General features: G+C 58.7%; 56 protein-coding genes and 1 tRNA gene (1 of these 57 running past the window's edge). 30 read left to right on the forward strand and 27 right to left on the reverse strand.

Features of this window, described 5'->3' with window-relative positions; genetic code table 11:
- Nucleotides 1–70: 70 nt before the first annotated feature.
- From AC1DNI_RS11420 to AC1DNI_RS11430, 3 genes are read right to left on the reverse strand one after another with little or no spacing between them, the layout of a single operon-like run.
- Nucleotides 71–508: a CoA-binding protein gene (locus AC1DNI_RS11420; protein WP_477691919.1), complete on the reverse strand. Its 438-nt coding sequence runs from the start codon at nucleotides 506–508 to the stop codon at nucleotides 71–73.
- 6 nt (nucleotides 509–514) lie between these two features.
- Complete coding sequence (locus AC1DNI_RS11425; protein ID WP_477691920.1) at nucleotides 515–1330, reverse strand: enoyl-CoA hydratase; 816 nt, start codon at nucleotides 1328–1330, stop codon at nucleotides 515–517.
- A 15-nt stretch (nucleotides 1331–1345) separates the two neighbouring features.
- Nucleotides 1346–1894: a hypothetical protein gene (locus AC1DNI_RS11430; protein ID WP_477691921.1), complete on the reverse strand. Its 549-nt coding sequence runs from the start codon at nucleotides 1892–1894 to the stop codon at nucleotides 1346–1348.
- A gap of 53 nt (nucleotides 1895–1947) precedes the next feature.
- On the opposite strand from AC1DNI_RS11430, the gene AC1DNI_RS11435 reads away from it, so the two are divergent.
- A complete protein-coding gene (locus tag AC1DNI_RS11435; protein WP_477691922.1) occupies nucleotides 1948–2403 on the forward strand; it encodes a PaaI family thioesterase in 456 nt (151 codons plus the stop codon).
- Nucleotides 2404–2418: 15 nt separating this feature from the next.
- Here AC1DNI_RS11435 and AC1DNI_RS11440 read toward each other — a convergent pair whose 3' ends face one another.
- Genes AC1DNI_RS11440 through AC1DNI_RS11450 form a run of 3 tightly spaced genes read right to left on the reverse strand, consistent with a single transcriptional unit; the run spans nucleotide 2419 to nucleotide 5684 of the window.
- Nucleotides 2419–3054 (reverse strand): Isoquinoline 1-oxidoreductase subunit, encoded by a 636-nt coding sequence (locus tag AC1DNI_RS11440; protein ID WP_477691923.1) that lies wholly within the window; start codon nucleotides 3052–3054, stop codon nucleotides 2419–2421.
- A gap of 11 nt (nucleotides 3055–3065) precedes the next feature.
- Complete coding sequence (locus AC1DNI_RS11445; RefSeq protein ID WP_477691924.1) at nucleotides 3066–5222, reverse strand: xanthine dehydrogenase family protein molybdopterin-binding subunit; 2157 nt, start codon at nucleotides 5220–5222, stop codon at nucleotides 3066–3068.
- A gap of 3 nt (nucleotides 5223–5225) precedes the next feature.
- Complete coding sequence (locus AC1DNI_RS11450) at nucleotides 5226–5684, reverse strand: (2Fe-2S)-binding protein (RefSeq protein ID WP_027232437.1); 459 nt, start codon at nucleotides 5682–5684, stop codon at nucleotides 5226–5228.
- Between the two features lie 266 nt (nucleotides 5685–5950).
- Between AC1DNI_RS11450 and AC1DNI_RS11455 the strand changes: the two genes are divergently transcribed.
- Both AC1DNI_RS11455 and AC1DNI_RS11460 read left to right on the forward strand, forming a co-directional pair.
- A complete protein-coding gene (locus AC1DNI_RS11455) occupies nucleotides 5951–6886 on the forward strand; it encodes a DUF930 domain-containing protein (RefSeq protein ID WP_477691925.1) in 936 nt (311 codons plus the stop codon).
- A gap of 113 nt (nucleotides 6887–6999) precedes the next feature.
- Complete coding sequence (locus AC1DNI_RS11460) at nucleotides 7000–7572, forward strand: HdeD family acid-resistance protein (protein WP_036814795.1); 573 nt, start codon at nucleotides 7000–7002, stop codon at nucleotides 7570–7572.
- 9 nt (nucleotides 7573–7581) lie between these two features.
- On the opposite strand, the gene AC1DNI_RS11465 is transcribed toward AC1DNI_RS11460, so the two are convergent.
- Together AC1DNI_RS11465 and AC1DNI_RS11470 are read right to left on the reverse strand one after the other, a co-directional pair.
- Nucleotides 7582–8259 (reverse strand): pentapeptide repeat-containing protein, encoded by a 678-nt coding sequence (locus tag AC1DNI_RS11465; protein WP_477691982.1) that lies wholly within the window; start codon nucleotides 8257–8259, stop codon nucleotides 7582–7584.
- 185 nt (nucleotides 8260–8444) lie between these two features.
- The gene (locus AC1DNI_RS11470) at nucleotides 8445–8855 is read right to left on the reverse strand and encodes a cupin domain-containing protein (RefSeq protein ID WP_477691926.1); all 411 of its coding nucleotides are present in this window, start codon (nucleotides 8853–8855) and stop codon (nucleotides 8445–8447) included.
- A 218-nt stretch (nucleotides 8856–9073) separates the two neighbouring features.
- Here AC1DNI_RS11470 and AC1DNI_RS11475 point away from each other — a divergent pair, with 218 nt between their 5' ends.
- Nucleotides 9074–9499, forward strand: a complete 426-nt coding sequence (locus AC1DNI_RS11475; protein ID WP_477691927.1) for a hypothetical protein — start codon at nucleotides 9074–9076, stop codon at nucleotides 9497–9499.
- Here the strand turns inward: AC1DNI_RS11475 and AC1DNI_RS11480 are convergent.
- Nucleotides 9491–10558 (reverse strand): HAD family hydrolase, encoded by a 1068-nt coding sequence (locus tag AC1DNI_RS11480; protein WP_477691928.1) that lies wholly within the window; start codon nucleotides 10556–10558, stop codon nucleotides 9491–9493. The two genes, AC1DNI_RS11475 and AC1DNI_RS11480, sit on opposite strands and share 9 nt — an antisense overlap.
- A 159-nt stretch (nucleotides 10559–10717) precedes the next feature.
- Here AC1DNI_RS11480 and AC1DNI_RS11485 point away from each other — a divergent pair, with 159 nt between their 5' ends.
- Nucleotides 10718–11308 carry an ankyrin repeat domain-containing protein gene (locus AC1DNI_RS11485; protein ID WP_153667646.1) on the forward strand — a complete coding sequence of 197 codons (591 nt, stop codon included), beginning with the start codon at nucleotides 10718–10720 and terminating at the stop codon, nucleotides 11306–11308.
- 47 nt (nucleotides 11309–11355) lie between these two features.
- Entirely contained in the window at nucleotides 11356–11865 is a 510-nt protein-coding gene (locus tag AC1DNI_RS11490; protein WP_027232429.1) for a YHS domain-containing (seleno)protein, read from the forward strand.
- Between the two features lie 5 nt (nucleotides 11866–11870).
- Here AC1DNI_RS11490 and AC1DNI_RS11495 read toward each other — a convergent pair whose 3' ends face one another.
- Nucleotides 11871–14087 carry an adenylate/guanylate cyclase domain-containing protein gene (locus tag AC1DNI_RS11495; RefSeq protein ID WP_477691929.1) on the reverse strand — a complete coding sequence of 739 codons (2217 nt, stop codon included), beginning with the start codon at nucleotides 14085–14087 and terminating at the stop codon, nucleotides 11871–11873.
- 207 nt (nucleotides 14088–14294) lie between these two features.
- Here AC1DNI_RS11495 and AC1DNI_RS11500 point away from each other — a divergent pair, with 207 nt between their 5' ends.
- The 3 genes from AC1DNI_RS11500 (at nucleotide 14295) to AC1DNI_RS11510 (ending at nucleotide 18728) form a co-directional block, all read left to right on the forward strand.
- Nucleotides 14295–15533, forward strand: coding sequence for an adenylate/guanylate cyclase domain-containing protein (locus AC1DNI_RS11500; protein ID WP_477691930.1), 1239 nt, complete (start codon nucleotides 14295–14297; stop codon nucleotides 15531–15533).
- Nucleotides 15534–15658: 125 nt separating this feature from the next.
- A complete protein-coding gene (gene ppk2, locus AC1DNI_RS11505; RefSeq protein ID WP_477691931.1) occupies nucleotides 15659–16579 on the forward strand; it encodes a polyphosphate kinase 2 in 921 nt (306 codons plus the stop codon).
- 187 nt (nucleotides 16580–16766) lie between these two features.
- Nucleotides 16767–18728 (forward strand): elongation factor G, encoded by a 1962-nt coding sequence (locus AC1DNI_RS11510; protein ID WP_477691932.1) that lies wholly within the window; start codon nucleotides 16767–16769, stop codon nucleotides 18726–18728.
- Between the two features lie 77 nt (nucleotides 18729–18805).
- Here the strand turns inward: AC1DNI_RS11510 and AC1DNI_RS11515 are convergent, their stop codons facing one another.
- The gene (locus AC1DNI_RS11515) at nucleotides 18806–19975 is read right to left on the reverse strand and encodes a DUF1214 domain-containing protein (RefSeq protein WP_477691933.1); all 1170 of its coding nucleotides are present in this window, start codon (nucleotides 19973–19975) and stop codon (nucleotides 18806–18808) included.
- Nucleotides 19976–20014: 39 nt separating this feature from the next.
- The gene (locus tag AC1DNI_RS11520; protein WP_477691934.1) at nucleotides 20015–20212 is read right to left on the reverse strand and encodes a hypothetical protein; all 198 of its coding nucleotides are present in this window, start codon (nucleotides 20210–20212) and stop codon (nucleotides 20015–20017) included.
- A 473-nt stretch (nucleotides 20213–20685) separates the two neighbouring features.
- Here AC1DNI_RS11520 and rplM point away from each other — a divergent pair, with 473 nt between their 5' ends.
- The 5 genes from rplM (at nucleotide 20686) to AC1DNI_RS11545 (ending at nucleotide 24568) form a co-directional block, all read left to right on the forward strand.
- The gene (gene rplM, locus AC1DNI_RS11525) at nucleotides 20686–21150 is read left to right on the forward strand and encodes a 50S ribosomal protein L13 (protein ID WP_027232425.1); all 465 of its coding nucleotides are present in this window, start codon (nucleotides 20686–20688) and stop codon (nucleotides 21148–21150) included.
- Between the two features lie 2 nt (nucleotides 21151–21152).
- The gene (gene rpsI / locus AC1DNI_RS11530) at nucleotides 21153–21629 is read left to right on the forward strand and encodes a 30S ribosomal protein S9 (RefSeq protein ID WP_027232424.1); all 477 of its coding nucleotides are present in this window, start codon (nucleotides 21153–21155) and stop codon (nucleotides 21627–21629) included.
- A gap of 129 nt (nucleotides 21630–21758) precedes the next feature.
- Nucleotides 21759–22712: an agmatinase gene (gene speB / locus AC1DNI_RS11535; protein ID WP_477691935.1), complete on the forward strand. Its 954-nt coding sequence runs from the start codon at nucleotides 21759–21761 to the stop codon at nucleotides 22710–22712.
- Between the two features lie 73 nt (nucleotides 22713–22785).
- Nucleotides 22786–23721, forward strand: a complete 936-nt coding sequence (argC, locus tag AC1DNI_RS11540) for an N-acetyl-gamma-glutamyl-phosphate reductase (RefSeq protein WP_477691936.1) — start codon at nucleotides 22786–22788, stop codon at nucleotides 23719–23721.
- Nucleotides 23714–24568, forward strand: a complete 855-nt coding sequence (locus tag AC1DNI_RS11545) for an aminoglycoside phosphotransferase family protein (RefSeq protein ID WP_477691937.1) — start codon at nucleotides 23714–23716, stop codon at nucleotides 24566–24568. Before argC ends, AC1DNI_RS11545 begins: the two co-directional genes overlap by 8 nt.
- Here AC1DNI_RS11545 and arsK read toward each other — a convergent pair.
- Nucleotides 24557–25771, reverse strand: coding sequence for an arsenite efflux MFS transporter ArsK (arsK, locus tag AC1DNI_RS11550; RefSeq protein WP_477691938.1), 1215 nt, complete (start codon nucleotides 25769–25771; stop codon nucleotides 24557–24559). The genes AC1DNI_RS11545 and arsK overlap by 12 nt on opposite strands.
- Before the next feature lie 136 nt (nucleotides 25772–25907).
- On the opposite strand from arsK, the gene AC1DNI_RS11555 reads away from it, so the two are divergent.
- Together AC1DNI_RS11555 and AC1DNI_RS11560 are read left to right on the forward strand one after the other, a co-directional pair.
- On the forward strand, nucleotides 25908–26174 hold the full coding sequence (locus AC1DNI_RS11555; protein ID WP_477691939.1) for a type II toxin-antitoxin system Phd/YefM family antitoxin: 267 nt from the start codon (nucleotides 25908–25910) through the stop codon (nucleotides 26172–26174).
- Nucleotides 26171–26461, forward strand: coding sequence for a type II toxin-antitoxin system VapC family toxin (locus AC1DNI_RS11560; protein ID WP_477691940.1), 291 nt, complete (start codon nucleotides 26171–26173; stop codon nucleotides 26459–26461). The genes AC1DNI_RS11555 and AC1DNI_RS11560 overlap by 4 nt, the downstream gene beginning before the upstream one ends.
- Before the next feature lie 4 nt (nucleotides 26462–26465).
- Here AC1DNI_RS11560 and AC1DNI_RS11565 read toward each other — a convergent pair whose 3' ends face one another.
- Nucleotides 26466–27563, reverse strand: a complete 1098-nt coding sequence (locus AC1DNI_RS11565; protein ID WP_477691941.1) for a COX15/CtaA family protein — start codon at nucleotides 27561–27563, stop codon at nucleotides 26466–26468.
- Between the two features lie 158 nt (nucleotides 27564–27721).
- Between AC1DNI_RS11565 and AC1DNI_RS11570 the strand changes: the two genes are divergently transcribed.
- Nucleotides 27722–27937: a DUF2842 domain-containing protein gene (locus tag AC1DNI_RS11570; protein WP_027232416.1), complete on the forward strand. Its 216-nt coding sequence runs from the start codon at nucleotides 27722–27724 to the stop codon at nucleotides 27935–27937.
- A 13-nt stretch (nucleotides 27938–27950) separates the two neighbouring features.
- Here the strand turns inward: AC1DNI_RS11570 and AC1DNI_RS11575 are convergent, their stop codons facing one another.
- Complete coding sequence (locus AC1DNI_RS11575) at nucleotides 27951–28970, reverse strand: polysaccharide deacetylase family protein (protein WP_477691942.1); 1020 nt, start codon at nucleotides 28968–28970, stop codon at nucleotides 27951–27953.
- 161 nt (nucleotides 28971–29131) lie between these two features.
- On the opposite strand from AC1DNI_RS11575, the gene AC1DNI_RS11580 reads away from it, so the two are divergent.
- Nucleotides 29132–30262 carry a GNAT family N-acetyltransferase gene (locus AC1DNI_RS11580; RefSeq protein WP_477691943.1) on the forward strand — a complete coding sequence of 377 codons (1131 nt, stop codon included), beginning with the start codon at nucleotides 29132–29134 and terminating at the stop codon, nucleotides 30260–30262.
- 4 nt (nucleotides 30263–30266) lie between these two features.
- On the opposite strand, the gene AC1DNI_RS11585 is transcribed toward AC1DNI_RS11580, so the two are convergent.
- The gene (locus AC1DNI_RS11585) at nucleotides 30267–32414 is read right to left on the reverse strand and encodes a GumC family protein (protein WP_477691944.1); all 2148 of its coding nucleotides are present in this window, start codon (nucleotides 32412–32414) and stop codon (nucleotides 30267–30269) included.
- 240 nt (nucleotides 32415–32654) lie between these two features.
- Here AC1DNI_RS11585 and AC1DNI_RS11590 point away from each other — a divergent pair, with 240 nt between their 5' ends.
- The 5 genes from AC1DNI_RS11590 (at nucleotide 32655) to AC1DNI_RS11610 (ending at nucleotide 37545) form a co-directional block, all read left to right on the forward strand.
- Complete coding sequence (locus tag AC1DNI_RS11590; protein WP_051615126.1) at nucleotides 32655–33200, forward strand: polysaccharide biosynthesis/export family protein; 546 nt, start codon at nucleotides 32655–32657, stop codon at nucleotides 33198–33200.
- Nucleotides 33201–33207: 7 nt separating this feature from the next.
- Nucleotides 33208–34350, forward strand: a complete 1143-nt coding sequence (locus AC1DNI_RS11595) for a glycosyltransferase family 4 protein (RefSeq protein WP_477691945.1) — start codon at nucleotides 33208–33210, stop codon at nucleotides 34348–34350.
- 63 nt (nucleotides 34351–34413) lie between these two features.
- On the forward strand, nucleotides 34414–35955 hold the full coding sequence (locus AC1DNI_RS11600) for an undecaprenyl-phosphate glucose phosphotransferase (RefSeq protein WP_477691946.1): 1542 nt from the start codon (nucleotides 34414–34416) through the stop codon (nucleotides 35953–35955).
- Nucleotides 35952–37205, forward strand: a complete 1254-nt coding sequence (locus AC1DNI_RS11605; protein WP_244532847.1) for an O-antigen ligase family protein — start codon at nucleotides 35952–35954, stop codon at nucleotides 37203–37205. Before AC1DNI_RS11600 ends, AC1DNI_RS11605 begins: the two co-directional genes overlap by 4 nt.
- A gap of 88 nt (nucleotides 37206–37293) precedes the next feature.
- Entirely contained in the window at nucleotides 37294–37545 is a 252-nt protein-coding gene (locus AC1DNI_RS11610) for a hypothetical protein (protein WP_091922464.1), read from the forward strand.
- A gap of 13 nt (nucleotides 37546–37558) precedes the next feature.
- Here AC1DNI_RS11610 and AC1DNI_RS11615 read toward each other — a convergent pair whose 3' ends face one another.
- On the reverse strand, nucleotides 37559–39715 hold the full coding sequence (locus AC1DNI_RS11615; RefSeq protein WP_477691947.1) for a mechanosensitive ion channel family protein: 2157 nt from the start codon (nucleotides 39713–39715) through the stop codon (nucleotides 37559–37561).
- Between the two features lie 347 nt (nucleotides 39716–40062).
- Between AC1DNI_RS11615 and AC1DNI_RS11620 the strand changes: the two genes are divergently transcribed.
- Both AC1DNI_RS11620 and AC1DNI_RS11625 read left to right on the forward strand, forming a co-directional pair.
- Entirely contained in the window at nucleotides 40063–40344 is a 282-nt protein-coding gene (locus AC1DNI_RS11620; protein WP_477691948.1) for a hypothetical protein, read from the forward strand.
- 352 nt (nucleotides 40345–40696) lie between these two features.
- A complete protein-coding gene (locus tag AC1DNI_RS11625; protein WP_477691949.1) occupies nucleotides 40697–41374 on the forward strand; it encodes a DUF1194 domain-containing protein in 678 nt (225 codons plus the stop codon).
- 85 nt (nucleotides 41375–41459) lie between these two features.
- On the opposite strand, the gene AC1DNI_RS11630 is transcribed toward AC1DNI_RS11625, so the two are convergent.
- Nucleotides 41460–41536, reverse strand: a tRNA-Pro gene (locus AC1DNI_RS11630).
- A 656-nt stretch (nucleotides 41537–42192) separates the two neighbouring features.
- Between AC1DNI_RS11630 and AC1DNI_RS11635 the strand changes: the two genes are divergently transcribed.
- The 4 genes from AC1DNI_RS11635 (at nucleotide 42193) to AC1DNI_RS11650 (ending at nucleotide 45809) form a co-directional block, all read left to right on the forward strand.
- Nucleotides 42193–42858 (forward strand): nitroreductase, encoded by a 666-nt coding sequence (locus AC1DNI_RS11635; protein ID WP_477691950.1) that lies wholly within the window; start codon nucleotides 42193–42195, stop codon nucleotides 42856–42858.
- A 158-nt stretch (nucleotides 42859–43016) separates the two neighbouring features.
- The gene (locus tag AC1DNI_RS11640; RefSeq protein WP_477691951.1) at nucleotides 43017–45089 is read left to right on the forward strand and encodes an ATP-dependent helicase; all 2073 of its coding nucleotides are present in this window, start codon (nucleotides 43017–43019) and stop codon (nucleotides 45087–45089) included.
- Nucleotides 45090–45227: 138 nt separating this feature from the next.
- The gene (locus AC1DNI_RS11645; protein WP_477691952.1) at nucleotides 45228–45479 is read left to right on the forward strand and encodes a hypothetical protein; all 252 of its coding nucleotides are present in this window, start codon (nucleotides 45228–45230) and stop codon (nucleotides 45477–45479) included.
- A 15-nt stretch (nucleotides 45480–45494) separates the two neighbouring features.
- Nucleotides 45495–45809, forward strand: coding sequence for a hypothetical protein (locus AC1DNI_RS11650; protein WP_091918932.1), 315 nt, complete (start codon nucleotides 45495–45497; stop codon nucleotides 45807–45809).
- A 142-nt stretch (nucleotides 45810–45951) separates the two neighbouring features.
- On the opposite strand, the gene AC1DNI_RS11655 is transcribed toward AC1DNI_RS11650, so the two are convergent.
- The 6 genes from AC1DNI_RS11655 to AC1DNI_RS11680 form a co-directional block, all read right to left on the reverse strand.
- On the reverse strand, nucleotides 45952–46509 hold the full coding sequence (locus tag AC1DNI_RS11655; RefSeq protein WP_027232401.1) for a MerR family transcriptional regulator: 558 nt from the start codon (nucleotides 46507–46509) through the stop codon (nucleotides 45952–45954).
- 137 nt (nucleotides 46510–46646) lie between these two features.
- The gene (locus AC1DNI_RS11660) at nucleotides 46647–46967 is read right to left on the reverse strand and encodes an integration host factor subunit alpha (RefSeq protein WP_008128366.1); all 321 of its coding nucleotides are present in this window, start codon (nucleotides 46965–46967) and stop codon (nucleotides 46647–46649) included.
- 123 nt (nucleotides 46968–47090) lie between these two features.
- A complete protein-coding gene (locus tag AC1DNI_RS11665) occupies nucleotides 47091–48062 on the reverse strand; it encodes a beta-ketoacyl-ACP synthase III (protein WP_027232400.1) in 972 nt (323 codons plus the stop codon).
- Entirely contained in the window at nucleotides 48059–49144 is a 1086-nt protein-coding gene (gene plsX, locus AC1DNI_RS11670; protein WP_477691953.1) for a phosphate acyltransferase PlsX, read from the reverse strand. Before plsX ends, AC1DNI_RS11665 begins: the two co-directional genes overlap by 4 nt.
- Nucleotides 49145–49344: 200 nt before the next feature.
- Nucleotides 49345–49914, reverse strand: a complete 570-nt coding sequence (locus AC1DNI_RS11675; RefSeq protein ID WP_477691954.1) for a YceD family protein — start codon at nucleotides 49912–49914, stop codon at nucleotides 49345–49347.
- Nucleotides 49915–49928: 14 nt separating this feature from the next.
- Nucleotides 49929–50483, reverse strand: a complete 555-nt coding sequence (locus AC1DNI_RS11680; RefSeq protein ID WP_477691955.1) for a ubiquinol-cytochrome C chaperone family protein — start codon at nucleotides 50481–50483, stop codon at nucleotides 49929–49931.
- A 125-nt stretch (nucleotides 50484–50608) separates the two neighbouring features.
- Here AC1DNI_RS11680 and AC1DNI_RS11685 point away from each other — a divergent pair, with 125 nt between their 5' ends.
- Nucleotides 50609–51136, forward strand: coding sequence for an outer membrane protein assembly factor BamE (locus AC1DNI_RS11685; protein WP_027232396.1), 528 nt, complete (start codon nucleotides 50609–50611; stop codon nucleotides 51134–51136).
- Nucleotides 51137–51217: 81 nt separating this feature from the next.
- Here the strand turns inward: AC1DNI_RS11685 and AC1DNI_RS11690 are convergent, their stop codons facing one another.
- The 3 genes from AC1DNI_RS11690 to ribH all read right to left on the reverse strand — a co-directional run.
- The gene (locus tag AC1DNI_RS11690) at nucleotides 51218–53371 is read right to left on the reverse strand and encodes a sodium-translocating pyrophosphatase (protein WP_477691956.1); all 2154 of its coding nucleotides are present in this window, start codon (nucleotides 53369–53371) and stop codon (nucleotides 51218–51220) included.
- A 579-nt stretch (nucleotides 53372–53950) separates the two neighbouring features.
- Nucleotides 53951–54457 carry a transcription antitermination factor NusB gene (nusB, locus tag AC1DNI_RS11695; RefSeq protein WP_027232393.1) on the reverse strand — a complete coding sequence of 169 codons (507 nt, stop codon included), beginning with the start codon at nucleotides 54455–54457 and terminating at the stop codon, nucleotides 53951–53953.
- 2 nt (nucleotides 54458–54459) lie between these two features.
- Nucleotides 54460–54755: the 3' portion of a 6,7-dimethyl-8-ribityllumazine synthase gene (ribH, locus tag AC1DNI_RS11700; protein WP_027232392.1), read on the reverse strand. 166 nt of this gene lie beyond the right edge of the window; 296 of the gene's 462 nt are visible here — the last part of the coding sequence; the start codon falls outside the window, past its right edge; its stop codon occupies nucleotides 54460–54462.

The following is a 54755-nucleotide window of genomic DNA, read 5'->3' on the forward strand; positions in this document are numbered from 1 at the left end:
GACCAATTTCAGGCCATGCTTGAGATTCCAGTGCCTTGGACAATGGTTTCGGTGAAATCGAGCCGGTGGCTCACTCCTGATCGAGACCGAGCAACGCATACTCGATGGCCGGGCAGCGATCCATTACCACAGTCAGACCAGCCGTTTCGGCTTTGCGCGCCGCACCCTCGTCGCGCACCCCAACCTGCGCCCAGAAGATTCTCGGGCGCTGCTTCAGCGCCAGGACCTCATCGACGAGAGCGGGGAGCGCCGCCGAATTGCGGAACACATCGACCATGTCGAATGGCTCGGGAATATCGGCAAGGCGGGCGTAGACGGTTTGGCCATGAATCTGCTTGCCCTTGTGCCCGGGATTGACCGGAAAGACTTTGTAGCCCTTGGCAAGGAGGAACTGCATCACCGTGTTGCTGGGGCGCGACTCATTTGGAGACGCGCCGACAAGGGCTATGGTCTTGACCGAAGTCAGGATGCGGCGAATGAAACTGTCGGAATAGTGGTTGTGGTCCATGAGGGATTACTCACCTTTCCACTCGGGCGAACGCTTCTCGATAAAAGCATTGATACCCTCTTCTGCGTCCCGCGCCAGCATATTCTCGACCATGATCCCTGCCGCATAGTCATAGGCTTCGGTGAGACCCATTTCGAGCTGACGGTAAAATGCCTCCTTGCCGATCTTCACGGTCAAAGGCGATTTTGCTGCAATACTTTGCGCATATTTTCTGACAATCTGATTGAGGTACTCCTGCGGCACGACGCGATTGACGAGGCCGAATTCGCGCGCCGTCGACGCATCGATGGTTTCACCTGTGAGCAACATTTCCATCGCCTGCTTGCGTGAGACATTGCGTGAGAGGGCGACCATGGGCGTGGAACAGAAGAGCCCGATATTGACGCCTGGAGTGCAGAATGTCGATTTGTCGGAACAGATCGCCAGATCGCACGAGGCGACGAGTTGGCACCCCGCCGCAGTCGCAAGCCCATCGACAGCAGCGATAACCGGGCGTGGATGGCGGACGATTTCCTGCATCAGTTCTGCACAGAGGCGCATGGTGGCGTCAAAGAAGGCGCGGCCGCGATCGTCGTCACTCCGATGCGCGGTCATTTCCTTCAGATCGTGCCCGGCGGAAAAAAGCTTGAGGCCGGACCGGAGGATGATCACACGCACACGTTCGTCCTCGCGCGCAGATCGCAACAGGTCCAGCAGCATCTGCATCATGGCAAGCGAAAGCGCGTTTGCCGGAGGATTTTGCAAAGTCAGCAGCAAAATGCCGTCCGACAGTTCCGACGCGATCATGGGCTCTTCCTTGCGGATAGCGTGAATTTCTCCCATCGAACTCCTCTTGGATTATTGGCCGGGCGGTGCCCAAAGATCATAGAACGGCTTCAGCGTTCGCAGATGGCGCTGCACGATTGCAAGGTTCTCCGGCGTGGGCCTCGCGCTTTCCACCCGCGCAAGACCCGCCTTCAAGCCGTTGATCATATCAGCCTTTTCCTGATCGTTAAGATTGGTCATGGCAGGAATGGCGTCAATCGCCTTTTCAACTTCAAGGCGCGGATCGGGATTGGTCGCCCAATGATAGGTCACCATGATCGTGTTGGTGGTGTTTACCCAGTCGGTAAAGTTGGTGAAGCCGAATTCGGCCGCTGTTTCATCTAGCGCCGCCTGGCGCTGGGCCGCCTCACCCTGCCCGTTTACCTCCCTCGCGCGGGCGGCAACCGGCGCGAAGCCATAAAGAAAGCGCGTGATCATGTCTTCCGTCAGCGCAACGGGACGCTCCGGCAGGCTGAAAGGCTCGATCGCCTGCATGGGCGGCGGCGGGGTTTGAGTAGCGAGCACCCCGACATAGATGAGTGCGGCGATGCACGATGCAACAACTAATCCCGGCGGTTTCATGCGCTCATCCTTGTCAAGACGATGCAGTTGCTTAGTTTGAAAATAGCAGCGAAATGCTAAAGAAAACAATCGGGAGGGCTATTGTGGCACCGTTGATGGACGTCGAAGCGCTGACATCGTTTCTGGAACGTGAATTTCCGCAGGTAAATGCCGACGGTATGACGTTTATCGTTACCGACGCAGGTGAGGGCTTCGCCTCGATGCGCCTCGATCCGAAGGACCGCCATCTGCGGCCCGGCGGAACGGTGTCGGGGCCGACACTTTTCGCCCTCGCCGATCTTGCGGCCTACGTAGCGATCCTTGCGCAGATCGGTCCGGTTGCGCTCGCTGTCACGATCAATCTCAACATCAATTTCCTGCGCAAGCCGGAACTTGGGGAAATCGACGCCACGGCACGCGTGCTGAAGCTTGGCAAACGTCTAGCTGTCGTCGATATCTCCATGACAAGCGCCGTGAGCGGCGAACTCGTCGCCCACGCCACATCGACCTATTCGATACCACCTAAATAAAGGATTGGCGCATGCCTACGACGGGCAAGCAGCGCCCGTCTCGACCCAGGCGCGTATCAACTCGCCAAATTCGGCTTGCGTGCCCGGCACAGGCTCACGTCCCTCGCCCGGTTGCCAGCCCCATCCGACAAGATCGTCATGGGCCATATGCTCGACGATCTGGTCGAGCGTCTTGCCGCCATTGCGCTGCGGATCCTTGATCTGGCTGCAGATTTGGCCGAGCGACTTGCCCTCCCAGGCCATTTCTATGGGCGCCAGGTGCCAGTTGCCATTGCCGGGGATGCTCTTGATCGTTTCGGCCTGCCCTACAACCTTGACGTTTTCCGGGCCATGGCAGGTGCTGCACATCATGCCGGGGACGCCCATGCCCGCCTCGCCCCGCGTGACCGGCGGCTGGTGCACATGCATCGACATCGACTGCAGCGGCCTGTCGGTCGCCGGATGGCAGTTCACGCAGCGCGGATGCTGGATCACCTTACCGGCCTCTTCGAAGAGTGCCACCGAGCGCTGATTTTCATCAGAAATCGCCTGAAAGGCAGATGCCGGTTTCAGGGCGTTCACCGGATTGTCCTGCGCCATCGAGATATTCGAGACGGCAAGGGCGGCGTTGATGGCAACCGCCACGGAGACGTAAGCGAGGTTCCTGTTCATCGCGCGCCCCCTCAAACCGAGCCGATACTGACGATCGGCAGACGACGCACGGCGCCATGGCCGAGGCGGCGCCAGGCGTTGGCAATGGCCGGCCCGACAGGCGGAACCCCGGGTTCGCCAACGCCAGTCGGTTTTTCGCTTGAAGATATGATCGCGACCTCCACCACGGGCATCTCGTTGATGCGCAATGAACGGTAATCGTGGAAGTTGGACTGCACGATCTTGCCGCCTTGGCCTAATGTGACGGCGTCGAAAAGAACCGCGCCGACGCCATAGCCGACGCCGCCCTCCATCTGCGCCTTGATGACGTTGGGATTGATTGCCACACCGCAATCGACGGCGCACCAGACCTTGTGAACCCGCGGCGCGCCATCATCGCCGGTCGACACTTCGACGATCTGCGCGACATAGGTGCCGAAGCTCTTGACCACCGCAACACCGCGCTGGCGCCCTTCAGGCACGGCGGAACCCCAGTCGGCCATTTCGGCAACCTTCTTCAAGGTTTCCATATGGCGCGGCTCCTTGCTCAGGAGCGCAAGCCGTCCCTCGACCGGATCCTTGCCCACCTTCTGCAGTAGCTCGTCCATGAAGGTTTCGACCGCAAAGCCCGTGTGCGTATGACCGACCGACCGCCACCAAAGCGGCGGCACGGCAAGGGAAACATTGTGCGAGATGACGCGCAGGTTCGGTATGACATAGGGCAGGTTCGCCGCTCCTTCGACGGAGGTTTCGTCGAGGTCCGCCTTGGCCATTATGGATTGGCCGACGATTGTCTGATCCCACCCGACGACATTGCCGTTCGCGTCGATCGCTCCGCGCATCCTGTGCATGTACATCGGCCGATAGAAGCCGCCACGAATATCGTCTTCGCGCGTCCACATATGTTTCATCGGCCGCTTGCCGTCGGTCGCCGCGAAAACTGCCGCAGCTTCGGCGATATAGGGCGACCCAAATTGCGCCTTGCGACCGAAGCTACCGCCGGCGAGCTGCGTGTTGACCCGCACCTTCTCAGGATCGAGGCCGAGCACCTGCGCGGTGACCTTCTTGTCCATTGTGGGGAACTGAGCGCCGTTAAAGACATCGACCGATCCATCGGCCGCCTTGATGAACACCGCATCGAGCGGTTCCATCGGCGCGTGCGCGAGGAATGGAAAGACGATGTCGGCTTCGAGGGTCTGTACGCCGTTGCCGCTGAACGACTTTTCAACGTCACCGGTGTTGGCGGCTTCATGCCCATCGGTACCGAACAGCTTGGCGAAATCAGCAGTGAGTTGGTCGCTTGAACGTGTTTCGGCCTTCGACAGGTCCCACTCGACCGTGAGCGCGTCGCGGCCCTTCAGGGCGGAAAATGTGTTCTCGGCATAGACCGCCACGCCCTGCGGGATTGTCTTGACGTCAAGGACGCCAGGGATCTTGCGCGCTGCCGCGTCATCCACGGACTTGACGGTCGCACCGAAATGGTCCGGATGGGCGACGACAGCATAGAGCATGTTGTCGGCGGTAATATCGAGGGTAAACACAGCCGTGCCATTGGTTTTGCTTACCGTGTCGAGCTTCGGCAATTCCTGCCCGATAAGTACGAAGTCCTTGGGGTCCTTCAGTATCGGCTCAGCGGGAGGGGTCTGCGTGGCAGCCTTGTCGGCAAATGCGCCAAAGCCGCTTTCCTTGCCGGACCCCGCATGTTTGATGCGGCCCTTTTCAACCGTGATCTCGGCTGCGGGAACACCCCACTCGGCAGCCGCCGCAGCAACCAGCATGGCGCGCGCCGTTGCGCCCGCCTTGCGCAATTGGTCATAGGAATTGGCGATCGACGTCGAGCCGCCCGTGCCCTGCAGGCCAAATGCCAGATTGCCGTAGATCTTGTCGTCGGCCGGTGAATGAACCGCGCGCATCTGGCTCCAGTCCGCATCGAGCTCCTCGGCGACGATGGTCGATAGGCCGGTAAAAGGTCCCTGACCGAACTCGATGTGCTTGGAGAGCACGGTAACAGTGTCGTCGGTGCCGATCTTTACGAAGGCGTTGATCTGGGAGAGGCTCTTGTCGCCTCCCGCCTGTACGCCCTCTAGCGCGGAGGCGCTGAAGACTTTCGGCGCGAGTGTGAATCCGATGACGAGGCCAGCGCCGGCGAGAAAGGAACGGCGCGTCGTTGTGAGAGCATTAAAGGTCATGGCTCAACCCTCCATCGTGTCGGCGGCGTTGTGGATGGCCTGCCTGATGCGGTGATAGGTGGCGCAGCGACAGATGTTACCGGCCATCGCCCCGTCGATATCCTCGTCGGTGGGCTTCGGCGTCAACTGCAAGAGCGACACGGCCGACATGATCTGGCCTGACTGGCAATAGCCGCATTGGGGCACGTCGATCGCGATCCATGCCTTACGGACCGCCTCGGCTTCCTTGCCCTCGATGCCTTCGATGGTGATGACCTCAGATCCATCGACCGTCGAGATCGGCGTGATGCAGCTGCGCCGGGTCGATCCGTCGAGATGGACGGTGCAAGCGCCGCACTGGGCGATACCACAACCATATTTCGTGCCTGTCAGTTTTTCGAAATCGCGCAGGACCCAGAGCAGCGGGGTATCGGGATCCCCGTCGAAAGTCCGTTCCTGTCCATTTAGCTTGAAGGTAATCATGGCGAACTCCGCATCTGGCTTGCAACGCTTGTGCTTGCTTGAGTTGGTGTCTTCGTGGAGCTAAAGGCATAACATGATTTTTTTCGCCTGCGCCACGCGATGTCATCACCTCACGCCATCGTGAGAGTGCTGCATCCAGGGCGGGATCACCCTGCCTGCAGCCTTGCTCGTTTGTCCGGCCTGATCGGGGGCTAAACGTTCGTAGCGCGTGGAAGTTGCGCCGCTCATGCTGAACTTTTAGGATCCGATTGATCGGGAAACAGTCGATGCATGAGTTCGCGGAAAAATCATCAAGAAGATTGGGATGGGGCGCCCCCCTTTCCGCGATCGTGCATATAGGCGTGATCCTGTTGCTGGTGCTGGGATTGCCTATGCCCTCACCGGTCACAACGCCTCCGCAGGAGGTAGACGTGACACTTGTGCCGCCTCCGCCGCCACCGGCACCGCCGCCACCCAAGCCCCAGGAGAAGCCGCCTGAAACGGCTAAACCTGCCAAACCGGTCCAGGTGTTCGAATCTGCTGCCGCAAAGACCGACCAGAACGTGAAGGAGCCGCAACCGGCGCCGTCAGCGCCGAGCGATCCTGTCGAAGACCTGACTGACAAGCCTGCGGAACCGGAAAACAAGGCCGCTGCGGGTGGCAAGCCCACAGAAGCCGCGCCGAGCGCACCGGACCGGACAAGCCCGGACGGGCTTGCTGCGGCCGATGCCAAGGCAGCCGAGGCGAATGCTGCTGCCGCGCCGTATCCGGCTCCGGCTCCAACCGCGTCTACCGCCCCAAAGCCGGATGAAAGCAAGAAACCGGCTGCGGCCAAGCCTGCATCGCGACGCGGCAAACTTGTGGTGGCGCGCGAACTCTACTCCGCCGGGGCGTTGTTCGATCCGCGCGTCATGCAGGCGCTCGGGCGGTTGCCGCCGCGGCAGCGCATGAAGCAGGTGTGCATGATAGAGGCGCTGGAACAAATCCGCCGGCAGAGGCCGGGAACGGACATACTTGTTCCGTTCGGCGCGAGCGGAAGCAGCTATACGGCCACGACACTCGATGCAATCGGTGGTGCGTTCCGCAACGGTTCTAACTGGTACGACCTCGACTTCCATTGCAAGGTCGATAATGAGGGAACCAAGGTGGTCGCCTTCAGCTACGCGATGGGTAGCCTCGTGCCGAAAAGCGAATGGGTCAGGCGGCAGTTTCCTCTCGATTAGATCCTGATTATGGCTCTCCGCACGCACCGTTACTGTTACGTACTTGTTCCGACAGCGTAACCTCGCGAAACTCGCCACATTTCAGTCGATCAATTTCCATCTGGAGAGCAACGATGTCGATGTCATTGGATCAAGCAGCCGAAGTCTATCGGGAAGCCATGCGGGCGACCGTCAAGCGGTACTCCCTGTGGTATCTGATCGAAGGAATATTGCTCGTCGTTGCGGGCGTTCTGGCGATCATCTATCCGGTGTTCTCATCCGTCGCGGTTATTCTGTTGCTTGGCTGGTTGCTTATTTTCAGCGGCATCCTGCAGTGCATAGGGCTGTTCTATGCCCGCCATGTCCCGAATTTCTGGTTGCAGCTCATTTCCGTCTTCCTTGCCGTGCTGATCGGTTTCCTGTTCCTGCGCGATCCGGCGCAGGGTCTCGTTACAGTGACCTTGCTGCTTATCGTCTTCTTCATGATCGAAGGCATATCGAAGGTTGTCTTCTCCCTGACGATCCGGCCGTTCCCGCATTGGGGTTGGGTTCTCGTCAGCGGCATCATCGGCATTCTTCTGTCGCTGTTCCTGCTGATAAGCCTGCCGGTTACAGCGCTCTGGCTCATCGGTTTGCTACTCGGCATCCAGTTGATCAGCGTCGGCGGGGCGCTGGCGCAGCTCGCCTGGAAAGTACGCCATAGTTGAGGCGATTTCTCAGTTGTCGCGATCGTCGGGCGGGCACGGCCATCCCGACGGCGGGTTGAGGCCGGCAGGCAATTTGGTTTGGGCGTCACCGCAGGCGAGTTCAATCTGTCCCTGTTCCAACCCCTGCGCCGCCGAGAGATCGAGCCCCTCGATCCGCGTTAGATACATGAAGGCATGGTCGAAAATGATCGGCCCTTCAAATGTCGCATGACTAAGATCTGCCCGGGACAGATTGGCAAGCGAGAAACGTACGCCGGTCAGGACGGCGTCATCGAAATCGGCGCGTCCAAGCTCGGCCTTTTCGAAATTCGCTCCCGTCAGCTTGGCCTTTGCAAACCCGGATCGTTGCAGTTCCGCACTGGCGAAGTTGGCGCCTTCAGCGGATATGCCGGTAAAATTGCTGCGGTAGGCCTCGACCTTGGAGAAGTTAGCCTTCTCGGCTGCGGCACCGGCCAGCGAAGCCCGCACCAGTGTCGCCTTTTCCAGGTTTGCCGATTTGAGGTTGGAGTTGCTGAGATCGGTAGAGGCAAAATCGGTGCTGAAGAGCTTGGCACCTTCGAGTTCGCTGCCGGGAATCATGATGTTGCGCTTGGTGCAATCGGTCCAGTCCAAACCCGGCGCCGCAGTGGAACCGCAATCGGCCGCCAATGCAGGTCCCAGCGGCAATACAGTGCAACCAGTCAACATGCAGGCGGCGAGGAACGCGCTCCGCCGCTTTACCGGAGCTGAGACTTCCATCACCACTTCCATTGAGACGCTCATAACGCACTCCGATTCTGTCACGCCATGGCAGTTAAGATAGCGCAGCGCATTGCCGAAACCAATTGATCCAACAGGCAAAAATACATTACCGCCGGCTCACGCGTATGCTGCTAGGGCACTACCGCATCGAGTTCCGGCAAAAGGACAACGCTTTCCTGCTCGTTTGGATCCGTGCGCGCAATAATTGCCGTGCAAGGCGTGTTGCTGAGATTGGCCGGTAGATGCGGCACACCTGGAGGAATATAGAAGAGCTCGCCTGCATGGACGATGATGTGTTCCTTGAGCCCTTCGCCGTACCAGGTATGTGCCTCGCCCGACAGCATATAGATCGCCGTTTCGTGGGCCTCATGCATGTGCGCCTTGGCCCTCGCGCCAGGAGGGATTGTCAATATATGCATGCAAATTCCCGTCGATCCGACCGTCTCGGCGGCTATTCCTTCAAAATAATGCAGTCCTTGTTTGCCGCCGTAGGTGTGATGCGGTTTGACCAGCCTGCACGTCGGTTTGGATTTTACGTCCATCATCGCCTCCAAGAGAGGTAAGGGAAAGTCATGCACGTTTTAACCGCCAGCATAGCATGCAATGGCTGGGAAACCGCTGTGAAAACTGCCGTGGTTCACCCTAGCGGGTGATGCGGCGAACCGGCGGTTCGATCAGTATCCATCCGCAAGCCAATGATTCGTCTTACTCATTATGCGTGCCCTGCGTCAGACCCTCGGTTGAATGTCAGGAGAACTGCATGCCGGACAGACACGAATTCTATCGTATCGAGATTTGCGGTCGTACATTTACCGGTACCGTCCACGCTGACGGTCCATACCTCAAACTGCTCGAGAGCCGCACCTTCGGTTATGGCGCCCCGCTGCGCTCGCATCTGGTGCTGTCGAAGGTCCCCGGCAGGCGCTACTACGCCATCTGCAGAAATTCCGAACCGCTCATATCGCTTCCCCTCTTCCTCGACGAGGATGTGGAACTGCTTGCCAGGGAATTCGGCATACCGATCGATGACAGATCCCGGCACTATTCATTTGAACGCAGCCCGGCCTCGCGAGCGTTGAAGCAATGGTCGTTGCAACACCCTGAAATCGCTCGCGCCTGTTCGGGGCTGACGACGCTTGTCCCTCGCTGGTACCAGGCAGGGCGTCGCCGCCTCGCATCACTTTGACGGCGGGAAAATCACCTTCCAGTCGTTCTTCATGCTGACGACCTGCCAGCCCTTTGCGACTGCTTCATCCCAGCCTTTGTCGAACTTCGCCAGCTTGTCGGTGCGGTCATAGGCATATTCGCGCTCGGCGTCGTCATGATGGATATAGACCGCCAGCCTCGCACCGCTCCCTGCGGTTGTATATTCAAGCATCTCCCGGTCGCCGTCGGAGTTGCCGATGGCCATGATTGGCCAGCGTCCAATGAAGCGATTGATACCCACGGGCTTGCCGGGACCGTCATCGATGAATTCGACCTTTGGTTCCTTCATCAGCTCAGGCTTCCCGTCGGCCCCAAGCTGATATTTGACCACACCGGAAGAACCAATCACCTGCTCAGGCGGCACGCCATAGATCTTGTGGGCAAAGACGCGCATGAATTCAACGCCTCCACCCGACACAATGAAGGTGCGGAAACCATTGTCGCGCAGGTAGGCGAGCAATTCCAGTTGCGGCTGGTAGACGAGTTCACCGTATGGCTTTTGACGGACCGGATGTTTTGCCGTGGCAAACCAGTCTGCGACGGTCTTTGAAAATGCCTCTGTACTCATACCGGCGTGGGTCGCCGCCATGATTTCGAGCATGCCTTTCATGCCGGAGCGCTCGACCCCGGCAAGATCGTTGGCAAGCACGGACTTAAAGGGCTCTGTGTCCTTCCACTCGGGATGCTCCGCCGCCAGACGCTTGACTTCGTCCAAGGCAAAGAAAAGTTCAAAAGGCACAGGCTTTTCTGCCCATAGCGTGCCGTCATTGTCGAAGACGGCGATGCGGTCCACAGGCGCTACGAAATCGGCCGAACCATCGGTCGTGACGCGCTTGACGAAATCGACGATTGCTGTGCGGTTCGGCCCATCGTTCCACGACGGCAGCGGGTCGGATTGCGCAAGTGCTGAACCCGCGTTGAGGAGCAGAAAGACGAAAAGAATTGCGCAACTCCTGGCGAGCCCATGAACGCGAACCCATCCCGATTTTGTGAAATTTCGCACGGCGGCCCCTCCTGGCAACAGGTAACTTTCACTCATAAACGCTCGCGCCCGGCACAACTGGAAGTACGTAACTGTTACAATACGAACAGCGCCTTTCGGGTGAAGCAAAAGCCTAATCCTTGTCCGGTGGGTATCGCCGTGATAATTTATCGTCATTCCGCTCAAGAGAATCCGAGATAGGGCGGAGGATGTGGGATGAAGATTCTTTATGGTTCCGTTCTAGGTATCCTGCTTGGGATCACAGCCGCATGGGCGGGTCCGCTGCACGATGCTGCCAGGGACGGGGATGTCGCTCGCGCGAAACAACTGATCGACCAGGGCGCAAAGGTGGGCGAACCCGATGAAACGGGCGAACCGCCATTGCTCATTGCCGCATTGAATGGTCGCAAGGATGTGGTCGTACTATTATTGGAACGTGGTTCCGATATCGAGATCCGTAACAAGGGCGGCCTGACCGCTTTGCACGCTGCTGCCTATGGCGGCCATCTCGACGTGGTGGAATTGCTCGTTTCGAAGGGCGCTGCAGTCAACGACCAGAAGAACTTTTATCACATGTCGCCCCTGCATGCTGCCTCCGAGGAGGGCCATGCAGATATCGTTGCTTTTCTCTTGGCGAATAAGGCCGAGGTCGAGGCAACGGAACGGAATGGCTACACGCCTCTAAGCCAGGCGGGCTGGCGTGAGCATTGGGATGCAGCCGACCTTTTGATCAAGGCGGGTGCTGTCTGCCAGAAGGCCGACCTTGTCGGCGAGCGGCTTTACGACGAATGCACCAAGCGCAAATAGCGCGGCGACGTTGCGGGCCGTCCAGATTTATGAATTGGAGGATTGGAATGTCAGATCACAGGCGGAGACACGCGATAGCGTTGGCAGCGGCCATTGGCATGCTTTCGTTCGCACAGCCCGTTGTGGCCGAGGAGTTCGTCAACACCGGATATTTCGGAGACGTGGCGATAAAAGGGTACGACCCGGTCGCCTATTTCACCCAGCATGACGCCGTGCAAGGCAACCCGCAATATTCATACCATTGGTTGGGCGCGACCTGGCAATTTGCCAACGCCGAAAACCGCGACCTGTTCAAGGCGGATCCCGGCAAATACGCCCCGCAATATGGCGGCTATTGCGCTGACGGCGTTTCCTTCGGCACGGTAACGACCAACATTGATCCGAAGGCATGGCGCATAATAGAGGGCAAGCTTTACATCAGCTACGACCCCGGTACGGCAGAGGGTTTCGAGAAAAGCCCGACCAAGCTTACCGACTCGCAAAAGCACTGGTCCGAGGTCGAGCAGACACTTGTCTCTGAAAAGCAGGACAAGAACTGGGAAGCTCCAGCCAACTAGCTTTGCTATAAGGGCGCCACGGAAAAATACTTCAAGGATTGCGGCGTGACCTGGATATAATCCAAGTCGCGCTCGTCCGTTGTCGTATTGCGGTAGACATAACCGCAGACGGTGCGGTCGCGAAAATACCCCGGGTATTTTTCGCAAAGCCGGTTGCCCTGGATTTCAACTGCGCCCGTGATGTTGGTATTGGCGCTCCGGTAGGCGGTATTGCCTGCACTGTCGAAAAACTGGACGAACTGCGTACCGTTCCGGTGCTTGCCGGCCCATTTCTTGTTGTTGACCAGGTCGTTCAACTGGGATTCGCTCAATTGGTCGGCCTGATTTCCCTGGAAATCGAAGGGCCATTGCGGCACCCGCGCCGCCTTCAAGCCGGCAAGATGGTAGTCCAGATCCTCCTTCTGCCAGTAATCATAGAGATAGCTGTAATAGGTCAGGTTGGCGTCCGGGAAGAGCGCCATCAACTTCGCCTTTTCTTCGGCCGCCGGCGTCAGCTTCCCCTCATCGACGTAGGCGGCGGCGAGATATTCGCGCGCCGGCTCCGCCCGGGGAAGAGAATCGCGCGCCGCCTCAAGCAAGGGAATCGCGCGCTCGTTCTCGCGCGAGGTGTAGTAGACAATCCCTGCAAGCAGTTTGAAGCTGGGTTCCGGCGACGGGTCGAGCCGCAGCGCGCGGTCCATTTCCGTCACCGCCTGCCCGCGGCTGCCGGTTTGCGCAAGAATGAGAGCAAGGTTTGCCACAGCTTCGGGGTCATTGGGCTGGGTTGCGACGGCCCGGTTGGCGGATTCCCGCGCCTCCACTTCACGGCCATCGACGAGTTGCAGCAGGGCAAGCACGGTATGGGCCCTAGCATTGTTGGGATCGATCTTCAGTGCCTCGCCTGCCGCGTCATAGGCAATCTTGCGGGCGACAGCCGCCGACCAGAGGAAATTGTAGTCGTTGCGCCATACGTCGACGGCGACGCGCGCTATGCCTGCGTGGGCGTTGGCAAAGCGTGGATCGAGATCGATCGCCTTTTGATAATATGACAGGGTTCGCCGGTAAGTCTCGACATCCGCATAGAAAAACCCCTCCTGCTCGGCCCGCATGTAATAGTCGTAAGCTTCGAGATTGTCGGTGGGGATGCGCGCGAGCTGGTCCCGCTCGCCCTCGCTGAGCTTCACCTCCAGCGCAGATATGATCTTGCCGATCACATCGTCCTGGACGGCGAAGAGATCGGCATATTGCCGGTCGTAGCGCTCGGCCCAGAGGGAAAGGCCCGTTACCGCATCGATCAGCTTGACGTTGATGCGCAGGCGGGTGTCCGCCCGTTGCAGGGTGCCTTCAAGAATATAGTGCACGCCGAGTTCCGAAGCGACGTCCTGTATCTTGTTTGCCGAGGTGCTGACGGCGAACACGGAATGGCGCGCGATGACGAAGAGGCCGGATACTTTCGAAAGTTCGGTGATGAGATCATCCGTCAGGCCTTCGGCAAGATGATCATGTTCAGTGTCTCCGCTGACATTGATGAACGGCAGAACGGCTACCGACGGTTTGTCGGGCAAGGGATAGGCAAAACGCTGCACCGGCGTCGCTGGCCACATCAGGGTCCAGGGCTTGAACCACAGCGCTCCCCCGGCAAGCACAAGCATAAGGAGCGCGGCTGCGGCAGGCACCCGCCAGCTGAGCTTCTTTTTAGGCGCTCCAAGCGTCTTGCCCGCAGCGGATGGATCGAGCACGACACGATAAACGCGTACCGGTTCGGCAATGCTCTTTACCTTCTGTTCGCCAAGAGACACATAGCCGACGGGCAGTCGCGATTTGACGTGATCGTAAGTGGTTCCGGAGATAGCGATGCCACCAGGCTCGGCGAGTGCCTGGATACGATCGGCGATGTTGACGCCGTCGCCATGTATATCGTCGCCCTCGACGATGATATCGCCAAGATTGACGCCGATGCGAAAATCGAGGCGATGACCGGCCGGTTCTCCTGCGTTTCTCTTTGCTTTCTCCTGCTGGATCTCCACCGCACAGCGCAAGGCATCGACGACGCTATGGAATTCGACCAGCACCCCGTCGCCCATGGTCTTGACCAGACGGCCGTGGTGCTTGGCAATCTTGGGTTCAAAGACTTCGTACAGATCGCTCTGGAACCTTGCGCGGGTTCCTTCCTCATCGATCTGGCTCAAGTGGCCATAGCCGGCAACGTCGGCGATGAGCACGGCAGCTAGGTGACGTTCCATTTCACCGTTTTTCCCCGGAGCACAATGTCACTCCTTCTCGCATCTTATCGCAGGTAGGAGGCAGAGACCATTACGCTCAAATGGGTGAGCGCGATGTCGGCCTGCAGGAGCGGTCGAGTGGTATTATTTACCAGCTCTGCTTTAATCCATCGGTTCGCGCTCTATTTAAGGGTGTAGCCTGGACTGACGATGACGGAGAAATTCACAATGCAAGCCCTATCCACTGTTCCTCCGCTCGTTGGTGACCTGGCCTGGCCCGCCAAACGGCGCAAGGTGCTCGACTGGCTCGTGCATGCAACCCGTGAAGAACGCTTCATCGACAATATTTTCGTCGAGCTGTGCAATCGTCTTATGGAAGACGGCGTGCCGGTCGCCCGCTCGACGCTGCATCTCAGAACCCATCATCCCCAGTGGCTCGGCGCGCGGATTCTCTGGAAGACGGGCTTGGACAAGGCCGATATCCAGACATTTGGCTACGGCATCGAGGAAACTGAACGGTATCGCAACAGCCCGATCGACCAGATCAGGAGCGGCGTGCGCGAAATCAGATGGCGACTCGAAGAAAATAGCGGGGAAACCTATCCGCTCTATAACGAGTTGCGGTCAGAAGGCCTCACCGACTATATCGCTTGGCCGCTTTACCACACCCTCGGCAAAGAACATGTCGTCACCTTCGCCGCCGACGCGCCTGGCGGTTTCAGCGACGAACACGTGGCCTACCTTACCGACCTTTTGCCCGCCCTCGCACTCGTCAGCGAAATTCGGTTGAAAAATCGCCTCGCGCGTACGCTGCTTGAAACCTATGTCGGTCCGCACGCGAGCGAACAGATTCTTGCCGGCGCGACGACGCGCGGCAGCGGCGTGACGGTCGGCGCTGCCATATTGATCTGCGATCTGCGCGATTTTACCGGAATATCCGATCTGTGGCCGCGCGACGACGTTATCGAACTGTTGAACGGCTACTTTGACGCAATGTCCGAGCCCATCGCCCGCCATGGCGGCGAAATATTGAAATTCATGGGCGACGGGCTGCTTGCCATCTTCCCGCTGAGCGATCCCATGGCCTGTCGCAATTTGCTGCAGGCGATCAACGAGGCCCAGACCGCGCTTGCTGCGCTCAATGAGGATCTCGTCGCCAAGGGCCGCAACCCGCTCGGCTATGGCATCGGGGTCCACGTCGGCGATGTCATGTACGGCAATATAGGATCGCGCAGCCGGCTTGACTTCACGGTGATCGGCCCGGCCGTGAATATCGCCTCGCGCCTCGAGAGCCTGACCAAGGAAATCAAGCGTCCGGTCCTTTTGTCGAAGGCGTTCGTGGAGATGGCCGATTGCGGCAACCAATTCGAAAGTCTTGGCTCGCACCGGCTGCGCGGGCTCGAGCGGCCATTCGACGTGTTCGGATTGAAGGAACACGACAACGCCGCCGTCTTGTCGCCCGCATAGAGGAGCGACAAGCCCTCGCGCCGGTTCACAATTGTTTCAAAAATCCTTCATGAGGGCGTGGCATAACCGACGGCACAGTAGCAAAATGTGCTCCGCCGTCAGTTGGCCAATCCCGGAGAGGCGATATGAACAATTCCAAGGAACATTCCGATGCACAGGACTGGCTCGAAGCCGAGCTTGCCGACACGCTTGACGAGGATTACGAGCTGGAGCTCTCCGAGCCGGCGCTTTCGGAGGAGATCCGCAAGATTTATCGCAAGTCGCATCCGCCCTCAATTCCGCGCATCGACTACTTCCGTGCCCTGCTCTCCCTGCAGTCGGAACTGATCAAGCTTCAGGACTGGGTCGCTTACCACAAGGAAAAGGTCGTCGTGATCTTCGAGGGTCGCGATTCTGCTGGCAAGGGCGGTGTCATCAAGCGCATTACGCAGCGCCTCAACCCACGTATCGTCCGCGTCGTTGCGCTGCCTGCTCCGTCGGATCGCGAAAAGACCCAGTGGTATTTCCAGCGCTACGTGCCGCACCTGCCGGCAGGCGGCGAGATCGTGCTCTTCGACCGTTCCTGGTACAATCGCTCCGGGGTCGAGCGTGTCATGGGCTTTGCCGGTGAAGACCAGGTGCAGGAATTCTTCCACGACGTGCCGGAGTTCGAGCGCATGCTGGTTCGCTCCGGGATCAGGCTGGTGAAATACTGGTTCTCGATCACCGATGAGGAACAGCAGATGCGCTTCCTTATGCGCATCCACGACCCGCTGAAACAGTGGAAACTTTCGCCGATGGACCTGCAGTCGCGCGTTCGCTGGGAATCCTACACCAAGGCCAAGGAAGAAACTTTCGCCCGCACCAACATTCCCGAAGCGCCGTGGTACATCGTCGAGGGCAATGACAAGAAGCGCGCACGGCTCAACTGCATCGATCACCTCCTCAGCCGCATCCCCTACGAGGACGTGCCGCACGAGGACATCGCCCTTCCCGAGCGCGTGTTCAATCCGGATTACGAGCGCAAGGTCCTGCCGCCCGAACTCTATGTGCCGGCGAAATATTAGAGCGCTTCTCTTGTTTAGATGGAAACAGTTCGGTTTCTCGAACGGCGGGAGACTGTACTAAGCAAGGAACGCCTCGAGCCGGGTCAGGCAACCATCTAAATCAGCGCGTGTCCCTAGCGATTTTGGCCCGTGTAGGGCATCATCCTCCCAGCGGAGATTTTGTGATGCTGGCAGAGGGAGGATCGCCATGCGCTGCTTTACGGTACTCGGACCTTCGCAAACCGGAAAATCCACGCTCGTGGACAAACTCGGCTCACTTGAAGGTTCCCCACGAAAATCTGTTTCTCCTTATGGACTTGGCCTGACGGAATTCGAGTTCGGTGGCGAGGCGTGGTGCGCGCTGGACACGCCCGGATCAGGCGAAGCGATTGCTCATGCCCACCACGCCCTTCTCGCCAGCGATGCCTGCATCCTGTGCGTCTCAACGAACCCGGAAGAAGCCGTCCTTGCTGCGCCATACCTGCGCGCGATCGAAGCGTCGGGTACGCCTTGCATCCTTTTCGTCAACAAGATGGATGAGCCACGCGGGCGACTGCGCGACGTTGTCGCCGCACTGCAGGATTACTCAAATCACACACTCATCCTTCGCCAGATTCCCATTCGCGAGGGCGACAAGATCGTCGGCAGTTGCGACCTGATTTCCGAGCGCGCATGGCGCTACCGCGAGGGTCAGCCATCCTCGTTGATCGAAATCCCTCCAGACCTCATCGAGCGCGAACATGAAGCGCGCGCCGAACTGCTTGAACACCTCTCCGAATTTGACGACTGGCTGCTTGAGGAATTGATTGAAGACCGTGAACCGGCAACGAATGCCGTCTATGCGATCTCCTCGCGGGTCCTGCGCGAAAACCGGATCATTCCGGTGCTCGTCGGGGCCGCAAGCCACAGCAATGGCATCATGCGTCTGATGAAGGCGCTCCGCCATGAAGCGCCGCAGGCTGACGTGCTGCGCAAGCGGCTATCGGCGGGGGGAAGCATTTTCGAAAGCGCTCTGGTCGCCGTTGGGTTTCACGCCTACCACCGCCAGAATGTCGGCAAGACCGTTCTCGTGCGCGCTTTCACGGACGGCTTGAAGCAAGGCACAATGCTTGCGGGCGCACGGCTCGGTCCGGTGCAGGACCCGGGCACCGGAAAGCCGATTGCCTCGGGTGCTGCGTCGGCGGGCGATGTCTTCGCGACGGTCAAGTCGGATCACCTGCCCGTCCCCTCGCTGCTTGGCGCGGATGCAGCCGTCGACGCCCCGAACTGGACCAATGCACCCACGCCAATGATGGAGCGCATACTGGTTCCAAGCAGCGAACGCGATGAAACCAAGCTTTCCGAAACACTGGCAAAATTGGCCGAAACCGATCGCGGCATCAAGGTTGCCCAGGAAGAAGGAACCGGTGCGCAATTGATCAGTTCCCAAGGGCCCGTCCATCTGCGCGACATTTGCCGGACCTTGGCCGAAGTCTTCCACGTGGATGTCAGCGAGAAGCCACCGAGCCCGGTCTACCGCGAGACGATCTCGAAATCATCGGATGTCCACTATCGGCACCGCAAGCAGACGGGCGGCGCCGGACAGTTTGCCGACGTGAAGTTGAGCGTCAGGCCCAATGGGCGCGGCGAAGGCTTCAGCTTCGCCGAAACGGTCAAGGGCGGCGCAGTGCCACGCAACTTCATACCGGCGGTCGAGGCAGGTGCGCGGGAAGCCATGGACAAGGGCCCCCTGGGGCTGAGGGTCATCGATGTCGGTGTAACGCTCACTGACGGCCAGCACCATTCGGTCGATAGTTCCGAATTCGCCTTCCGCGCGGCCGGAAAGATGGGTGTCCGCGATGCGCTTGCCCTGGCTTCGTCCGTGCTGATGCAGCCGATCTATCGCGTCGAGATCAAGATTCCCTCGATCTATTCCGGAAGCCTGGTGCCGATCATATCGTCGTTCAAGGGACAAGTGCTCGGGTTCGACCGCGACGACAAGGCCAAGGGCTGGGATATATTCCGGGCCCTCATTCCGGGCAGCGCCCTGGATGAACTTGCGCGCACACTACGCTCGGCAACGCAGGGCATAGGCACATTCGCCAAGACATTCGACCATTTCGAGGAAATGTACGGCAAGGAAGCGGATGCGATAATCCAGGCGCAAGGCGCGCACGCGAACGAGCATTGACTGGCGGGTTGCGTGCCTGCTGCAAGGGCTGGCAGGCACGAACCCACCCTGGCGCATTTTTCAATAGACCACATCTCTTAGTCAGCAGGCTCGATATCTGGAAGACTCCAGCTCTTCTCAAACAGTGGCTTTTGCGGCCCATAAAGCCGGAACAGCACTTCGAAGCGACCTCCGGGCTTGGTCGGCGTCCAGTTCGTTTCCTTGCCTGCGGGAGATATAGGACCAAAGAAGAGATCGACCGTGCCGTCCGCATTGACGGTTAGCCCCTTGCTCATGGACGATTTGCTTGGAGACAGGACGTCTCTGACGAGTGCCTGAGTTGCCCTATCATAGACGACCGCCGACCAATATTGGCTCACGGGAACATGGGCGGGTACAGTCAGTTTATAACTCTTGCCGCCATCGAGTGCCTGCCCCGTCTTGTCCTTCGTCGACATCAAATAGAACTGACCGGTTCCAAGGTGCTTCACGCTGGAAAATCCCCAAAAGTAGGTCACCCCCCTGGAATCGATTGGATAGGTGTCTGTCGTTTCGTAAAATGTCGCCGCCGTTTTTACCAGGTCCGACGGTGCAGGAACCGCCCAATATGCATTATCGAAATAAGGTTTGAACGCCGTTTCGTAGCTGCTGTCGATCCAGGCATGCGCCTCGGCTACCGCTGCTTCGAGAATGGCAGTAGTCTTCTCATCCGGATTGAACATCTTGCCTTTTTCAATGCCGATGGAGCGAAGCATGTCGATCATGACCTTGTCGCGTGGTAGCCACGGCTCGTATTGGACCACCCGATCGAGCGACCGATAGAAGCTCAGGTCGTACCTGATTGTCGCGTCGAACTCGACGCCCAGCACGTCGACGAACGCCGTCTTGTCTGGACGGGCCGCCTTGGACAGCGGATAGAGTTTTACCCTGCGACCGTAGTCTACAGCCTTTTTGATGGCTTCTGGACCACTCCCCTTCACGATCGAGCGCAGCAGCCCGTAGCCTTCGTATGTCGAGGACGGCAGGACAATGTATCCCTTGGGCGTGGCTTTATTATAACCCGGTGGCAGGATCAAAAACTTGCCACCCTTGCCTTTGTCGGCCCCTGCAGGTCCTACATCCTCCAGCGCCGCCTGCCAGACATCCATCAGCGTTCCGGTAATAGAACCCCCAGTCCCGGCAGGTGGTATCTCGATGACAACTGGCCCAACCGCCTTGGTGTCGTAGAACGGCAGCAGATAGATCGTATCGGGGTTCGGCGTCAGCATCTGGTTCTTCCAGTCTGGAAGACCCGACCAATAGACGACCTAGTTGAAGTTGCCACCCTTGTCCGTGAATGCCTGGAGCATCCGGTCGAAATTGACGACGGGCATCCCCCAGTTCACGGCCTCGATTGCCCGCCGTTCGACTGTCCGCTCGTGCAATTGGTCGGGTGTGAAATCCACCGCAGCAGCGGAAGACACCATGAGTGGCAGAATGCCAAGTGCAGGGAACCGAACTCGCATGAGATATCTCCAACGGTGCACGTTATGACGCCGACAAGGCGTCTCGCTATGCTGGCAACAACAAATTGCGTTTTACCATGTACGATGGGTGGTTTGGGAAGTACGCAACTGTTAATCGGCGGCGAAACAGTGACGCTTGAGTCAGGCTTCTCGCCGGAACGAGTCAGACTCTCCCGGCAAATAAGTCAGGCTTTTGCTAGTTGCTACATTTCCGCTTGGGGCGGGCACCGCGAGAGCCAAAATAATGCGGTAATATAATACCTTTTTTCTAACACATTGTTTTCTAACACTGTTTTGCTAGATATGACGAAATCTAGTGCTTGACGCGTCTGGCTGGGACCTATATTGAACCTCTCGACTGCGGTGGGTCTTTTCCCGCCGCTTTTCATTGTTGCCGGAATTTTCGAATTTCGCGCAACGCAAGCAACAAGAAAAGCCTTCCTTCGTGAAGGATGATCTCAAGGACGAACACAATGGCTACCTTCTCTCAGAAGCCGGCAGAAGTGACGAAAAAGTGGATCCTGATTGACGCCGAAGGTCTCGTCGTCGGCCGTCTCGCCACTCTCGTTGCCAACCGCCTGCGCGGCAAGCATAAAGCAACCTTCACCCCGCACGTTGACGATGGCGACAATGTCATCATCATCAATGCCGACAAGGTTGTCTTCACCGGCAAGAAGTTCACCGACAAGGTTTACTACTGGCACACCGGCCATCCCGGCGGCATCAAGGAACGCACTGCCCGTCAGCTGCTCGAAGGCCGTTTCCCGGAACGCGTCGTCGAAAAGGCTGTTGAGCGCATGGTTCCCCGCGGACCGCTCGGCCGTCGCCAGATGAAGAACCTGCGCGTTTACGCTGGTTCCAACCACCCGCACGAAGCTCAGTCTCCCGAAGTCCTCGACGTCGGCGCGCTGAACAGCAAGAACAAAAGGAGCGCATAAGAATGGCTGAGCTCAATTCGCTCGAAGCTCTCGGCACCATTGCCGCCAGCACGCCTGCCGCAGCGCCGGTCCATGTCCAGAAGCTTGACGCAAAGGGTCGCGCCTATGCGACCGGCAAGCGCAAGGATGCGGTTGCCCGCGTCTGGATCAAGCCCGGTTCCGGCAAGATCGTCATCAACGACAAGGAATACGGCAAGTACTTCGCACGTCCGGTTCTGCAGATGATCCTGCAGCAGCCGATCGTTGCTGCCAACCGTGCCGGCCAGTATGACATCATCGCCACCGTTGCCGGCGGCGGTCTTTCCGGTCAGGCCGGTGCCGTTCGTCATGGCATTTCCAAGGCCCTCACCTACTTCGAACCCGCTCTGCGCGGCGTTCTGAAGAAGGGCGGCTTCCTGACCCGCGACAGCCGCGTTGTCGAACGCAAGAAGTACGGCAAGGCCAAGGCCCGTCGTTCGTTCCAGTTCTCGAAGCGCTGATCTCGGCACTTCAATTGGACAAGAACAGAAAGCGGGCCTTCGGGTCCGCTTTTTTGTTGCGGTCGCAGGCATATGACGGTTATCGAATAAAAGCTTTGCCTACCCCCTCTGCCCTGCCTGGAGAATTCAATGCCATCGAAATCCATCGACCACGCCTTCACAGCGCGCGCATTGACTGGCGCGGCGAGCGATCCGACCCATGCCGGCGCCCTCTCCTTCATGCGTCGCCGCTATACGAAAAACCTCAACGGTGCGGAAGCAGTGGTGTGGGGCATCCCCTTCGATTCGGCGGTCTCCAACCGGCCGGGCGCACGCTTCGGTCCGCAGGCGATCCGTCGCGCTTCGGCGATTTTCGACAATGACCCGCAATATCCGTTCCATCGCGATCTCTTCGCTGATCTTGCCGTCATTGACTATGGCGATTGCCTGCTTGACTACGGCAACCACCAGAAGACGCCCGCTACCATCGAACGCGAGGCCGCGAAGCTCATCAAGTCTGACGCCTTTCTAGTTTCGCTCGGCGGCGATCATTTCGTCACCTGGCCGATACTGAAAGCCCATGCGGCGAAGTACGGACCGGTCGCGCTCGTGCAGTTCGATGCGCATCAGGACACCTGGTACGATGATGGCAAGCGCATCGATCACGGTTCTTTCGTCGGGCGCGCCGCGCGCGACGGCGTGATCGACGCTGCCCATTCGATCCAGGTCGGCATTCGCACCCATGCGCCGGACGATTGCGGTCTCAAGATCGTCTTTGGCTACGAGGTCGAGGAACTCTCGGCCGCGGAGATCGCCAAATCGATTATCGCGCGCACCGCCGGCAAGCCGGTCTACCTCACTTTCGACATCGATTGCCTTGACCCGGCCTTTGCACCGGGCACCGGAACCCCCGTTGCAGGCGGGCCGTCTTCAGCAAAGATCCTCTCGGTGCTGCGCCATCTGACGGAACTCAACATCGTCGGCGCCGACGTGGTCGAAGTCGCGCCAGCCTATGACCATGCGGATGTGACGGCCATCGCAGGTGCCACAATCGCGATGTATTACCTTGGTATGCTGGCGGAGAAAAAAGCGCGACGAGGCTGATTGCGATCAGCTTAGACATTGAATCCGCTTTCCTCGCCAACTATCTGAATTCAAAGCTTCCAAGGGCAACGACATGAAACCCAAGATCTTCATCGACGGTGAACACGGCACGACAGGTTTGCAAATCAGGACGCGCCTTGCGGGCCGCGACGATCTCGACGTGCTTTCGATTCCAGAAGCCGAGCGTCGTAACCGCGATATGCGGGCCGACTACCTGAAGGAGGCCGATGTCGCCATATTGTGCCTGCCGGACGACGCTTCGAAAGAAGCCGTCTCAATCCTTGAGGGGCACAATTCGACGAAGATCATCGATACCTCGACGGCACATCGCGTGCATCCCGACTGGGCTTACGGTTTTGCCGAGCTCGACCGCGCGCAGCGGCAGAAGATCGTCGACGCCCGGCTCGTCGCCAATCCCGGTTGCTATCCGACCGGAGCGATCTCGCTGGTGCGCCCGCTGCGTGATGCCGGCATTCTACCCGCCGGCTATCCGGTCACCGTCAACGCTGTTTCCGGCTATACGGGTGGCGGCAAGCAGATGATCGCGCAGATGGAGGACGAGGCCAACCCGGACCATATCACGGCCAACAATTTCCTTTACGCCATGCCGCTCAAGCACAAGCACGTGCCGGAACTGCAGATGCATGGCCGCCTCGAGCGCCGTCCTCTGTTTTCGCCGAGCGTCGGACGCTTTCCACAAGGCATGATCGTGCAGGTGCCGCTGTTCACGGCTGATCTCGATGGCCAACCTTCGCTAGGCGACATCCACGCGGCGCTGAGTGCCCACTATGAAGGCCAGGATATCGTCCAGGTCGTTCCGCTTGCCAACAGCGTGCAACTTGCACGGCTCGACGCCGAAGAATTGCGCGACACGGACATCATGAAATTGTTCGTCTTCGGCTCGGAGGATCAGGGACAGGTCAATCTGGTTGCGCTCCTCGACAATCTCGGCAAGGGCGCGTCCGGCGCGGCCGTGCAGAACCTCGATCTCATGATCGGCCATGGGTGATACGGTGAATGAGACGTTTCCCGCCGAGTGGAACGTCTCCTCCCCAGAACTTCTCGCCGAAACGCCCACAAGCCGCATTACCAAGGTGCGGCTCCCCGATGGAACGCCAGCCATCGTCAAGGCTTTGACGCCGATCGGCATGAAGGATGAGCTGCCTGGCGTTCATTACCTCGACTGGCATGACGGCAGCGGTGCGATCCGGGTCCTTGCGATCAAGGACAACCTGTTGCTGCTCGAATATGCCGGCCGGCGCACCCTTCTCGACCATCTCAACGAATTTGGCGATGAAGCGGCAACCGCGATCGCCGTCGAGGTGTTGCGCAAACTTCTGGACACGCAGTACGACGACCGAGCTTTCGCGCCCGACCTCATCCCGATCCAACAGCAGTTTGCGAGCCTCTTTGCAAAGGCGGAAAGCGACTGCAGGAATGGCATCGACAGCCTGTTCGTGGAGGCGGCACGGATCGCAGACGAGCTGATGAACAAACCAATGAACGTGCAGCCGCTGCACGGCGATGTCCACCACGAGAACGTTCTCTTCGGCGACAGGGGCTGGCTGATCATCGATCCCAAGGGCCTTCTCGGCGATCCGATGTATGACGCGGCCAACATGTTCTACAACCCGCTGGATCGTCAGGATCTGAGAGCAAGCGAGACGCGCATCGCGACCATGGCGCGGACGTTTTCGCGCGCCTTCGATCGCGACATTCGCACCATTCTCGGTTATGCCATGGCCCACGCCGCGCTTTCCGCCTCCTGGCACACGGAAGATCAGAACTTCGAAGAGGCTGAGCGCAGTCTGGCCGTCGCGCGGGCGGTACGGAGTGTACTCACTTCACTGGTATGAACGGCGTACAAGGCGCGCGACCATCAGGAAGGTGACGACACCGCAACATCCGACAAAGGCGGCAATGGCGAGCGCCGCATGCGGACCAAACTGCTCAAGGATAAACGCGAAAATAAAAGGCGCCGTTGACGACACAGTCAGGCGCGCAGCGGTGATCTTGCCGAGAATTTCGCCGTAACCTCGATGCCCGAACAGGGCGAGAGGGAGCGTTCCCTGGACAATGCTGTTCAGTCCCGAGCCCATGCCGAACAGCATGGCGAACAGTATTGCGCCGGCAATCAGCGGCACCGGCGGCGGCAGTAGCAGCATGAGGAATGCGAGCGGGATCAGGGCCGTGGAGAGGATAGCCACGGCGAGCGCCGAGAACCGATGACCGAGTACCATGTTGACGAGACGGCTCGCAAATTGAGACGGCCCGAAGATCGTGCCGACCAGCACCGCTGACGTGCCGAGCCCCACCGCCGCCAGAACCGGAACGAGGTGCACAAGCATCGCGGAAAGGGCAAAACTTCCGAATGAGAAGCCGCTGGCAATGAGAATAAGGGCAGAACGGCGGCTTGCCAGAGGCAAGGAGCCGGCATCGAAGGTTGCAGGATCAGATGACGCCTCCGGTCTTAGCATCGGCGATCGTCGGGTCATCTGGGATAGCCAGAAATGGATCGGAAAACAGATGCAGAGCTGGAGGCCGGCGTAAAACAGGAAGATTTCGCGCCAGGTGAACCATTTCAAGAGCCCTGTCGCCAAGGGCCAGAACAGCGTCGAGGAAAACCCGGCAATGAGCGTCAGCAGCGTAATTCGCCGAGGTGCGGCTTGCGGATCGATCTGCACCAGAACCGCAAAGGCCGTGTTGTAGAGGATGAACGGCGTGGCGATGCCCGTCGTTACCAACGCCGGAGCAAAGATGCTCCAGTTTGGCGCCCAGGCGCAGATCAGTAATGACACTGCGGCAGCAAGCGAACCAAGCGTCATGACCCGCCCCGCGCCGAAACGATCTGCCCAGCGTCCCGACCAGGGTGAAATGATGCCGCCGATGAGCAGCGTCCCGGAAAATGCAGCGAAGAGCCATTCGCGCGAGCGCACAAACTCCTCGCCCATCGCCGGCGCCAGAATACTGAAGCTGTAATAGAGTGTGCCGTAGCTGATGATTTGCGAAACGCCGAGAGCGCTGACAGCGGCCAGTGAGCGTCTCGCACTTAGGGTCATTCTGTTCGTTTCCACATGTTGTCCCGCTTCTTGCGAGCGGCAGCCAAGAACTACACTGAGTCCCCTTCGCGGAAAACGGTTCCGTACAAATCTCGTGCCTGACCAACTTGACCGAGCGCCCTATCGGGGCTTTACATTGGTCAAGTTGGTCACGAAGCCCCCAATGAAAAAAATCAATCTATATGACGCAAAAACCAATCTTTCCAACCTTGTTGACCGTGCGGCGGCCGGTGAAGAAGTGGTGATCGTCAAGAATGGCGTGCCCTTGGCCAGACTGGGACCATTGCCGAAACAGAAACAGTCACGGCACCCGGCAAAGGCGCTCGGAATCTCCTATATCGCGGAGGATTTCGATGCTGTGGATGATCGGACTGTCGAGCTGTTCAGTGGCGGCAACGCATGAACCTTTTGCTCGATACCGCAACACCCTTTTGGGAAATCGCCATCAAGAGCGCCAAGGGTAAATTGCGCTTCAACGGCTCAGCCCACGCCGCCATCGAAGCTAACGGCTTTTTGCCCCTTTCCATGTCGACCGCACACGCAGAATTGGCGGGCCGGCTCGAATGGGCCCATGCCGATCCGTTTGACCGCATGCTCGTGGCACAAGCCCAATCGGACGGACTGATCCTGCTGCACGCCGACGCCGTCATCCACGAATTCCGCGAAGTCGCACAACTCTGGGCGAGATGATCAGCTATCTTCCGGCAATCACCTCAGTCTCATGTGGATAGCTGCCCTTTGTGGCGCGCCAGTGCGCGACCGAAAATCCGAGCAGAACAATTGCAAAGCCTTGATGAAGAAGGCCAAGGCCGATCGGTACCATCATCAACAGCGTCGTGATGCCGATCGCCGCCTGCAGCGCGACAATCAACGCGAGAAGCACGGCGCGGCGTGCATGGGTCGTGCCCGGTGCGCTGCGGCTGACTGAGACAGCCTGCCAGATCGCCACGAGGAAGACGAAATAAGCAAAGCACCGATGGACGAACTGCACGGTCTTCGGATTCTCGAAGAAGTTGTGCCAGATCGGCTGGATCGGGAAAAGATCGCCCGGAACCATTGAGCCATCCATCAGCGGCCAGGTGTTATAGGATAGTCCCGCGTCGAGACCCGCGACGAGCGCGCCAAGGTAGATCTGGATGAATACCAGCACGACAAACCAGCCGGCAAAGCGCTGGATCGCGCGCTCGGCCGGTGCTTCCGAATAAACGGCAAGGCCCCGCGCCACATACATTACGGCCGCAAAGATGATGCAGGCGAGCGTGAGGTGGGTGGCCAAACGATATTGGCTGACGTCGACGCGGTCTACGAGCCCGGACGCTACCATCCACCAGCCAACCGCACCCTGCAGCGCGCCGAGCGCGAGGATGCCGACCATGCGCGGCTTCAGGCGGCGCTCAAGGCGGCCGGTGAGCCAGAAGAAGGCGAGCGGCAAGGCGACGAGAAAGCCGACGCTGCGTGCAAGAAAGCGGTGCGCCCATTCCCACCAGAAGATCTGCTGAAACTCGGCAAGGCTCATGCCCTTGTTCAGTCGTTCGTACTGGGGAATCTGGCGATACTTGTCGAATTCCTCGATCCACTGGTCGTGACCGATGGGCGGAATGATGCCGTGGATCGGCTTCCATTCGGTGATCGAAAGACCGGAGCCGGTCATGCGCGTGGCTCCACCGACGATGACGATCGTGGCAAGGACAATAAGGACCAGATAAAGCCAGATCCGCGCGTACTGGCGGTTGCGAGCTTCGCGATCCTGAATAAGGCTGATCGCGCCGGCGCTGATTGTCTGATCGGTCATCGCATACTCCTGTCAGTCGCGGATAGGTGCCGCATAAAGGTGGCGAAGACAAGCTGGGCTCACGCGACACGCCGTCGCGTTTTTCCAGCATGGCGGGCTTTTTGGCTTTCCGATCCGGTTTTTAGGCGCTACAGGAAGCGCTGAACTTGGAGAATGCGATGCCGGTCCGGCTGAAGAAACTCATTGGTACATTTCTGCTCGTGGCGCTGGTATGTGTCTACGCCATCATCGCGACGGTCTTCGCCGTTGCCCTCCTCGCCAATGCCAGCCCCTGGATCCATCTCCTCTATTTCTTCGGCACAGGGATATTGTGGGTCGTCCCGGCAATGTTCATCATCAGCTGGATGGAAAAGGCGCCGAAGAAGAAGGCCTGAGCCTGGCACGTCCTTAATCGCCCTGCACGACTCTGCGGCCGGCATTGGCAATGGGTGTCGTCACCCCGCTCATCATGGTCTGGGCATAGACGAGTTTCTGGAAGCGACCGTTGATCGATATGCGTGGCAATGCGTGCAGATTGGTTCGGTGTTCGACATGGATCGTGCCATGGCGCGTCGTCACCGCCGAAACGAAGCCCTCATCTTTCGCAATCTCGGCTTCACGTCTGCCTGCCGCCTTGGCGGACCCGTACGGAAATGCAAAGTGGACAGGGCGTTTGCCAAGGTGATCGCCGATCATATCCGCCGATTCGCGCATTTCCTGGGCTACCATGCCGGCGGTCAGACGTTTGAGGTTGTAGTGGTGGACCGTGTGGCCGCCGATCGTACACAAGGGATCGGCCGAAATTTGCTGCAATTCCTTCCAGGTCATGACGTCCTGATCTGCCGCAACGCCGCACAATATACCGGCCTCGGTGCACATTTCGCGCAGGACCGGCAATTGCTCCAGCTCCGTCAATGTATATGAGAAATACCGCATAAGGCCGTGAAAAGCCGCGCGTTTCTGGAGGCCAGTCGAGCAGCGCCACTCCGGCCCGTCCGGCACCTTGATATATGGCGTCTGCGCCACCAGCTTTTCGACGACTTCCCACCAGAGCACCGCTGCGCCTTCGATAAAGCCCGGCGCTACATAGACCGTGAATGGGACTTGATGCTTCTGGAACACGGGATATGCATGGTTGAGATTGTCGTTGTAGCCATCGTCAAGCGTTACCGCGACAAAACGCCGATCGCTGCGAACGCCGTTCTCAACGCGATCGGCCATCTGGTCCATCGACACGAACTCGGTTCCCTCCGCTTTCAGCGAGACAATAATCTCGTCGAGAAATTTCGGGGTGATGGACAGCGACCGCGTTACACCGAGAGGACTTATGCAGTCGGGACGGACGCGGTGCAGCATGATGATCGAACCAAGCCCGCCAAAGCGATTGCGCGCGCCTTGCGCGAAACCACTATGCCAAGCCAGTCGCATCACGGCTTTGCGTAATAAATCAGCCGTGTGGACCATTCTTTCACCAATTTACGCTAATCAAGAATAATCGGAGGGTTGTTTTCAGGAATTCATGCAACCTAAATGTTTAAAAAATACTGATCAATGAGTCCTCTTTAACTTTCTCCCCGACGGAAAACAATATGGCTCCTTCCCGGCTTGTGCCTCGAATCGTTGTCGATGCCAGCGAAGCAACGACTTTATGGAATGCCTTTGCAGGCGAGTTTCTCGCGGGTGCTGCGCAGACTGCACACTGGTTCGCCTGCTGGAAATCATCCGCCAATTCCGATTGTCTCGTTGCGGCACTTTTAATGGACGGCGCCCCTGTCCTCCTCCTGCCGCTGGAGGTCGAGCGAAGAGGAAGCTTGCGCGTTGCGTGCTATGTCGGCGGACCCCATGCCAATTGCAATTTTCCCGCACTTTTGCCGACCCTCGCTATCGCGCAAGACGATCTGAACGCTCTCTTTCAGGCATTGCACAGGGCGAGGCCCGACATCGACATCGTTACGCTGTCACGCCAGCTCCCCGAGCTTGCCGGCGTCACCAATCCACTTATGCAGTTGCAACATCGCACAAACCCCAATGTCACCCTCGCCATCCGGCTTGATGGCAGTTTCGAGACCGTTCTCAACCGCCACAATTCAAAGCGAAAGATGAAGAAGCATCGGCACGTGGTCCGGCGTTATGACGATGCAGGGGGCTTCAAGATCGTCACGGCTGTCAGCGCCGCCGAAAGCAGGAACATGCTCGACGATTATTTTGCCTGGAAGTCTGATCGCCTGGCGCGGGCAGGCATCACGAACACCTATGAGCCGAAGGGCATTAAGGAGTTTTTTCACCGCTTGTTTGCCGACGAAACAAATGCCGCCTCGCCGCGTTTTCAGTTGCGGGCTCTGGAAGTCAAAGGCAAATATCGGGCAGTTCTCGGCAAATCCCACGCCAAGGGAATGACCTTCATCGACTTCGTCGGGATCGCCGACGACGAACTCGTCAGTACGAGCCCGGGTGAATTCCTGTTCTATAAGGATATCGAGGAAAGCTGCGGCTCTGATCTCGCCATCTATAGTTTCGGCATCGGGGACGAGCCGTACAAGCGCAGCTGGAGCGAAATCGAGACGCCAACCTACGACAACGACATCAGCCTGACTGCCAAGGGACGCATGTTCTCGCTCTATCTCGGCGCACGCGGCTCAGTGGTGCGCCGGATTAAGCAGAACGAAAAAGTCTGGGCCATGGTCAAGACGGCCCGCGCGAAGCTCCGCGGTCAATCCTAGAGCGCTAGGCAGAGCGAACAATCCTTCCGCCATCGAGCCGTAACTGTTCCTTGTTGAATGCCGTCAGAAGTTCCGGCTGCAGGAGCTTGGCGTCAAACACCGCCTTGGCTGTCGCCACCACATCGGGATCATCCGGATCGACGACGCCGAGGATAAGCTCGGTGCCGTCGGCGATGATATGTTTCAACTCCTTGACGGTGGCCGCACCACCATCGATCACCACAAGATCATATGCCGATTGCAAGGCATTGAGGATCATGGGCAGACGGCCCACCGATTGCATCGCCTTGGCCGGGTCGTGATTGCCAAGCGGAATGACCTCGGCCTGCGAATAGTGATCGGGGTGGATCACATCGCTGAAATGCTTGTCGGATACGAGCAGATTGGTGATGCCCGGAAGGTTCTTCTCGTCGAACATGGAACGGCCGATCTCGCCGGAACCGGTCATGTCGATGAGGATGACACGCACGCCGCGGTCGGCAAGCTCGCGGACCAGCAATATGGTAAGGGCCGAAGCTTCATCACCCTCCGGGGAAACAACGACCGCTCGCGCCGCCCCGCTCGCCATCAGCCGGTCGGCCACATTGGCAACTCCGGAATGGTCCGGTTGAACCGGAACGGCGAGTGCCTCCTCCGCCGGAGTTTCGATTGCTGGGCGCGGGGTTTCTTCCGGGCCCGAAATCGCGAGCGTCGCCGGACTGAGCGGGAGTGCGGGAGGCACGGGTTCCGCGAGGGACTCCCGCGCGTTGTAAGCCGGGCGCAGGGCCGCTCCGGTAAACAGCGCACGCAGCAGGGTCAAGATGCTCAGCAACAGCAGCGAGGCCACGAATGCCGCAATAGTCATCGGCATGATCTTCGGAAAATAGGGCTCAATTGGCCGGTCGGCCCGCGAAAAAATGCGGGCATCCGCAGGCATCGAGCTGCGGTCGATCCGCGACGAGGCCTCGCGGTAGCGGGTCAGATAGGATTCGAGCAATTGCCGCTGGGCTGTGGCCTCGCGCTCAAGCGCGCGCAACTCCACCTCTTCTTCGCCGGCCCTTGACGATTGCGCCTTCAATTCATCGAGCGAGCGGATCAGCTGGGCCTCGCGCAGGCGCGACGTCTCGGCCTCGCTTTCGAGCGAGCCCTGAACCTTGCGGGCTTCGAGGCGGATCTGCTGATTGAGATCGGCAAGCTGCGAGCGCAAGGCCTTGATGCGCGGATGTCCGCTCAAAAGCGTGGATGACTGGTCGGCAATGTCATTGTTAAGCTGCACCTGCCGCTCGCGCAGCCGCTGGATCAGGGGCGATGCCATCACGTCTGGCAGCGTTTCGACAGCTGCGCCATTGGCAAGCGCCGTACGCACGCTTTCGGCCTTTGCTTCGGTCGCAGCGCGATTGGCACGAACACGCGACAATTCCGAGGAAAGCTCGGATAATTGCTGGGTTGCAAGCACGGCGTTGTTCTGGCCGATAAGGAGATCGGACGAACTGCGGAAAGCTGCGACTTTGGCCTCGGCTTCCTTAACGCGCTTGCTGAGATCGTCGATTTCGGGCTGCAGCCAGCCCGTGGCGTCTTCGTTCGATTGCGACTTCGATGCCTGCTGCGTGGCAATATATTCGTCGGCAATGGCGTTGGCGACCGCGGCAGCGAGCGCCGGGTCCTTTGACGAAAACTGGACGACGATGACGCGTGAGTTCTGTACGGCATAGACGACAAGCCGATCGCGCACCCCTTGGAGAATATAGTCGTCCCGCGTCTCTACGTCCGGGTTCTTGCCAATACCCACCTCGCCGAAGAAGCGTCCGATCGCCGATGGCTCGGCTCCAGCCGAAAGTTCGGGATTCTTGCCGAGGTCGAGCTTGACGATGACGCGCTTCAGGAGATCGGAGGAATTGATCACCTCGACCTGGCTCTTGATGCCCTCCTGATCGATGACCGCGCGATCATCCGCCTGCTGCGTCGTCGGCCGGGTGAATATCGACTCGCGCGTCTCGATGAGTATCCGCGTTTCCGCCCGATATTTTGGCGAAACGGACGACAAGGCAGCAAATGCCAACCCCGTCAGCAGAATTGAGCCGAGCAGGATGCGCCACTTGCTTCGCCAAAGGCTGGCGAACAAGGCACCTATATCAATGTCTACATCGCTACCGACAGTGCTCGCCCCGGCCATTCATGCAACTCCACTTCGATCGGCGACATGGTAAATGCCTATGGTAACCAGCGCGTTAAGAATATCTGCTGCGAATGCATGATCAAATTGAGGCATACCATTCATATGCGCATGAAGCGCCGGCTTTTGCCGATATTTTACCAGCCATTAACCCTAATGAATTGATAATCCCAGCAAGAATCGAGGATTCTCGTTGCAACTGTCGTTAGGGTTCAGGCCGTGTCCAGCAAACAGATCTTAATGGTCGCCATTGGCGTGCTATCGATGACGCTCGGTGGATGTGCCAGCTACCGGCCGGCTCCCCCTGCCTTCAACGCAGCGATCAACAAGCCATACCTCTTGGATGCCGGCGACCGCATACGTCTGACCGTCTTCGATCAGGAGGGTATTACCAATACCTATAGCGTGGACCAGGCCGGCTATATTTCGGTTCCGCTTGTCGGCAGCGTTCCTGCCCGCGGCAAGACAATACAACAGATAGAGGCGGCGGTTGCCGCCAAACTTCGCAAAGGCTTCTTACGCGACCCTGACGTGGCAGTGGAGATCGACCGCTATCGTCCTGTCTTCATCATGGGCGAAGTCGGCGCAGCGGGCCAATATTCCTACGTTCCCGGCATGACCGCGCAGAAGGCGATTGCCGCGGCCGGCGGGTTCACGCCGCGCGCTAACCAAGCGGATGTCGACATTACCCGTCAGATCAATGGCGAGAGCCTGACCGGCCGCGTCATCATTTCCGAACAGGTGCTGCCCGGCGACACGCTCTACGTGCGCGAACGGTTCTTCTGATCCTGTCATGACGAACGAGAAATCGCTGCGGATTGTCCACTGCTTTCGCGCCCCCGTTGGCGGGATATTCCGTCATGTCCGCGATCTCATCGATGCGCAGGTGGCCGCGGGGCACAAGGTTGGCGTCATCTGTGACGCGTCCACTGGCGGCGCCTTCGAGGAAACGCTACTCAACGAGATGCGCGGCAAGCTTGAACTTGGCCTCGAGCGGATCGCCATGCAACGCCAGATCGGTCCCGGCGATGCCATTGCGGCGTCCCGCACCTACAAGATCATCGCCAGGATGGCTCCCGATGTGCTCCATGGCCACGGCGCAAAAGGCGGCACCTATGCGCGCCTTTTCGGATCGATGCTGCGGTTTGCCGGCACGAAGGTCGCGTGCTTCTATTCGCCTCACGGTGGCAGCCTCCACTTCGATCCCGCAAGCATGCAGGGGCGCGTCATTTTTCGCGTTGAGCGGCTGCTGGAACGGATGACCGACCGGATCATATTCGTGTCTGCCTATGAACAAGGCGTCTATTCCAAGAAGATCGGTGTCCCGCGCTGCGGACATGCACTGATCTATAATGGCCTCAGGGACAGCGAGTTCGAACCGGTCCCTTTGGACGGCGATGCGGCGGACTTCCTTTTCATCGGCGAGATCCGAGAACTGAAAGGACCGGATATTTTTGTAAGCGCGCTGGCGCAGGCGAGCGCCGCATCCGGGAACACGTTGAAAGCCGTCATGATCGGGGACGGCAAAGATCGAGCAGCCGTAATCGAGCAGGCGCAAAGGGACGGTTTGGGCCCGCACATTCGCTTTCTGATGCCCATGAAGGCGCGCGAAGCTTTTAGGCTCGCCAAGGTGGTTGTCATTCCCTCGCGTGCCGAGGCCCTGCCCTATATTGTGCTTGAAGCACTTGCCGCCGGACGTCCGGTCATCGCCAGCCGGGTTGGCGGTATTCCAGAAATCCTTGGCGAAACGTCGCTCGCGCTCGTCGAGCCGAACGCCGAGGCGCTGGCGAAAACCATGACGCGCGCCATCAGCGATCTTGCGGCGTTCAAGTCGCTGCTTCCCGATATACACGCCCTTCGCGAGAAGTTCGGCGTAGCAAACATGGCCGCACGCCTGGAGGCCGAGTACTTCTCGGCACTCGCAACACAAGCTTAGTTTCTTTTCTGTATTTCAGGGCGATCCGTGCTAATTAGGGCCGCTACAACTTCAGGGTCAATCATGAAAGACAGAAAAGCCGACCACGGGTTTTCGCGCGATGCTGTGCGCAGCGTTGCTTCGCGGCCCGCCAAGCCGGTCGAGGAGAAGGCTAAACTGAGCCCCATCGCTCACGCCATTGCCTCCCAATATGCGCGCAATACCAATTCTCCCGTCATGATCAGCGGTGTCATGCGCATGATCGAATTCGCAATCATTGCGTTGGTCGGTTTTGCCGTCTTCATCATCTATGTCGGCTCGCCCGCGAATTCTTTGATGCACTACACAGCCGCGATATTCGCAACGGGAACACTAAGCATCCTCTTTCTCGAGTTTGCGGACAGCTACCAGCTTGCGGTCATGCGCGATCCGTTTCATACGATCGGCCGCCTTGTCTTGAGCATTTCCGGTGCTTTTGCCCTGATCTCGCTGGCTGGTTTCTTCCTCAAGGTCTCCGAGGATTTCTCGCGCCTCTGGTTCGGGGCCTGGTACGTGACCGCGCTCGTCGCCTTTGTCGGTTTTCGCCTCGTGATGTCTAGGCTGATCCGCCGCTGGGCCCGCAACGGCAAGATGGAACGCCGCGCGGTGATCGTCGGCGGCGGCAAGCCTGCCGAGGAACTCATCCGGTCGATCGAACAGCAACCATACAACGACATTCGCATCTGCGGGGTCTTCGACGATCGCGACGCCAAGCGCTCGCCTGCCGTCGTCGCCGGCTATCCCAAGCTCGGTAATATTGCCGAACTCATCGAGTTCGCCCGTATCGCCCATATCGACATGCTCATTGTTTCGCTGCCGATCACGGCCGAGGCGCGCGTCCTTTCCCTGTTGAAGCAATTATGGGTGCTCCCGGTCGATATCCGGCTTTCCGCGCACAATAATCACCTGCAGTTCCGGCCCCGCGCCTATTCCTATATCGGCTCGGTCGCGATGATCGATCTCTTCGACAAGCCGATCAATGATTGGGATTCGGTGGCAAAACGGGCTTTCGACATCTTCTTCAGCCTGTTGGGACTTATCATCTTCAGCCCGGTCATCATTGGCACGGCGATCGCCATTAAACTCGAGAGCAAGGGTCCGGTGATTTTCAAGCAGCAACGGCACGGCTTCAACAACGAGTTGATCGAGGTGTGGAAATTCCGTTCGATGTTCACCGACATGTGCGATCCGACCGCCCGCAATGCCGTGGTGAAGGACGATCCGCGCGTGACCCGCGTTGGCCGTTTCATCCGCAAGAGTTCGATCGATGAACTGCCGCAGTTCTTCAACTCGCTGATGGGTACGCTCTCGCTCGTCGGCCCGCGTCCGCATGCCGTCTACGCCCACACCCGCAATCTCCTTTATCATGAAGTCGTCGACGGTTACTTCGCCCGCCACCGGGTGAAGCCCGGCGTCACCGGCTGGGCCCAGATCAATGGCTGGCGCGGCGAGGTCGATTCTGATGAAAAGATCAAGATGCGCACCGAGTTCGACCTCTACTACATCGAAAACTGGTCGCTCTGGTTCGACCTCAAGATCCTGTTCCTGACGCCGATCCGCCTCCTCAACACGGACAACGCCTATTGAGCGCAATCACGACCCCGAGTGAAGCTGACAAGGCGAAACACGCGCTAAAGAACCGCGCCCTGATCGGGCTTATCTCGACGTTTGCTGTGGGGCTTGGGGTGTTTCTGAGCGGCTTCGTCATCGACGAGCCGGCGCCCTATGAACTCTATATGGCCGGGCTTATCGGCATCTGGGCGCTTTTCGGCCTTCGGTTGTCGCGCACCGTTGCCGTGCTGCTGGCGATCCTAGTCGTATTCAATGTCGGCGGCGTGATTTCCATGGGCCAGATGCCCGAGCTGAAGACAGCGCCAATGTATATTGCCGTATCGCTGTTTCTTTGCCTCACCGCCGTTTTCTACGCTGCCATCATCAATGCCAACGAACGAATCTTGTCGGTGATGTTCAAGGCCTACATTCTTTCAGCGGTGTGCACGTCGCTGCTCGGCATTCTCGGCTATTTCGACGCGTTTCCCGGCGCGGATATATTTACCCGCTACGGCCGCGCCATGGGCGCATTCCAGGACCCCAACGTCTTCGGGCCGTTCCTGATGCTGCCGCTTGCCTGGCTGGTTCACGGCGTTCTGGTCGGTGATCTGCGCGCCCTGCCCGTCCGGCTCGTTCCGATCCTGATCATAACGCTCGGTGTATTTCTTTCCTTCTCGCGAGCGGCCTGGGGCATGGCGGTGTTCATGATCGCCGGCGTCGCCTTCGTCCTCTTCATTCGCAACCCCAGCCCGAAATTTCGCCTGCGGATCATCGTGCTTGCCGGCCTTGCGGTCGTGTTCGTTCTGCTTGCCGTCCTCATCGCCCTGCAGATACCAAGCGTCTCCGAGCTCTTCACGGCGCGCGCCCAGCTGGTCCAGGATTATGATGAAGCCCAGTTCGGACGCTTTGCCCGCCATTGGTATGGGCTGTTGATGTCGATCGATCGCCCACTCGGGATCGGTCCACTTGAGTTCGGCCCAATCTTCGGCGAAGACACGCACAATATCTGGCTGAAGGCTTCGCTCGACTATGGCTGGATCGGCTTCATCAGCTATCTGACCCTGACCATGCTGACGCTCGGATTTGGCCTTCGAATTCTCTTTCGCGAGCGGCCATGGCAGCCCTATTTGCTGTGCGCCTACCTCGCCTATGTCGCCCATGTGGCAATCGGCAATATCATCGACACTGACCACTGGCGGCATTTCTGGCTACTGGTGGGCATTATCTGGGGCTGCGTCGCGCTGGAAACGCGCTACCAGAACCGAAGGTCGAGTTTTCCGGCATAAGGCTGTGGCAATTTAAACATTTTGATTTATAAATCTTCTCCAGGCGTTCGGGGGGAAACGAGACGCCAATATCGAGGGTGGACCGCCGTTGACCTTTTTCGACGATGACAATCCTAACTATTCGAAAGTGGACGGCGAACTCATGCAGTTCGCCCTCGACAACGCCGCCAAGAGGCTCGGCCTTTCCGACAAGAATGATCCCGAGCTCAATACGCTCGCACGTTTCGTCCGGGCGGCATTCATCATCGGCAACCGCGATGCAACGGCAATGGCTGAATTTGCGGTCGATGCCGTCATCATGCGGCGCAAGCGTATCGGTGCGGACACTATTGCGCCCTGAACCGAACTGAGCTTCAGCCCTCGCCTTCAGCTGCCTTCGCCGCCTCTGCCGCCTTCTTGCGGTTCAACGTGTCGCGGGCGGCCGCGGCGGAGGTCGCGGAGTGATCCTCGTTTCCGGCGACCTGGACAGTCGGGGAAGCGAAACCAATGCCATTTTCGGCAAAGGCTTCGCGGATCATCGCATAAGCGCGGCGGCGAATGGTGGATTGATGCCCGGGCTTGGTCATCATGGCAAAGCTTAAGTTGATGCCGTAGTCGCCGAAGGCTTCCACGCCCTTCATCTTCACGGTTTCTATGATCTGTGGACCCATTTCCGGATCGTCCAGCAAGGCAGCCCCTACCCCCTTCACCACCTTTTTGACCTTGGCAATGTCGGTGTCGTAGTTGACGGAAATCAGGAACTTGTCGATCACCCAGTCGCGGCTCATGTTCTGCACCGCGCCGAGCGTTCCGAAAGGAACCGTGAAGATTGGACCCCTGTGGTGTCGCAGCTTTACCGAACGAATGCTGAACGACTCGACAGTGCCCTTGTAGCTGCCGCTCTGGATATATTCGCCAACACGAAACGCATCGTCGGTCATATAGAAGACGCCGCTGATGACATCCTTCACCAGCGATTGCGAGCCAAAGCCGATGGCAACGCCAAAGATGCCGGCACCGGCGATCAACGGCCCGATTTCGACGCCGAGGCCGGAAAGCACCATCATGACCGCGATAGTCACGATCAGCACGGCGAGGAAATTGCGCAGGATCGGCAGGAGTGTCAGCAGACGTCCGCTGCGGGCAAGCTCGGCCTCGTCGCCCCCTTCAATGCGTGCACGTTCGATACGCCGATTGATCAGGCCCTTCGCCAATTGCCAGAGAAGATCGGCCGCAAGCAGAATGACCACGCCGCTCAAAACCCCACGAATGAGGCGCGTAGCGCTTTCGTCGCCCATAAGGCCGCTAGCGCGGAACCTTGCAACCGATGCGAGCCAGGCGACCGCGATAATGATGACGATGGCGCGCGCCCCGCGCTCCATGAGCACTTCGAAAATCGCACTGCGCGACTTGGCCGCCTCTTCATCGCTCCCGAAGAAGGAGCGAACGATCGCGCTCGTCGCGCGCAAGATCGGGGGAAGCACAAGCGCGTAGATACCGACCCAGAGCAAGATGCCGAGGCCCGCGATCCAAAGCAGCCAAAGGACGCACAAGTAGAAGGTGAGCAACCATTCCTTCAAACGATAGACCTTTGATTCCGTTGGCGCTTCCGGGCGGCGCCATACTGCTTCGATCGCAATTGCGAGCAGACCAAGGCCGAGAATGTAGACCAGAAGACTTCGAACGTTCGGCGTGAAATTCAGAACGTCCATCAGGCCGGCCAAAGCCCAACCGGCGAAGAAAATGAAGGCAAATGCACCGACGCGCGGATACCAGAATTTCGCCTTGACGTCGTCCATGGGGATCAAGCGCAGTTGCGGGTGCACGCCGTCGCTCGCATAGGCGCGGTGCGTGCCGAGAAGGACCGCCGTTATCTGCATGATGGCGCGCCAGGCAATGAGCGCAATCAGCAATGGCAGCACCAATTGGGAAAGCAGCGGCGGCCAGGTGAAGGCAAGAAATGCGCCGACGCTGGCGATTGCAAAGACAACGAGCGGCGCAATGGCGATGAATATCGCCTTGCCGATCACGTGATGGCGCGCTGTCGTACGGGCCTCGGTGACGTTGGCAAGGCTACGTTCATGGGCGCGGCCCACCAGGCGTCGGAAAATAAACTCGGCGCCGAATCCAAGCGCGGCAAAGCCCGCGAACAGAACGAGGATGGCCCCCGGTCCGCGACCATGCACTTCGGTCATGATCGTGTCGCTAGCTTCCTCGAACTCGCCCGGCACTTCCGGAATAGCCTCGCCGATCCCGCGTAAATGCGCGCGGATCGCGTTGGACCACTTCATGAAATCATTCGCCGAGGCGCCCATCGACTCTTCCGTTGCCGGCGCGGCATTCTTTTTCTCGAGCCACGCCTTGACCTCGGGATCGTCCAGGAGCTTCAAAATCTGTTCGACTTTCGCGGGAGGCGGCGTAGGCGCCGTCTGCGCGCGGGCAGTTGCGGCACAGCCTATGAAGGCGATCAGGCCCAGTGCAAAGAGCGCGGCCGCTCTCGCCGCCCATACCCGAAACACAACACTACCCATCAACCCGCCCCCAACAAATTTCTTTCACTATGCCCCACAATATGCCGAACTGCGTTACGAATAAATTGCTGTATCAATGCACCCGAGCGAACCCGGAATCGCCCGCCGAAGCGGTCATGCTGGCAAGGGAGATCAGCCATCAATTGCCGGGCCCGCTCGGGTGGGGCAATCGGAGGGAGGCACCCTGGTTGCCCGTCCGATGTTCGGTCAAATAAAGTGCCGCGTCAAAGTTGTTACAGTAACATCGTTGCAATTCGGCATAGTGCCGAGCATCTTCTTGGCGACGGCAATAGCCTGTTCGGTCGGATCTCCACCTGAATAGATCCACTTTTGCTTGGGGTTAGAGCATGAAATTCATCCTTGCGGCTCTCGTTGCTTTCTTGTGCATCGCAAACCTGGCTGAGGCGCAAACGATGGAAAAGAACATGCTGGAGCGCCGGACCGCCCGCGCGATCCGCAACGCGGGATTCTGGTGCGATCAGGTATCGAACGCCTATGTCGACAAGGTATTGTCTTCGACGGGCCCGACGGTCGTGCGCGTCACCTGCGACGACAAGACCCGGTTCGAGCAATATAAGTTGACGATGACCAAGGACAACAAGATCGCGAAGATCGAAGTCTGGAAGTAACGCTACGACGAAGCGGCTGCCGACGCCCATGCAGGCGGATCAAGCCTCCGACGTGCCCGCAGAGGCTACATTCCCGCGGTGCGCAGCAGCATCAGGATCGATACCCATAGGACCAGCATGCTGGTGAGACCGATGACGTAGTAGTTTGGTGAGTGTTCCATAGAAGCGCTTGTACAATGCCGAGGTTTTTAAATTGCTAAATCGCACCACTACAATTTGAACCACTCATAATATTTTTGCCGACTTGCCAAAACGCGTCGCCCGCCCCTTTAACCCATTTGGGGGGAGAGTGTTCGTCCATCGTGCATGTTACGATGACGGCTTCCGTCAGAGCGCACCACGGGGGTGGTCCATGCATAAGGCGTTGCTCTTTGCGGTGGTGACCTTGGCTGCCATCGTCACTTCTTCGCGGTCGTACGCATGCGTCGATACCGCGCTGGTGCTGGCGGTCGATGGCTCAGGCAGCATTAGCGACGAGGAGTACGAATTCCAGAAATCGGCGATCGTCGCGGCGTTCCGCGACAGCCAGGTCCTGTCTGCCATAAGGGCATCCGGCACCGTGGCGGTTGCAGCGGTCTTTTGGGGAGATGGCGAGTTTCCAGCGCAGATCATCGACTGGACCGTCATGGACGGCATCGAGCCTTCGCAAAAGTTTGCCGACGAGATCGAGAAAAGCGTGCGGGTGGTCTTCGGCAACACCGATATAGGTGACGGTCTTTGGGTCGCGCTCGAGCTCCTGTCGGGATCGCATGCATGCGCGAGACGGCGGATCGTCGATATTTCCGGCGACGGCATGGAAACGACAAGACCAAGACGGAGGCGCTCGGTTTCCCTGCTTCAGGCACGCCAACGTGCTCAAGAGATGGGCGTTACCATCAATGCCTTGGCAATCTCCGATGAAGAGACCGATCTCGCGGATTATTACAACGACCGGGTCATCCTCGGTTCCGAACGGTTTGTAATGAACATACGAAAGTTCGAGGATTTTGCGCTGGCGATCAGATTGAAACTCATCAGGGAATTATCCTGACTTTCCGCCCGCGACTGCCGACAAGATTCATGCGGCAAAAATCGACCTGGGGGGACGAGCTGCTCAACACCTATTGTGGAGATAATGGTCGGAGTGGCGGGATTCGAACCCACGACCCCTTGACCCCCAGTCAAGTGCGCTACCGGGCTGCGCTACACTCCGAACCGCTGAAAGCCCTAGATTACTGGACTTTTTTTAGCAATACCCCAAACGTAAGAAAAAGAACAAACTGCACAGTAATGCACGCCGTGGAATAGACCGGCACCAAAGGTCCCGCGACGCTCCAATGGGACGCCGTGCATGATCGGTACCCTCCTCCACCAAGAATTCCTCGGCATCAGGTTGTGTGGATCGTCGTGAGCCGACAAAATCCGATCTCCGAATCACTTTGCCCCAAGACCCCAACAGCCATGCAGCCACCCCGAAAGCGGTATCGCCCTAAACCGGACAAGCGCGATCAAGCGACCAGGATCTCCGATTTTGTTTCCAGCCTTAAATCAGCCAATCCGAAGCTGACTTCACGGGACATAGCATCCCTCCTGGATATTTCGCCCTTTCATCCTCCATCCGCGGACAATTGGTCTTCAACCGCAGTGATGAAAATAATTCGGCAACTTGAGCTGGGCCAGGCTGATAGCGCCGGCATAGGAACATAGAAGCCCCTGATGTTGGCGATGCTCGATAGGACCAAGGGCCTGTGGCAATGCCCTCACACGCATGAGGTCGCTAAACGTTTGATTTAGGCCTCCCAGACCACGGTGTGATTACAACCTCCATTGCAAAAAAAGTAAAAAACGCATCGCGGTATGGAGGCCATCATGGATGTGTATGAGGCAGTTGCAAGCCGACGGGCGGTGCGCGGATTCAAAGACGAGCCTGTGTCGAGGGAATTGCTCGAGCGCGTGCTGTCCGCCGCGGCCTGGGCTCCGTCCGGATCGAATATCCAGCCGTGGAATACCTATGTAATGACCGGCGCGCCGTTGGCTGAACTCAAGACCGACGCCGTCGAGCGCGTGGCCCACGGCGACCCTTGGGATGAGCGACAGTACGAGATGTACCCGCCCGTGTTAAAGTCCCCCTACGCGGAGCGCCGGTCCGCCTTCGGCAAGGAGCGTTACAGCGCGCTCGGCATTGCGCGCGAGGACTGGGAGGCGCGCCAGCGGGCAGCCATTGCCAACTGGAACTGCTTCGGTGCGCCAGCCGCGCTGTTCTGCTATATCGACCGCGATCTGGGCCTGCCCCAATGGGCTGACGTCGGCATGTATCTGCAGACCGTGATGTTATTGCTCCGCGCCGAGGGCCTGCACAGTTGCACGCAGATGGCGTGGTCGCAGGTCCGCGAGTCGGTGGCCGAGGCCCTGTCACCTCCGGACGGTCTCATCCTCTTCTGCGGCATGTCGATCGGGTACGAAGACCCTACGGTGAATTATCCCCGTACAGGCCGCGCGCCACTCGCCGAGACGGTCACGTTCGTCGGCGATTAGCCACTTCGGCTCTATCGACCTTTCGCCGGTCGAAATTCTCGCGACTACACGCCGAACGCGAAAGTTCTTCATTTGTTCGCAAGCCAAGCTGGAGTAGTCTTGCGCAACGACTCACCGCTGCCGCTACGCAGCCGACCGGCTTGCCGCAATGAGGGACTATGGGCGCTGCCTATCTGGAAAAACTTAACCCCGAACAGCGGCTTGCCGTCGAATATGGAACGGAGTTGCTTCCATCGACCATTGGCGGGCCGTTGCTTGTCATTGCCGGCGCCGGATCCGGTAAAACCAACACGCTTGCCCACCGCGTGGCGCATCTCATCGTCAAGGGCACCGATCCACGTCGCATTCTTCTGATGACCTTCTCACGCCGGGCTGCCTCGGAAATGGCGCGGCGGGTGGAGCGCATCTGTACGCAGGTATTGGGCGCAAACGCCGCAATCATGACCGACGCGCTCGCATGGGCGGGCACGTTTCATGGCATTGGCGCGCGCCTGCTGCGCGATTATGCCGAACAGATCGGCCTCAATCCCGACTTTACGATCCACGACCGTGAAGACAGCGCCGATCTCATGAACCTTGTTCGCCACGAACTCGGTTTCTCCAAGACGGAAAGCCGCTTTCCGACCAAGGGAACATGCCTTGCCATCTATTCGCGCGTCGTCAACTCGGAAGTGCCGCTCGCTGAGGTGCTGCAGGCATTCTTTCCCTGGGTGGCCGGGTGGGAGAAACAGCTGCGCGAGCTCTTTGCCGCCTATGTCGAAGCCAAGCAGCTGCAGAACGTACTCGATTATGACGACCTGCTGCTCTACTGGGCGCAAACCGTCGGCGATCCGATGCTCGCCGACGATATGGGCTGCCGCTGGGATCACGTTCTCGTCGATGAATACCAGGACACCAACCGGCTGCAGGCCTCGATTCTTCTGGCCTTGCGGCCGGCCGGCGTCGGTTTGACGGTCGTTGGCGATGATGCGCAATCGATCTATTCATTTCGCGCAGCGACCGTACGCAACATCCTTGATTTTCCTGCCACCTTCACACCGCAGGCGAGCATCGTCACCCTTGACCGTAACTATCGCTCGACCCGGCCGATCCTTGCCGCAGCCAACGGCGTGATCGATCTGGCGCGAGAACGCTTTACCAAGAACCTCTGGAGCGAGCGCGAATCGGCGGAGCGGCCGCGCATGGTGAGCGTCAAGGATGAGGCAGACCAGGCCCGCTACATCGTCGAACAGGTACTCGAAAATCGCGAGACGGGAACGTTGCTGAAACAGCAGGCCGTGCTTTTCAGGACGTCGCACCACAGCGGCCCATTGGAAGTCGAACTGACGCGACGCAACATTCCTTTCGTCAAGTTCGGCGGCCTCAAGTTCCTCGACAGCGCCCATGTGAAGGATATGCTTGCCTTGTTGCGCTTTGCGCAAAACCCACGCGACCGCGTTGCGGGCTTTCGGCTGATGCAGATCATCCCAGGCGTCGGCCCGACCGCGGCGCGCCGCGTTCTCGATGAAATGGCCGAGCAGTCCAACCCGCTTGGCGCGCTCGCGCAGATCGCCGCGCCTCCCCGGGCGGGCAATGACTGGTCAGCTTTCGTCGATGCGCTGAACGATTTGAAGCGCGGAACGACAGGCTGGCCTGCCGAGCTCGAGCGAGCGCGCGCCTGGTACGAACCGCATCTCGACCGCATTCACGAGGATGCCGAAGTACGCAAGACGGATCTGCTGCAACTCGAACAGATCGCCGCGGGCTATGCGTCTCGCGAGCGTTTCCTCACCGAACTCACCCTCGATCCACCGGATGCGACGAGTGACCAATCGGGCGTTCCGCTGCTTGACGAGGACTACCTTATCCTGTCGACGATCCATTCCGCCAAGGGACAGGAATGGAAATCCGTGTTTATCCTCAATGCTGTCGATGGCTGCATTCCGTCCGACCTCGGCGCCGGAACGACGGCCGAACTCGAGGAAGAGCGCCGCCTGCTCTATGTGGCGATGACGCGTGCCAAGGATAGCCTCCACCTCGTCCTGCCGCAGCGTTTCTTCACACACGGCCAGAATTCACTCGGCGATCGTCACGTCTACGCGTCGCGCACGCGCTTCATCCCGGCAACTTTGCTGCAGTATTTCGAGAATCGGCCGTGGCCGGTGCACAACCGGGATCAGGAGGCGCGCGCCAAGGATGTTCGCAGCCAACGCGTCGATGTCGCCGCAAAAATGCGGGCAATGTGGCGGTAGGTTTCCGTCCTCGACCCCGGGTTGATGCGCGGTAAAACCCAGGGATGAAAGAGCAAACGACCGGCACGCAGGCAATTAGCGCGGAACATTCGCGAGGCGCGGTCGTTATAGCTGTGTCAGTAATAGGAGCTCCCAAAAATGGCAATGTTTTCAAAGAATGCGGACGATATTCAAGGTGATGTAGAGGCGCAGATCGCTGCCCTGCGCAAGGAAATTTCCAAGATCTCCGCAAGTCTTCCCGATTTGAGCAGTGAACGATTTGATGAAGTAAAGCGCATTGCGACGAAGCAAGCGAAACATGCAGCCGCCACAGCGCGCGAAAATCCCGTGGCTACCATCGCAATCCTGGCTGGCGCAGCGGTGCTGGTCGGCCTGCTCGCTCGGCGATAGAAGGACCGAAGCGCCATGGATGAAACAACCATTGAGAATGAGGCGGACAAGGTTCGCCTCAAGGCCGAAATTGCCGAGTTGAAGCGCGATCTTGCCGCCATCACCAAGACCTTGGCTGACAAGGGCGTGGAGCTGCTCGACGATTTTAGCGACGACGATGATGACGACGAGACATCGACGCTCGACGATCTGCGGGAGCGCGGCCGCCGTGCTGCTATCGGCCTCGGGCATAAGGCGCGGCAGATCGCCGATACGCCGACCCAGAACTCGGTTTCAACGCTGATGATCATCGCCGGACTTGGCGTCATTATCGGCATGCTGGCGCGTTAAAAATTATTGCTGGTTCTTCGGAACCAATCCGCCAGATAGGCATTTTATAGGTGCTGGTTCCCAACCAGCAAGGCCGCACCCCACGGCCCAACCCCCAAGTCCCAGCTTTCATTCCGATGAAAGCTGGGCTTTTTTTGTGGGCTTATCGAACCTGATCGAGCAGACGTTTGCATTCCAAGAGGTCGAACAGGGTCTCCTGCAGAAGCGTGCGGTTGTCCTTGGACAGGCGCTTGCCATCGGCCGCAACAGGCCCTTCTTCCTCGCCCTTGATCAGGCCGAAGAGCCGGCGCCCGTGGGCCGCAGGTTTCGGCGTTCCCATGACCGCGGCTTCCTCGGCAGCATCGACCCGATCCTGTTCGGCTGCAAGCGCTTCCTCCTGGCGGGCATTGGCCTGCTTTTGCTGGCTTATCGCTTCCGCTGCCGCCGTATCGCCGCTGCCAAGCGCAATGATGAACTGCGTTCCGTTTTCACGTAGAAGACGCTGCACGCCCTTGATCGTATAGCCCTGATCGTAAAGGAGATGGCGGATGCCCTTGAGGAGGTCCACATCGAGCGGACGGTAATAGCGCCTGCCCCCACCGCGTTTCATCGGCTTTATGTGCGTGAACCGCGTTTCCCAGAAGCGCAGGACATGCTGGGGCAGATCGAGATCTTCCGCGACTTCGCTGATGGTTCTGAATGCGTCGGGGCTTTTGTCCATGTTTTCACCCTTTCAGGAGAAAATCTGATTCGACCTCCATTTTCAGCGATTTGCAATGCATAATTCAAGCGGAACGCGAGACTACCTCACAGCAATCTCGCGTAAAAGGACGCTTAAAGTTGCGGAATCGCCCGAATTCAGGCTGATTTCTTTTTGCGTGTCTGGTGGGAGCGGAGAATCCGCTGCTTGAGCACGTTGGATGCCTTGAACGTCATTACCCTGCGCGGCAGGATCGGGACTTCTTCCCCGGTCTTCGGATTGCGCCCGATGCGTTCATTCTTGTCCCTTACCTGGAACGTGGCGAACGACGACAATTTAACTGTCTCGCCACGAACAATTGCGTCACATACCTCATCGAGGATTGTTTCGACGAGTGAAGCTGACTCCGTTCGCGAAAGTCCTACCTTGCGGTAGACCGCCTCGGCCAGATCAGCACGCGTAATGGTCTTACCCCCCATACGATCTCAAAGCTCTCGTTTGTTGCAAATCTACCAGGTGATAGCGGAAGTTATAGGATGAAAACCGATCGGGCAAGCAGCTTGGAAGAGTTCGTCGGCCAATCCACGGACCCGGTCGTCCTGCTACCAGCGTAGCAGAACTGCACCCCACGTAAAGCCCCCGCCCATGGCCTCGAGCAGCACGAGATCGCCTTGCTTGATACGCCCGTCCGCAACAGCCGTCGCGAGTGCTAAGGGTACTGAAGCGGCTGATGTATTTCCGTGCCGGTCAACGGTGATGACAACCTTTTCTTCGGCCAGATGCAGCTTCTTTGCGGAGGCGTCGATGATGCGTTTGTTGGCCTGGTGCGGCACGAACCAGTCGATGTCCTCGGCAGTAATTCCGGCCTCGGAAAACGAGGCTTCGATCACGTCCGTGATCATGCCGACCGCATGCTTGAAGACCTCCCTGCCCTCCATCCGCAGGTGGCCGACAGTCTGTGTCGTCGACGGTCCGCCATCGACATAAAGCTTGTCCTTGTGCGAGCCGTCGGAGCGCAAATTGGCGGTCAGCACGCCGCGATCGGAGGTAAGCCCACGGCCTTCATTGGCCTCGAGGATGATGGCACCGGCGCCGTCACCGAACAGCACACAGGTCGTGCGGTCATTCCAGTCGAGGATGCGCGAGAATGTCTCGGAGCCGATCACCAAAACGCGCTTTGCCATGCCGCCGCGAATATAAAGGTCGGCTGTTGCAACCGCGTAGACGAATCCGGAGCAGACCGCCTGCATGTCGAATGCAAAACCGTGCGTCATGCCGAGCCGGGCCTGGATATTGACCGCCGTAGCCGGAAACGTATTGTCGGGAGTCGAAGTTGCGAGAATGATGAGGTCGATGTCTGCCGGCGTCATGCCCGCATTGTCGAGAGCGGCGCGCGCTGCCGCCTCGCCCAGCGATGCGGTGGTTTCACCCTCACCCGCAATGTAACGCTGCCTGATGCCGGTGCGCTGGACGATCCATTCGTCCGAAGTTTCGACAATGCCTTCGAGATCAGAATTCTTTACCAGGCGCGCCGGCGTGGCCGCCCCTATACCTTTAACAACGGAACGGATCATTTACTTCCCTGTTCTATTTCAACCTCGGCGTCGCTTTCGGTTTCATCCTTGAAAGCCACACCGACCGGGCTCTTATGGAAATGGGTAAGATCCGCCGCGATCTTGTCCAAAAGCTTGTTGTGGGCCATGTCATAGCCGACGTCGATCGCTGAAGCAAAGCCGAGAGCGTCGGTACCGCCATGGCTCTTGATGACGACGCCGTTGAGGCCAAGGAAGACGCCGCCATTGGTCTTGCGCGGGTCCATCTTCTCCCGCATGCGATCAAAAGCGCTTTTGGCAAAGAGGTAGCCGATTTTCGCCATCAGCGTGCGGTTCATCGCATCGCGCAAATACTGGGTGTACTGCTTGGCCGTGCCTTCAGCCGCTTTCAGGGCTATGTTACCGGCGAACCCTTCGGTCACGACGACATCGACCGTACCCTTGCCGATGTCGTTGCCTTCGACAAAACCGTAATATTCGAGCGTGGGCAAAGGTATCTCGCGCAGGATCCGCGCAGCATCCTTGACGTCGTCTTGTCCCTTGATCTCTTCAACGCCTACGTTGAGCAGGCCGATCGTCGGACGCTTGATTTCAAAGAGCGAACGGGCCATGGCCGCGCCCATGACCGCATAATCGACAAGCTGCTGGGCGTCGGCGCCAATCGTTGCACCAATGTCGAGAACAATGCTCTCGCCCTTCAGGGTCGGCCAGATACCGGCAATCGCCGGACGCTCGACATTCGCCATTGTACGCAGGCAAAATTTCGACATCGCCATCAGGGCGCCGGTATTGCCGGCCGAAACGCAAACATCCGCCTCGCCGGTCTTCACCGCCTCGATCGATCGCCACATCGAGGATTTCCAACGCCCGTTGCGTAAGGCCTGGCTCGGCTTTTCATCCATGCGTACGGCAACGTCGCAATGATGCAGGGTCGATGCATTGGACAATGCCTGGTGGCGGGCAAGGATCGGAGCCACCTCCGCCTCACGCCCAAAGACCACGAACCTGATGTCAGGATGGCGCTCCAGCGCCGTTGCCATGCCGGGGATGACGACCTCTGGACCGAAATCACCGCCCATGGCGTCAATGGAAATTCTGATCACTCTCGATTGTCCTGTCTGGTTCAGTGCCTGTGCATGGCGTTCTTTGAAAAGACTCGGGGAAAATAGACATTTTGCGTAGGCGCACAACTGATTTCTGCCCAATCATAGGCGCGCTCGACCCAATAAGCTTGAATACTCGTCCCAATCCTTGGTCTTGTCTCAACTCCCTGACACCATCTACCCGCAGGATGAGATAGCGATCAAGTCTTCTGTTTCCAATCCTTGAGAGCCGCAAACGGGTTGGCTGGCTTTACGTCTTCCTCATCATCCGATCCGACGTCAACAACGAAGGGCGGCGCAGCCTCCACGCCCTCCTTGCGCGGATACGGATCGACAGCCAATTCGAAGAATTCTTCAGCGATTGCCCCAACGTCGAGCTTATCGCCGGAAAATGTCTCAGGTATGTCAGGGCCGTCCGCACTGATGATCAGTTCGCCATTCTCATCGAGCGGAAGACGTGCGAGTCGCGAATTCTCCGGTACGAAGAGCGTGTCGATGTCCGTATCGATTCTGGTTTCGATCGGCTCCAGTGTCACGACGCAAGCCTGGACGATTTCCGCATGGACCTTCCCGCGAACGCGGATCCCGTCCTTCTTCCACGGTACCACCTGCAGGTCCGCCTTGAAGGATTTAACATCTTCCAACTCGTGAAAATCGCGCATGGCGTCACGCTCTTTTTTATCCGCCTCGATTTTGACGTTGAGGCCTTTCTGCGGAAGCCGCTGCACTGAGACCGGATAACTTAGGGTTCCATCCGAGTTTCTCGACATCGCATTTCCTCCTATCAAAGCGGCGTATCGTCGGTGCTGGCATCAGGAAACGTAACCCTTCCGGCCACGATATCATCATCCGATTGCCCATCGAGGTGGCGTACCGTGCGTTCGACATAGGCGGCTAGCGCGGGCGCGCCTGCCCAACCCTCACTGTCCGGACGCACATTGCGGGCGAGCGCCGCGATGAGCGCCGGATGGTCATTCGTTTCCAATGCGCGATCATACGACTCGATGCGCCCATAGAACATGCGCGCAAGTTTCTTCATTCGCTTCGGCACGCCGGAATCACCGATGCCCAATTCGCGCAGCGAATGGTCGACATCGCGGAAGAACTCGTCGGTAACCTCCTGGCCAACGGGCTTCAGCGCGGGGCCCCTGTCCTTGATGCGGCGCATGAACAGGAAAACATGCAGAGACAACATCTCGTAGCGTCCGAGCGGAGTATCCGGCACTTCAAGGTCAGAATAAAAATACGGCTGCCGCGCCGCTGCCACGATCGCATCGTAGAGGGCAATTGTAATCGCCTCATTTGCTTTTGCCTTGCGGCTAAATAGACTGAGAATCATAGAGTTGTGCCTTGACTTGAGTCTTCCTCGCAGCACTTTTGCCGTGTTGCATCGGAGTTCAAGGTGGTTTACCGAGTTTCTGCGGGCAGCGAAAGACTTGCGCCCAGATTCAAATGGAGATGTCGTTGCTGCAGCGGATTTTCAAGACCGAGCGTACGCGTGAGTGCGTTCTCGTTGGAACACTTATTTTGGCTGCCGGGGTGTCCGGCTGCAACACTGCCGCCCTCAAGCTCGCACCGACAGAGACCTTGACGCAGGGCTATGTTCTCGACGAGAAGGCGCTCGAATTCGTGCCGGTTGGCTCAAGCCGCGAACAGGTCATCCTGTCACTTGGTAGCCCCTCGACCACCGCGACCTTCGACAATGAAGTCTTCTATTATATTTCACAGAAGCGTCAGCGTTCAGTTGCCTTCATGATGCCTCGCGTGACTGACCGGCGCATCCTTGCGGTCTATTTCGACAAGGATGGCAAGGTTTCCAGTATCTCCAATTATGGTCTGCAGGACGGCAAAGTTTTCGACTTCATCTCGCGCACGACCCCGACTGGCGGCAAGGACCTCTCCTTCCTCGGGCAGATGCTGCAGGGTGTCAGCAAGACTCCAAGCGCGCTGCCGAGCGCCGGCCGCACGCCAACCGGCGGCGCCCCGGACTGATCCGGCGACCGCGCTTTTGCGAGGCACAAATGAAAAACCCGCGAAGCAACTTCGCGGGTTTTTCGTTTTCGCTGGCAGGTGTCAGTGAGCCAGCACGGCCAAGAGCAGCAAGGCCACGATGTTGGTGATCTTGATCGCCGGATTGACGGCGGGACCCGCCGTATCCTTGTATGGATCGCCAACGGTATCGCCGGTTACGGACGCTTTATGTGCCTCCGAGCCCTTCATATGGCGGGTGCCGTCCTTGCCGACAAAGCCGTCCTCAAACGACTTCTTGGCGTTATCCCAGGCACCGCCACCCGAGGTCATCGATATCGCAACGAAGATGCCATTGATGATGACGCCGAGCAGCGAGGCACCCAGCGCCGCAAAGGCGGAAGCCTTGGAACCCGATATCAGCAGCACGCCGAAGTAAACCACGAGCGGCGCAAGCACCGGCAGCAGCGACGGAACAACCATTTCCCGGATCGCCGCCTTGGTCAGAATATCGACGGCACGCGCATAGTCAGGCCGTTCGGTGCCGAGCATGATGCCAGGCTTTTCCCGGAACTGGCGACGCACCTCCTCGACCACTGATCCCGCCGCACGGCCGACTGCTGTCATTGCAATGCCGCCGAAAAGGTAGGGAATGAGGCCGCCGAAGATGAGGCCTGCAACGACATAGGGATTGGAAAGGTCGAAGGAGACCGCCCCGATACCCTTGAAGTAGCTGAATGCCGTCGCGCCTTCCTTGTTGGCCTCGCTGATGAAGTATTGAAGGTCGTTGCTATAGGCTGCAAACAACACCAGCGCGCCAAGGCCGGCAGAGCCGATGGCGTAGCCCTTGGTGACGGCCTTCGTCGTATTGCCAACGGCGTCGAGAGCATCGGTGGATTTGCGCACGTCCGGATCAAGGCCGGACATTTCGGCGATGCCGCCGGCATTGTCCGTTACCGGGCCGAATGCATCGAGCGCAACGATCATGCCGGCAATGCCGAGCATCGCCGTCACCGCAATACCGGTCCCGAAGAGGCCGGCGAGCTGATAGGTGGAGATGATGCCGCCGACAATGACGAGCGCCGGCAAAGCGGTCGACTCAAGCGAAACGGCCAAGCCCTGGATCACGTTGGTGCCGTGACCGGTGATCGATGCCTGGGCGATCGAATTCACCGGACGCTTATTGGTGCCGGTATAATATTCGGTGATCACGACAATCAGGCCGGTTACGACGAGACCGATAATACCGCAGAAGAAGAGGTTCGTGCCGGTGATGGCTCGCCCGGCCACGGTGCCAAACTCGCCCCAGCCGACGGTCATCGACGTTGCGACGGCGAGGCCGACGATCGACAGGAGCCCCGTCACGATCAGGCCCTTGTAGAGGGCACCCATGATGGAGTTGTTGGCGCCGAGCTTTACGAAGAACGTGCCGGCAATCGAGGTGATGATGCAGGCACCGCAGATGGCCAGCGGATAGAGCATGACCTGCCCGAGAACAGGCGTCGCGCCGAAGAAAATCGCGGCAAGCACCATCGTTGCGACGATCGTCACGGCGTAGGTCTCGAAGAGATCGGCAGCCATGCCGGCGCAGTCGCCGACATTGTCACCAACATTGTCGGCAATCGTTGCGGGGTTGCGCGGATCATCTTCGGGAATTCCAGCTTCAACCTTGCCGACGAGGTCGCCGCCAACATCTGCACCCTTGGTGAAGATGCCGCCGCCAAGGCGGGCGAAGATCGAAATAAGGGAAGCGCCGAAACCAAGCGAAACGAGGGCGTCTATTACCGCGCGATCAGCTGCAGGAAGGCCGAGCGGACCGGTCAGTACCCAGAAATAGACGGAGACGCCGAGAAGCGCGAGCCCGGCAACGAGCATGCCGGTGATTGCGCCCGATTTGAAGGCAATCTCGAGACCGGCAGCCAGACTGCGGGATGCAGCTTGCGCCGTGCGCACATTGGCGCGGACGGAGACGTGCATGCCGATGAAGCCGGCGAGGCCGGAAAGCACCGCGCCGATCAGGAAGCCGATTGCGGCCGTCGCGCTCAGGAGATACCAGACGGCGACAAAGACGACGATGCCGACAGTGGCGATCGTGGTGTACTGACGCGTGAGATAGGCCTGTGCACCTTCGCGGATCGCACCGGCGATTTCTTGCATGCGCGCATTGCCCTGGTCCGCCGCGAGCACCGATTTGGTGGCCCAGATAGCGTAAACGATAGACAGCAGACCGCAGGCAATGACCAGAAATAGTATTGTCATGCCACTCCCTCAGATTTTGACCGGAAAAACCCCTCCCCGGGTCAGGTTCGGTACGGCACTCGAAATCTGCCAGGCCGGCAGAGACGCGACCGTATGTGTAAGGAGTAACGAAGCAAATGCGAAACCGTCAAGGTCTTTCGCAACTTAGCGGAATGCGCGACGAAAGTAGGGATTGTTATGGCAAAGACAAACAGCCATCGTCCGAGGGAAATATTTCGGAGAGTGCGCAAACTTGGAACGTCGTATACAATGAGCGGATCAAATTGTTTGCGACGTTCCTGAATGGCATCGGCGTTGCCGTATTCGCAGTAGGAGGCCTTGCACCGTTGATCGCGACCTTCAATGGCGCGTCCAACCATAGTCGCTTGTTGCTGTTTACCAGTTCGCTCTGTATCCTTGGTGCATTCGCGCTTCATTCCTTGGCAAGTGCAATTCTGACGAGGATGAGAACATGACTACCTTTCAAACTCTCTGGTTGCTCGTGATGCCCGCCTCGGCACTCGCATTCGGTTTGATCGGTCTTTACCTCATCGATCGCAACCAACGGCGCAAACCGCGCGACCGCTGAGGGCCGCACCTCTACCGCTGCGGGCCCTTTACGCCCTTGCTTGCACCGCGAATCTCAAATGCCAGCCGATCGAGAACGGCGTTGACCAGCTTCGGCTCATCCTCATTGTAGAACGCCTTGGCGATGTCGACATATTCAGAGACGATGACGGCCGTCGGCACGTCGACCCGGTCCTTCAATTCCCATATCCCGGCGCGCAAGATGGCGCGAAGCGTCGAATCGAGCCGTGACAGGGGCCAGTCTTCAAGCAGTGCCTGATGTATGAGCGGATCGAGGACCTTCTGCTCGGCGACGACACCTGAGACGATACCGCGAAACCACTGCGGATCTGCATCGAGATATTGGTTGCCGTCCACTTCCTTGCCGAGGCGGTGCGCCTCATATTCGGCAACGACCTCGAGAACACCCGTACCGGCAACGTCCATCTGGTAAAGGGCCTGCACGGCGGCAAGGCGGGCAACGCCACGCTTGTTGGCGGTCTTTGCGGCAGGGCTATGCCCGTCTTTGGCGGAAGGCATCGTCAGGCTCCAAGCTTTTCCTTGATGGCGATCATGGTCAATGCAGCACGCGCCGCGAAGCCGCCCTTGTCGCCTTCGCCGCGCTTTGCACGCGCCCACGCCTGTTCGTCGTTCTCGACCGTGAGAATGCCATTGCCGATGGCGATGCTTTCATTGACGGAAAGATCCATCAAACCACGCGACGATTCATTGGCAACAATATCGAAATGGTACGTCTCACCACGAATAACCGTCCCGAGGGCGACGAAGCCATCATATTCCCTGCCGCCTTCGACAGCAGCATCGAGAGCAAACGAAA

The organism is Phyllobacterium sp. 01N428 (assembly GCF_056399405.1).

What these genes read in the sequence shown, in the direction of transcription:
- AC1DNI_RS11420 (WP_477691919.1), bottom strand. Translation starts at nt 508, where the DNA reads ATGGACCACAACCACTATTCCGACAGTTTCATTCGCCGCATCCTGACT.
- AC1DNI_RS11425 (WP_477691920.1), bottom strand. Translation starts at nt 1,330, where the DNA reads ATGGGAGAAATTCACGCTATCCGCAAGGAAGAGCCCATGATCGCGTCG.
- AC1DNI_RS11430 (WP_477691921.1), bottom strand. Translation starts at nt 1,894, where the DNA reads ATGAAACCGCCGGGATTAGTTGTTGCATCGTGCATCGCCGCACTCATC.
- AC1DNI_RS11435 (WP_477691922.1), top strand. Translation starts at nt 1,948, where the DNA reads ATGCTAAAGAAAACAATCGGGAGGGCTATTGTGGCACCGTTGATGGAC.
- AC1DNI_RS11440 (WP_477691923.1), bottom strand. Translation starts at nt 3,054, where the DNA reads ATGAACAGGAACCTCGCTTACGTCTCCGTGGCGGTTGCCATCAACGCC.
- AC1DNI_RS11445 (WP_477691924.1), bottom strand. Translation starts at nt 5,222, where the DNA reads ATGACCTTTAATGCTCTCACAACGACGCGCCGTTCCTTTCTCGCCGGC.
- AC1DNI_RS11450 (WP_027232437.1), bottom strand. Translation starts at nt 5,684, where the DNA reads ATGATTACCTTCAAGCTAAATGGACAGGAACGGACTTTCGACGGGGAT.
- AC1DNI_RS11455 (WP_477691925.1), top strand. Translation starts at nt 5,951, where the DNA reads ATGCATGAGTTCGCGGAAAAATCATCAAGAAGATTGGGATGGGGCGCC.
- AC1DNI_RS11460 (WP_036814795.1), top strand. Translation starts at nt 7,000, where the DNA reads ATGTCGATGTCATTGGATCAAGCAGCCGAAGTCTATCGGGAAGCCATG.
- AC1DNI_RS11465 (WP_477691982.1), bottom strand. Translation starts at nt 8,259, where the DNA reads ATGTTGACTGGTTGCACTGTATTGCCGCTGGGACCTGCATTGGCGGCC.
- AC1DNI_RS11470 (WP_477691926.1), bottom strand. Translation starts at nt 8,855, where the DNA reads ATGGACGTAAAATCCAAACCGACGTGCAGGCTGGTCAAACCGCATCAC.
- AC1DNI_RS11475 (WP_477691927.1), top strand. Translation starts at nt 9,074, where the DNA reads ATGCCGGACAGACACGAATTCTATCGTATCGAGATTTGCGGTCGTACA.
- AC1DNI_RS11480 (WP_477691928.1), bottom strand. Translation starts at nt 10,558, where the DNA reads ATGAGTGAAAGTTACCTGTTGCCAGGAGGGGCCGCCGTGCGAAATTTC.
- AC1DNI_RS11485 (WP_153667646.1), top strand. Translation starts at nt 10,718, where the DNA reads ATGAAGATTCTTTATGGTTCCGTTCTAGGTATCCTGCTTGGGATCACA.
- AC1DNI_RS11490 (WP_027232429.1), top strand. Translation starts at nt 11,356, where the DNA reads ATGTCAGATCACAGGCGGAGACACGCGATAGCGTTGGCAGCGGCCATT.
- AC1DNI_RS11495 (WP_477691929.1), bottom strand. Translation starts at nt 14,087, where the DNA reads ATGGAACGTCACCTAGCTGCCGTGCTCATCGCCGACGTTGCCGGCTAT.
- AC1DNI_RS11500 (WP_477691930.1), top strand. Translation starts at nt 14,295, where the DNA reads ATGCAAGCCCTATCCACTGTTCCTCCGCTCGTTGGTGACCTGGCCTGG.
- ppk2 (WP_477691931.1), top strand. Translation starts at nt 15,659, where the DNA reads ATGAACAATTCCAAGGAACATTCCGATGCACAGGACTGGCTCGAAGCC.
- AC1DNI_RS11510 (WP_477691932.1), top strand. Translation starts at nt 16,767, where the DNA reads ATGCGCTGCTTTACGGTACTCGGACCTTCGCAAACCGGAAAATCCACG.
- AC1DNI_RS11515 (WP_477691933.1), bottom strand. Translation starts at nt 19,975, where the DNA reads ATGCTGACGCCGAACCCCGATACGATCTATCTGCTGCCGTTCTACGAC.
- AC1DNI_RS11520 (WP_477691934.1), bottom strand. Translation starts at nt 20,212, where the DNA reads ATGCGAGTTCGGTTCCCTGCACTTGGCATTCTGCCACTCATGGTGTCT.
- rplM (WP_027232425.1), top strand. Translation starts at nt 20,686, where the DNA reads ATGGCTACCTTCTCTCAGAAGCCGGCAGAAGTGACGAAAAAGTGGATC.
- rpsI (WP_027232424.1), top strand. Translation starts at nt 21,153, where the DNA reads ATGGCTGAGCTCAATTCGCTCGAAGCTCTCGGCACCATTGCCGCCAGC.
- speB (WP_477691935.1), top strand. Translation starts at nt 21,759, where the DNA reads ATGCCATCGAAATCCATCGACCACGCCTTCACAGCGCGCGCATTGACT.
- argC (WP_477691936.1), top strand. Translation starts at nt 22,786, where the DNA reads ATGAAACCCAAGATCTTCATCGACGGTGAACACGGCACGACAGGTTTG.
- AC1DNI_RS11545 (WP_477691937.1), top strand. Translation starts at nt 23,714, where the DNA reads ATGGGTGATACGGTGAATGAGACGTTTCCCGCCGAGTGGAACGTCTCC.
- arsK (WP_477691938.1), bottom strand. Translation starts at nt 25,771, where the DNA reads ATGACCCTAAGTGCGAGACGCTCACTGGCCGCTGTCAGCGCTCTCGGC.
- AC1DNI_RS11560 (WP_477691940.1), top strand. Translation starts at nt 26,171, where the DNA reads ATGAACCTTTTGCTCGATACCGCAACACCCTTTTGGGAAATCGCCATC.
- AC1DNI_RS11565 (WP_477691941.1), bottom strand. Translation starts at nt 27,563, where the DNA reads ATGACCGATCAGACAATCAGCGCCGGCGCGATCAGCCTTATTCAGGAT.
- AC1DNI_RS11570 (WP_027232416.1), top strand. Translation starts at nt 27,722, where the DNA reads ATGCCGGTCCGGCTGAAGAAACTCATTGGTACATTTCTGCTCGTGGCG.
- AC1DNI_RS11575 (WP_477691942.1), bottom strand. Translation starts at nt 28,970, where the DNA reads ATGCGACTGGCTTGGCATAGTGGTTTCGCGCAAGGCGCGCGCAATCGC.
- AC1DNI_RS11580 (WP_477691943.1), top strand. Translation starts at nt 29,132, where the DNA reads ATGGCTCCTTCCCGGCTTGTGCCTCGAATCGTTGTCGATGCCAGCGAA.
- AC1DNI_RS11585 (WP_477691944.1), bottom strand. Translation starts at nt 32,414, where the DNA reads ATGGCCGGGGCGAGCACTGTCGGTAGCGATGTAGACATTGATATAGGT.
- AC1DNI_RS11590 (WP_051615126.1), top strand. Translation starts at nt 32,655, where the DNA reads ATGGTCGCCATTGGCGTGCTATCGATGACGCTCGGTGGATGTGCCAGC.
- AC1DNI_RS11595 (WP_477691945.1), top strand. Translation starts at nt 33,208, where the DNA reads ATGACGAACGAGAAATCGCTGCGGATTGTCCACTGCTTTCGCGCCCCC.
- AC1DNI_RS11600 (WP_477691946.1), top strand. Translation starts at nt 34,414, where the DNA reads ATGAAAGACAGAAAAGCCGACCACGGGTTTTCGCGCGATGCTGTGCGC.
- AC1DNI_RS11615 (WP_477691947.1), bottom strand. Translation starts at nt 39,715, where the DNA reads ATGGGTAGTGTTGTGTTTCGGGTATGGGCGGCGAGAGCGGCCGCGCTC.
- AC1DNI_RS11620 (WP_477691948.1), top strand. Translation starts at nt 40,063, where the DNA reads ATGAAATTCATCCTTGCGGCTCTCGTTGCTTTCTTGTGCATCGCAAAC.
- AC1DNI_RS11625 (WP_477691949.1), top strand. Translation starts at nt 40,697, where the DNA reads ATGCATAAGGCGTTGCTCTTTGCGGTGGTGACCTTGGCTGCCATCGTC.
- AC1DNI_RS11635 (WP_477691950.1), top strand. Translation starts at nt 42,193, where the DNA reads ATGGATGTGTATGAGGCAGTTGCAAGCCGACGGGCGGTGCGCGGATTC.
- AC1DNI_RS11640 (WP_477691951.1), top strand. Translation starts at nt 43,017, where the DNA reads ATGGGCGCTGCCTATCTGGAAAAACTTAACCCCGAACAGCGGCTTGCC.
- AC1DNI_RS11645 (WP_477691952.1), top strand. Translation starts at nt 45,228, where the DNA reads ATGGCAATGTTTTCAAAGAATGCGGACGATATTCAAGGTGATGTAGAG.
- AC1DNI_RS11650 (WP_091918932.1), top strand. Translation starts at nt 45,495, where the DNA reads ATGGATGAAACAACCATTGAGAATGAGGCGGACAAGGTTCGCCTCAAG.
- AC1DNI_RS11655 (WP_027232401.1), bottom strand. Translation starts at nt 46,509, where the DNA reads ATGGACAAAAGCCCCGACGCATTCAGAACCATCAGCGAAGTCGCGGAA.
- AC1DNI_RS11660 (WP_008128366.1), bottom strand. Translation starts at nt 46,967, where the DNA reads ATGGGGGGTAAGACCATTACGCGTGCTGATCTGGCCGAGGCGGTCTAC.
- AC1DNI_RS11665 (WP_027232400.1), bottom strand. Translation starts at nt 48,062, where the DNA reads ATGATCCGTTCCGTTGTTAAAGGTATAGGGGCGGCCACGCCGGCGCGC.
- AC1DNI_RS11675 (WP_477691954.1), bottom strand. Translation starts at nt 49,914, where the DNA reads ATGTCGAGAAACTCGGATGGAACCCTAAGTTATCCGGTCTCAGTGCAG.
- AC1DNI_RS11680 (WP_477691955.1), bottom strand. Translation starts at nt 50,483, where the DNA reads ATGATTCTCAGTCTATTTAGCCGCAAGGCAAAAGCAAATGAGGCGATT.
- AC1DNI_RS11690 (WP_477691956.1), bottom strand. Translation starts at nt 53,371, where the DNA reads ATGACAATACTATTTCTGGTCATTGCCTGCGGTCTGCTGTCTATCGTT.
- nusB (WP_027232393.1), bottom strand. Translation starts at nt 54,457, where the DNA reads ATGCCTTCCGCCAAAGACGGGCATAGCCCTGCCGCAAAGACCGCCAAC.